Source organism: Sphingobacterium sp. MYb388, from assembly GCF_037479535.1.
In the GTDB taxonomy this organism is placed as follows: Bacteria; Bacteroidota; Bacteroidia; order Sphingobacteriales; family Sphingobacteriaceae; genus Sphingobacterium; species Sphingobacterium anhuiense.
The window spans coordinates 1-56,362 of sequence record NZ_JBBGYV010000015.1; the positions used below are offsets into that span (position 1 = coordinate 1).

Annotated in this window: 54 protein-coding genes; 11 read left to right on the forward strand and 43 right to left on the reverse strand. The window is 33.5% G+C overall.

Annotated elements, in window-relative coordinates; translation table 11 throughout:
- Nucleotides 1-87: 87 nt before the first annotated feature.
- From WH188_RS25535 to WH188_RS25585, 11 genes are all read right to left on the reverse strand, one after another.
- Entirely contained in the window at nt 88-354 is a 267-nt protein-coding gene (locus WH188_RS25535; protein WP_339424801.1) for a hypothetical protein, read from the reverse strand.
- Nucleotides 355-376: 22 nt separating this feature from the next.
- Complete coding sequence (locus WH188_RS25540; protein ID WP_132768769.1) at nt 377-775, reverse strand: hypothetical protein; 399 nt, start codon at nt 773-775, stop codon at nt 377-379.
- A 101-nt stretch (nt 776-876) separates the two neighbouring features.
- Nucleotides 877-1,239 carry a hypothetical protein gene (locus tag WH188_RS25545; protein ID WP_132768771.1) on the reverse strand — a complete coding sequence of 121 codons (363 nt, stop codon included), beginning with the start codon at nt 1,237-1,239 and terminating at the stop codon, nt 877-879.
- 576 nt (nt 1,240-1,815) lie between these two features.
- Complete coding sequence (locus WH188_RS25550) at nt 1,816-2,211, reverse strand: hypothetical protein (RefSeq protein ID WP_339424802.1); 396 nt, start codon at nt 2,209-2,211, stop codon at nt 1,816-1,818.
- Between the two features lie 247 nt (nt 2,212-2,458).
- Nucleotides 2,459-2,743, reverse strand: coding sequence for a DUF7710 domain-containing protein (locus tag WH188_RS25555; protein WP_339424803.1), 285 nt, complete (start codon nt 2,741-2,743; stop codon nt 2,459-2,461).
- A gap of 424 nt (nt 2,744-3,167) precedes the next feature.
- Nucleotides 3,168-3,860 carry a HEAT repeat domain-containing protein gene (locus WH188_RS25560; RefSeq protein ID WP_339424804.1) on the reverse strand — a complete coding sequence of 231 codons (693 nt, stop codon included), beginning with the start codon at nt 3,858-3,860 and terminating at the stop codon, nt 3,168-3,170.
- 158 nt (nt 3,861-4,018) lie between these two features.
- Nucleotides 4,019-4,453 carry a hypothetical protein gene (locus WH188_RS25565; RefSeq protein ID WP_339424805.1) on the reverse strand — a complete coding sequence of 145 codons (435 nt, stop codon included), beginning with the start codon at nt 4,451-4,453 and terminating at the stop codon, nt 4,019-4,021.
- Nucleotides 4,454-4,731: 278 nt separating this feature from the next.
- Nucleotides 4,732-5,622, reverse strand: coding sequence for a flavin reductase family protein (locus tag WH188_RS25570; protein WP_339424806.1), 891 nt, complete (start codon nt 5,620-5,622; stop codon nt 4,732-4,734).
- 265 nt (nt 5,623-5,887) lie between these two features.
- On the reverse strand, nt 5,888-6,832 hold the full coding sequence (locus WH188_RS25575) for an Rpn family recombination-promoting nuclease/putative transposase (protein WP_339424807.1): 945 nt from the start codon (nt 6,830-6,832) through the stop codon (nt 5,888-5,890).
- Between the two features lie 208 nt (nt 6,833-7,040).
- Nucleotides 7,041-7,490, reverse strand: coding sequence for a nuclear transport factor 2 family protein (locus WH188_RS25580; RefSeq protein ID WP_132768841.1), 450 nt, complete (start codon nt 7,488-7,490; stop codon nt 7,041-7,043).
- 246 nt (nt 7,491-7,736) lie between these two features.
- A complete protein-coding gene (locus WH188_RS25585; protein ID WP_132768843.1) occupies nt 7,737-7,928 on the reverse strand; it encodes a hypothetical protein in 192 nt (63 codons plus the stop codon).
- Nucleotides 7,929-8,382: 454 nt separating this feature from the next.
- Between WH188_RS25585 and WH188_RS25590 the strand changes: the two genes are divergently transcribed.
- Both WH188_RS25590 and WH188_RS25595 read left to right on the forward strand, forming a co-directional pair.
- Entirely contained in the window at nt 8,383-8,826 is a 444-nt protein-coding gene (locus WH188_RS25590; RefSeq protein ID WP_165905847.1) for a MarR family winged helix-turn-helix transcriptional regulator, read from the forward strand.
- On the forward strand, nt 8,823-10,247 hold the full coding sequence (locus WH188_RS25595) for a serine hydrolase (protein ID WP_132768847.1): 1,425 nt from the start codon (nt 8,823-8,825) through the stop codon (nt 10,245-10,247). Before WH188_RS25590 ends, WH188_RS25595 begins: the two co-directional genes overlap by 4 nt.
- A gap of 343 nt (nt 10,248-10,590) precedes the next feature.
- On the opposite strand, the gene WH188_RS25600 is transcribed toward WH188_RS25595, so the two are convergent.
- The 5 genes from WH188_RS25600 to WH188_RS25620 all read right to left on the reverse strand — a co-directional run bounded on the left by WH188_RS25600 (nt 10,591) and on the right by WH188_RS25620 (nt 13,910).
- Complete coding sequence (locus WH188_RS25600) at nt 10,591-10,995, reverse strand: hypothetical protein (protein ID WP_132768849.1); 405 nt, start codon at nt 10,993-10,995, stop codon at nt 10,591-10,593.
- Nucleotides 10,996-11,156: 161 nt separating this feature from the next.
- The gene (locus WH188_RS25605) at nt 11,157-11,411 is read right to left on the reverse strand and encodes a hypothetical protein (protein WP_132768851.1); all 255 of its coding nucleotides are present in this window, start codon (nt 11,409-11,411) and stop codon (nt 11,157-11,159) included.
- Nucleotides 11,412-11,519: 108 nt separating this feature from the next.
- The gene (locus tag WH188_RS25610; RefSeq protein WP_132768853.1) at nt 11,520-12,002 is read right to left on the reverse strand and encodes an HAD domain-containing protein; all 483 of its coding nucleotides are present in this window, start codon (nt 12,000-12,002) and stop codon (nt 11,520-11,522) included.
- A gap of 363 nt (nt 12,003-12,365) precedes the next feature.
- Nucleotides 12,366-13,238 (reverse strand): Rpn family recombination-promoting nuclease/putative transposase, encoded by an 873-nt coding sequence (locus tag WH188_RS25615; RefSeq protein WP_132768855.1) that lies wholly within the window; start codon nt 13,236-13,238, stop codon nt 12,366-12,368.
- A gap of 222 nt (nt 13,239-13,460) precedes the next feature.
- Nucleotides 13,461-13,910 (reverse strand): nuclear transport factor 2 family protein, encoded by a 450-nt coding sequence (locus WH188_RS25620; RefSeq protein WP_132768857.1) that lies wholly within the window; start codon nt 13,908-13,910, stop codon nt 13,461-13,463.
- A gap of 564 nt (nt 13,911-14,474) precedes the next feature.
- Here WH188_RS25620 and WH188_RS25625 point away from each other — a divergent pair.
- Both WH188_RS25625 and WH188_RS25630 read left to right on the forward strand, forming a co-directional pair.
- Nucleotides 14,475-15,788 carry a hypothetical protein gene (locus tag WH188_RS25625; protein WP_339424808.1) on the forward strand — a complete coding sequence of 438 codons (1,314 nt, stop codon included), beginning with the start codon at nt 14,475-14,477 and terminating at the stop codon, nt 15,786-15,788.
- A gap of 73 nt (nt 15,789-15,861) precedes the next feature.
- Nucleotides 15,862-16,545, forward strand: a complete 684-nt coding sequence (locus WH188_RS25630; protein ID WP_168126823.1) for a carboxylesterase family protein — start codon at nt 15,862-15,864, stop codon at nt 16,543-16,545.
- A gap of 88 nt (nt 16,546-16,633) precedes the next feature.
- Here WH188_RS25630 and WH188_RS25635 read toward each other — a convergent pair whose 3' ends face one another.
- The 10 genes from WH188_RS25635 to WH188_RS25680 form a co-directional block, all read right to left on the reverse strand.
- Nucleotides 16,634-17,707 carry a serine hydrolase domain-containing protein gene (locus WH188_RS25635; protein WP_339424809.1) on the reverse strand — a complete coding sequence of 358 codons (1,074 nt, stop codon included), beginning with the start codon at nt 17,705-17,707 and terminating at the stop codon, nt 16,634-16,636.
- Nucleotides 17,708-18,169: 462 nt separating this feature from the next.
- Nucleotides 18,170-19,303 (reverse strand): glycosyltransferase family 2 protein, encoded by a 1,134-nt coding sequence (locus WH188_RS25640; protein WP_339424810.1) that lies wholly within the window; start codon nt 19,301-19,303, stop codon nt 18,170-18,172.
- Nucleotides 19,304-19,331: 28 nt separating this feature from the next.
- Complete coding sequence (locus WH188_RS25645; protein WP_339424811.1) at nt 19,332-20,057, reverse strand: hypothetical protein; 726 nt, start codon at nt 20,055-20,057, stop codon at nt 19,332-19,334.
- 639 nt (nt 20,058-20,696) lie between these two features.
- The gene (locus tag WH188_RS25650) at nt 20,697-21,665 is read right to left on the reverse strand and encodes a hypothetical protein (protein WP_339424812.1); all 969 of its coding nucleotides are present in this window, start codon (nt 21,663-21,665) and stop codon (nt 20,697-20,699) included.
- A gap of 236 nt (nt 21,666-21,901) precedes the next feature.
- Nucleotides 21,902-24,670 (reverse strand): hypothetical protein, encoded by a 2,769-nt coding sequence (locus WH188_RS25655; RefSeq protein ID WP_339424813.1) that lies wholly within the window; start codon nt 24,668-24,670, stop codon nt 21,902-21,904.
- Between the two features lie 7 nt (nt 24,671-24,677).
- On the reverse strand, nt 24,678-25,937 hold the full coding sequence (locus WH188_RS25660; RefSeq protein ID WP_339424814.1) for a 6-bladed beta-propeller: 1,260 nt from the start codon (nt 25,935-25,937) through the stop codon (nt 24,678-24,680).
- Complete coding sequence (locus tag WH188_RS25665; RefSeq protein WP_339424815.1) at nt 25,934-26,449, reverse strand: hypothetical protein; 516 nt, start codon at nt 26,447-26,449, stop codon at nt 25,934-25,936. The genes WH188_RS25660 and WH188_RS25665 overlap by 4 nt, the downstream gene beginning before the upstream one ends.
- Complete coding sequence (locus WH188_RS25670; RefSeq protein ID WP_339424816.1) at nt 26,430-27,650, reverse strand: 6-bladed beta-propeller; 1,221 nt, start codon at nt 27,648-27,650, stop codon at nt 26,430-26,432. The genes WH188_RS25665 and WH188_RS25670 overlap by 20 nt, the downstream gene beginning before the upstream one ends.
- A gap of 35 nt (nt 27,651-27,685) precedes the next feature.
- Complete coding sequence (locus tag WH188_RS25675; protein WP_339424817.1) at nt 27,686-28,219, reverse strand: hypothetical protein; 534 nt, start codon at nt 28,217-28,219, stop codon at nt 27,686-27,688.
- Between the two features lie 1,892 nt (nt 28,220-30,111).
- Complete coding sequence (locus WH188_RS25680; RefSeq protein ID WP_339424818.1) at nt 30,112-30,561, reverse strand: nuclear transport factor 2 family protein; 450 nt, start codon at nt 30,559-30,561, stop codon at nt 30,112-30,114.
- 509 nt (nt 30,562-31,070) lie between these two features.
- Here WH188_RS25680 and WH188_RS25685 point away from each other — a divergent pair.
- From WH188_RS25685 to WH188_RS25695, 3 genes are all read left to right on the forward strand, one after another.
- Nucleotides 31,071-32,165, forward strand: a complete 1,095-nt coding sequence (locus tag WH188_RS25685; protein WP_339424819.1) for a hypothetical protein — start codon at nt 31,071-31,073, stop codon at nt 32,163-32,165.
- A gap of 28 nt (nt 32,166-32,193) precedes the next feature.
- The gene (locus WH188_RS25690) at nt 32,194-32,736 is read left to right on the forward strand and encodes a hypothetical protein (protein WP_339424820.1); all 543 of its coding nucleotides are present in this window, start codon (nt 32,194-32,196) and stop codon (nt 32,734-32,736) included.
- Nucleotides 32,737-33,140: 404 nt separating this feature from the next.
- Nucleotides 33,141-34,097 carry an alpha/beta fold hydrolase gene (locus tag WH188_RS25695; protein ID WP_339424821.1) on the forward strand — a complete coding sequence of 319 codons (957 nt, stop codon included), beginning with the start codon at nt 33,141-33,143 and terminating at the stop codon, nt 34,095-34,097.
- A 122-nt stretch (nt 34,098-34,219) separates the two neighbouring features.
- Here WH188_RS25695 and WH188_RS26375 read toward each other — a convergent pair whose 3' ends face one another.
- The 4 genes from WH188_RS26375 to WH188_RS25710 form a co-directional block, all read right to left on the reverse strand.
- Complete coding sequence (locus tag WH188_RS26375; RefSeq protein ID WP_445265594.1) at nt 34,220-34,423, reverse strand: glycoside hydrolase family 97 C-terminal domain-containing protein; 204 nt, start codon at nt 34,421-34,423, stop codon at nt 34,220-34,222.
- A gap of 182 nt (nt 34,424-34,605) precedes the next feature.
- A complete protein-coding gene (locus WH188_RS25700; protein ID WP_339424822.1) occupies nt 34,606-35,220 on the reverse strand; it encodes a Vat family streptogramin A O-acetyltransferase in 615 nt (204 codons plus the stop codon).
- 598 nt (nt 35,221-35,818) lie between these two features.
- Complete coding sequence (locus WH188_RS25705; protein WP_339424823.1) at nt 35,819-36,904, reverse strand: glycoside hydrolase family 43 protein; 1,086 nt, start codon at nt 36,902-36,904, stop codon at nt 35,819-35,821.
- Between the two features lie 14 nt (nt 36,905-36,918).
- The gene (locus WH188_RS25710; RefSeq protein WP_339424824.1) at nt 36,919-37,215 is read right to left on the reverse strand and encodes a hypothetical protein; all 297 of its coding nucleotides are present in this window, start codon (nt 37,213-37,215) and stop codon (nt 36,919-36,921) included.
- Between the two features lie 280 nt (nt 37,216-37,495).
- Between WH188_RS25710 and WH188_RS25715 the strand changes: the two genes are divergently transcribed.
- On the forward strand, nt 37,496-38,470 hold the full coding sequence (locus tag WH188_RS25715) for a glycoside hydrolase family 43 protein (RefSeq protein WP_339424825.1): 975 nt from the start codon (nt 37,496-37,498) through the stop codon (nt 38,468-38,470).
- Between the two features lie 99 nt (nt 38,471-38,569).
- Here the strand turns inward: WH188_RS25715 and WH188_RS25720 are convergent, their stop codons facing one another.
- The 7 genes from WH188_RS25720 to WH188_RS25750 all read right to left on the reverse strand — a co-directional run bounded on the left by WH188_RS25720 (nt 38,570) and on the right by WH188_RS25750 (nt 44,104).
- On the reverse strand, nt 38,570-39,019 hold the full coding sequence (locus WH188_RS25720; RefSeq protein WP_339424826.1) for a nuclear transport factor 2 family protein: 450 nt from the start codon (nt 39,017-39,019) through the stop codon (nt 38,570-38,572).
- 368 nt (nt 39,020-39,387) lie between these two features.
- Nucleotides 39,388-39,777 carry a hypothetical protein gene (locus tag WH188_RS25725; RefSeq protein ID WP_339424827.1) on the reverse strand — a complete coding sequence of 130 codons (390 nt, stop codon included), beginning with the start codon at nt 39,775-39,777 and terminating at the stop codon, nt 39,388-39,390.
- A 70-nt stretch (nt 39,778-39,847) separates the two neighbouring features.
- Nucleotides 39,848-40,915, reverse strand: a complete 1,068-nt coding sequence (locus WH188_RS25730; protein WP_339424828.1) for a serine hydrolase domain-containing protein — start codon at nt 40,913-40,915, stop codon at nt 39,848-39,850.
- A gap of 667 nt (nt 40,916-41,582) precedes the next feature.
- Nucleotides 41,583-41,927: a hypothetical protein gene (locus WH188_RS25735; protein ID WP_339424829.1), complete on the reverse strand. Its 345-nt coding sequence runs from the start codon at nt 41,925-41,927 to the stop codon at nt 41,583-41,585.
- Between the two features lie 32 nt (nt 41,928-41,959).
- Entirely contained in the window at nt 41,960-42,292 is a 333-nt protein-coding gene (locus WH188_RS25740) for a hypothetical protein (RefSeq protein ID WP_339424830.1), read from the reverse strand.
- A gap of 334 nt (nt 42,293-42,626) precedes the next feature.
- Nucleotides 42,627-43,187 (reverse strand): hypothetical protein, encoded by a 561-nt coding sequence (locus WH188_RS25745; RefSeq protein ID WP_168126847.1) that lies wholly within the window; start codon nt 43,185-43,187, stop codon nt 42,627-42,629.
- Nucleotides 43,188-43,393: 206 nt separating this feature from the next.
- On the reverse strand, nt 43,394-44,104 hold the full coding sequence (locus WH188_RS25750; protein ID WP_339424831.1) for a hypothetical protein: 711 nt from the start codon (nt 44,102-44,104) through the stop codon (nt 43,394-43,396).
- Between the two features lie 474 nt (nt 44,105-44,578).
- Between WH188_RS25750 and WH188_RS25755 the strand changes: the two genes are divergently transcribed.
- Nucleotides 44,579-45,892, forward strand: a complete 1,314-nt coding sequence (locus WH188_RS25755; RefSeq protein WP_339424832.1) for a hypothetical protein — start codon at nt 44,579-44,581, stop codon at nt 45,890-45,892.
- Nucleotides 45,893-46,154: 262 nt separating this feature from the next.
- On the opposite strand, the gene WH188_RS25760 is transcribed toward WH188_RS25755, so the two are convergent.
- The 4 genes from WH188_RS25760 to WH188_RS25775 form a co-directional block, all read right to left on the reverse strand.
- A complete protein-coding gene (locus tag WH188_RS25760; protein ID WP_132773627.1) occupies nt 46,155-46,628 on the reverse strand; it encodes an LIC11966 family surface protein in 474 nt (157 codons plus the stop codon).
- Between the two features lie 111 nt (nt 46,629-46,739).
- Nucleotides 46,740-47,369, reverse strand: a complete 630-nt coding sequence (locus tag WH188_RS25765; RefSeq protein ID WP_132773625.1) for a response regulator — start codon at nt 47,367-47,369, stop codon at nt 46,740-46,742.
- Complete coding sequence (locus tag WH188_RS25770; protein ID WP_132773624.1) at nt 47,362-49,575, reverse strand: ATP-binding protein; 2,214 nt, start codon at nt 49,573-49,575, stop codon at nt 47,362-47,364. The genes WH188_RS25765 and WH188_RS25770 overlap by 8 nt, the downstream gene beginning before the upstream one ends.
- A 242-nt stretch (nt 49,576-49,817) precedes the next feature.
- Complete coding sequence (locus WH188_RS25775) at nt 49,818-50,321, reverse strand: YfbM family protein (RefSeq protein WP_132773622.1); 504 nt, start codon at nt 50,319-50,321, stop codon at nt 49,818-49,820.
- A 194-nt stretch (nt 50,322-50,515) separates the two neighbouring features.
- Between WH188_RS25775 and WH188_RS25780 the strand changes: the two genes are divergently transcribed.
- A complete protein-coding gene (locus WH188_RS25780; RefSeq protein ID WP_339424833.1) occupies nt 50,516-51,652 on the forward strand; it encodes a hypothetical protein in 1,137 nt (378 codons plus the stop codon).
- A gap of 105 nt (nt 51,653-51,757) precedes the next feature.
- A complete protein-coding gene (locus WH188_RS25785; RefSeq protein ID WP_339424834.1) occupies nt 51,758-53,959 on the forward strand; it encodes a TlpA family protein disulfide reductase in 2,202 nt (733 codons plus the stop codon).
- 201 nt (nt 53,960-54,160) lie between these two features.
- On the opposite strand, the gene WH188_RS25790 is transcribed toward WH188_RS25785, so the two are convergent.
- Both WH188_RS25790 and WH188_RS25795 read right to left on the reverse strand, forming a co-directional pair.
- Nucleotides 54,161-55,246: a serine hydrolase domain-containing protein gene (locus WH188_RS25790; RefSeq protein ID WP_168126854.1), complete on the reverse strand. Its 1,086-nt coding sequence runs from the start codon at nt 55,244-55,246 to the stop codon at nt 54,161-54,163.
- Between the two features lie 392 nt (nt 55,247-55,638).
- A complete protein-coding gene (locus tag WH188_RS25795; RefSeq protein WP_132773615.1) occupies nt 55,639-55,995 on the reverse strand; it encodes a hypothetical protein in 357 nt (118 codons plus the stop codon).
- Nucleotides 55,996-56,362: the final 367 nt, after the last annotated feature.

Consider the following 56,362-nt stretch of genomic DNA (forward strand, 5'->3'; position numbering starts at 1 on the left):
AGTTCTTGTTCTCCGAAAGGAGGCCATATTATAAGATATAATTTTTCAACTTTCTGTCCAATTAGCTCTTTAAATTCTGTCATCTACTTATTTAATTGGTATTGCTTTCACATAATGTGAGTTTGAAGTCTTGTTAATTACTGCAATGAATTCCCCATTTAATTTTGTAACTAGCATTTTCCCGTTATTGGTAATATGCATTAATACATTATCTGCCTGACCAGGCCATGCACCAGTTCTTGTTAATGTTGAATTAAGATTATTATATAGTTGATTAGCGGCACTCCTCAATTGTGGCACTATTTTTTGAAGTTGTTGAATGCTATATTCTCCAAATCCGATTGCATTAGACATACCTAAATAAAATGTACCTCTGTTAGCAACTTCCTGCTATTTCCTTTTCTCTTCCTTTAATTTCGTTCAATCCTAAACTAGTTTCGTTAAATTCCAATTCATTCTCATATACTTTAAAGTAAGAAGCGCCGACATAGTATTTTTCATTTTTAGTTTCTATCTCAAATAAATAATTTTCGTTAGTACTCAAAAAAGAATTTACCGTGGAGTAGTTAATGATTTCTTTATTGTTCTCTACCAAACTAATTGATAAACCAGATAAAGATGTGAATAATTGAATATATCTCGTGCCAAAAAATATGATATCGATATTCTTAAAATTATCCTCATCCTTACTGGCTCTTAACAATAATTGACCATGACTAATTACAAAGTCAAAAACTGTAAAATATTTATTTGATTTAAAAATTTCTTTGCTCATAATTTATCGTTTTAAAATGGACTAGGTATTACTTTTCCATTGAAATAGAAAGTAGTTCGCTCTAAAGCTGCTGGATTCGAATATAATTGAAATAATTCCGCTTAAGCTGAGTAAGCTTTAAAATGTTCAAATAATATTAAATCATTATCCATTGCCGATCTTTTCTCAAGGTCATCTTCATATGGATCAAAACTTATATAATAAAATCCATCACATTTTAAAAGTTTAAACATTTCTATGTTGTAAAAATAAGACATAGAACTATAATTAAATCCATATTCTTTGACAACCTGAAATATGATTTTCAATTCATTTGCTTTCGAATTATGAATTTTAAAATATACTTCTACACATAGGATCTCGTCTATCAAACATATATTAATGCTGGATATTACAGCATTTGGCAAATATGCTTGATTTACTAAAATATCCATTAATTTATCATCTTTTGCTAAATATTCCATATTACTTCTTCAATTATCTTGACGTTCTTTTTGTCTTTTTTGATCCTTCTCTAATTCGTCCTTTTTTGGAGTTCTTCCCTGTTGTCTTTCAGATGGTTTAAGGTCATATGGATGAGGATTGGGTTTTGGTTTATGATCATGCACGTGATCATCCCTCTCACTTTCAATAGACCAACTTTTCCCATGCCCTTTACTATATTCTTTTTGCACACTTCCATCAGGTCCATGTACATTGGTAGTTGTTACTGAGCATTAGTATCAGGCTATCCTTTATCATCCAGCCTATTTTTTCTGCGAGTCCTGAATTATTAGCAATTCAATCCTTACTGTCTTGATTATTACTTGAATTAAGCATCCTCGGATTCAACTGAACATTGCTCCGTGTACAATCATATCTCACAGAATATCCCAATTGTGAAGAAACTAATTTGCATTAGATACCATTCCGACAAATACTACCATAAAAATTGCAGTAGTGACAGGGTAAACTTCCCTGTTTTTGAAGACTTACCATTTTTCAAACATTTAATAAATATAAAAACCTTAAAAAACTTCACTCATAAACGATACTTCTACTTATAAGATTTTTATCATCCACTTCTTTAAATCTGATTCAAACTTTAGGATGTCAAAATCTTCCAATTTATATTTCCTAATTATAACAGGAACCTCATTAATCAGCTTTTCAACTACGATTTTCTTTCGTTCCTTCTGTTCAATTTTCAAAAATTGGTTTAGATTAAGCATAATATCCATGTAAATAGTCTTCTCCTTTTTTGACAGTCTAATTCTTTGCTTTAGATTCAGACTCGGATCTTGACAAATCAATAAAACTGTTATACCATTTAGAGTAGAACCATAATACTGTTCCGAAAAAAATCGTCTGTACCCTGTTTCTGACAAAGTATCTAAAACCTTATCTATTTTACTCTCCCAATAAAAATCTGCTAATATATTGAATCTAAAACTCATCACTTAATCAATTTTTGATATCTCTGTTAGTTGGTATATGAGGTTCATAGTGATCACTTAACTGTCCACTAATGACAACTTAAGACGGCAGTAAATAAAGAAATTACTAGTACTTCCCCGATCGCCAGAGACGAACTATAGTGTAAAACGTATCCCTTAAAATTCATAGTTGGAATGTTCCTTTTTTGCTTACTATTTACAGTTTACAAGGGAATTTACTAATTACGCTAACGAAACTGAATGAAGACTAATTATCTCTTATTCCATTTTCATAATGATAATGATCTTGACTTGTACATGTAAATTGTTGGATAAAATTTGCCGTCATTTGAGATTCTTTTTTCACATCGAAAAAACTATTAAATAATGCCCAGTCGTACACTCCTTCATCAATTGGATATTCTGTTAATACTCCTGATAATTTATGTCTATTTATCCATATTTCTGCCTTTTCAATTGAGGTAAAAACGCCACTTGAAAACCTTCCTCCCTCACCATGAAAAACCCAAATTGTATTTAACGTATTATTCATTTTTTATTGATTATTATAATTAAACCAACAGCTTCATATGCTAAAGTCTTTAATCAACGACAGCCGATGACAAACATTGCTCCAACTTGCATACCTAAATTATGCTGATCCATAAGGATGTATTCATCATCATGCCGCTCTCGCAAAATTCCAACGTATGTGTACACAGATTTAAGTCACGCTGCATTTATCAGATCAATAATTGTTTTTTATCTGCACTTATGAACCCTATGGGGTTTCCTTGCTATTTTAAAGATACTTATAATTTATATTATTTATCTGTCATTTACCTTCACAACTGAGCTCATCGCTACGCTCTTTCAGTTATTTTCCACTCAAGTTGAGTAAGCTTCAAAATGTTCAAATAAAATTATATCATTATCCATTGTCGATCTCTCAAGGTCATCTTCATATGGATCAAAACTTATTTTATTATTTTTTTTAATGCTTTTTGAGCTTCCTTTCTTACGAAAGGTTTAGGGTGATCTGTCAATATTGCTATTTTATCTTTTGCTTTTTGTGATTTAATTTTTCCAAGTGCTATTAAAGCGTGAGCAACTACTTCATCATCATTAAGCAAATTTATTAGTACATCTTCTACTTCTGCAGATTTAATTTTCCCTAAAGCGAAAACAAACATCTGTCTTGAGGTTCTGTTTGTTTTATCCTGAACGATTGGTAAAATGCTCTTGACGTCATCTTGAGTAATTGTCATATCTATAGTATTGCCAATAGCCCAACGTAATGAATCATTATCTTTAGGGATTTGGTGATACATAGTGATTAAATAAGGAGTTGCCTTTCCTTTTGCTTCCTTTACAGCTAATGCCCTTATTATTCCTTCTATATTTCTTTCATGATAGTCTTTTTGTAGGTGATCTAATAGAATTGGGATAGCATCAGGATATCTTTCATTTGTTTTAACCAAGTCCCATACAGAATTTATTTTAATTCCTATTGAATTAAGGTCGTTCACTAATTCTGCGAGCTCCTCTCTTAAAGATTTTTCTAAAGCAATTCTTATTTCTTCTTGTAATTTTAAATCTTCACTAGATTTAAGTGGTTTAGTGATTAATTCTTTAAATTTCTCATTCAATTCATGTATGTTCAAATTCATGACTATCTATTTAACTGGAATATGTTTATGAATTATTTTTCTTGCCTCCATTAAAGTTTGCAATGGAGTAGAAATAGTAGTATTTGGTCGTGTGGTATAAATTTATACTTTCATTTAAAAAAAAAATGAAAGTAGTACTTGCCACTTATTACATATATCTAAACAGAATCATATAAACAAGCTTTCATGTCCATTTTGAACTTTTCTTTATCAAAATCTTTTACAGCCTTGGGCAGCTTATCTAAATTTGATAAGGACTCCAATATTCTAGTTTTTAAAAGTTCTATACTATCATAATCGTTGCCAGAAACAAAACTTTCATACTCATCAGAAGTTAAAACAATGTCATCAAGGAATAATTTTACCATTCTCTGCATCTCTCCTGTAAATCTGTTTTTTGTTGTTTTATCACGAACGTACAAAGGTTTCTTGGCTGTAAAAAGATGCTCAAAACCTGGAGGGGTTAAAACACTTGTAAAACCGATAACATAACTTTCTAGGTCTGAACCATAAAATCTTCCTTCAAAAAAAATTTTTAATTTTTTTTGAAGATCGCTAACAAGATCTAATTTATGATTAGATCCTGCATCCATTATTAAGCTTATATTAAAATGCATAAATAATTATCTAAAAATTTTATTTCCTGGAGGCAATTGCCCATGGGTAATAAAATAGTTGTATATCTAAAACTTGTCTGCAATTTTTATCTGCATCTGATTTCCATAAAATTGAGGATCCATTTTGGCACCCATAGGACCTATTGATCTTAAATAATTAAGATTGGAGTTGATAACTTATTCGACAGTGTAAGTTAAGAACATTAATAATTGTAATGGTAGCATTTTAAAATGGAAATGAAAAGCTATTTTGGCTACATCAGCAGCACTTTCCATGCATCCATTACACGTCCATTTTCTAACAATTGCTGAGCTTTTAATTGCAGGAGCATCGTGCGATTCTTGATATTGGTATTAAGCAGCTCTTTTACTTCATCCGTTTTACTAAAGGCTTCTACCTCCTCATCTGATGGTAGCGATTTAACAAGTGCCAATAAACCCAAATTATTCCCGGTTAATACGCTGGAGTTTTTAACCTGTTGAGGAAAAGCATCTATGCCGATACCTACTCCTCCATTATCTATGGGTTTGGCTATTTTAAATAAACTGTCGCTGGTTACCCTACAATACCAATCACCACCTAAACGAGCCACCAGATCCATTTTATGAGGGTCTAATTTACCGTTATCATCCAAAATATCTTCATTGATATGAATGCGTTTTACCTCAGCAATAATCAAATTACCTGCTCCTCCGTTTTTCCCTAACGATATTACATCATTCACAGCACATTCCAATTGAATGTTAGATTCTGCTACTCTGGGTGGTTTTACCGTTTCTGAAGGCAATTCAGTAAACCCTGCTTTCGAAAACTCATTTACCTCTTTTGGATAGTCGGTGCTTGTTAGATAGGTCTGTTGAACCATATTATAGCTCACAATATTAATCACACATTCAGGTATTTCCAAAATGTTTTCAAGCGTATGTTTAGAACTATTATCCCGCGCCCTGCTTGTAACCGAAAAAACGCATATCGGAGGATTCATACTGACAACATTAAAAAAACTAAACGGACTTAAATTAATCTTACCGTTTTTATCAATAGTGGATGCGAAGCATATCGGGCGGGGTGCAATGGCAGCGTGCAAATAACTTTGTATTTCCGTTTGCGTTAATGATGAAATATCAAAAGTTTTTAAGCCCATTTAAATTTTTATTAACGTGAGTTTGGAATAAGAAAAGTATACAAAAGATATGGTTTCTGCCCGCTAAACGATTGCCAACAATATATACACTAATACCAAAATCCTGAGCTTAGAAATGAAGTTACAAAAATCTTTGTAAACACTCCTACTACACCATACAGAAAACATTGGTCAATGCGATAAAACTACCCACACGTCTATAACAAAGGCACAAAAAAAACCGCTTGGTCATCCCAAGCGGTTCTATATATTTTAGAACTATGTTCTACTTCAGTTTTTCGATCTCTTCTATTGAAAGTCCGGTACCCTTAGCGATTTGCTCTACAAGTAAACCCATCTCTTTAAACCTCAAAGCTGTCTCAATAGCTTTATTGTGTTCGCCTTCAGCTTTTCCTTCAGCAAGTCCTTCAGCTTTAGCTACTAATGATGCTTTTTTAGCTTCTTTTTTAGCCTCTTTCAATTGTTTTTCTAGTCCTTCAACTTGTTCCTGTTGATACATCCGCACTGCTTCGGCATCCCACTTGCGTTTTAAACTAATATCATACATAGTCTTTTCCTCCTTTGTCAATTTTGCGTAGCTGGCCAACTGGAAGAATCGTTGAAATACCGCCGATTTCATGATCCGTGGCAAGGTCTTTAACGTAGACATATTTTTGAGCATAAAGAATACTTTATCCAGTTCGTCTTCAACTTCAGCTTCGCTTTTAACAAAGTTAATAATTTCTAAATAGATAAACCCAAATCCTTCATAGAAAATTTGTCCTGAATCTCTATTACACAGGCAGGTATCGTGAAAATATGTGTTCCGATCAACTCCCGGCATATGAAAACCGTCCATCAGGACAATGGTGTAAACCTCGGGAATGGCATACGCCCAGGCTTTACGGTTTCCTTTGGGTGCTGTGTCTGAAATGACCTTGCTGGCATAGTACAGCATGCGTTGCTTCAGATTGGTCTGTGTACTCGTCTGCATCTCGATGATGATCTCTTCTCCTGTACTGATCTGGACTACAAGATCAAAGATAACTTTACCGATCTCTTCGGTCGCTCCGATACGCTCGGTATCCCGATAAGTAAGATCTGTGATCATCTTTCGACCACGAAAGATGATGTTGAGAAAGTTGATCAGGTTGACTTTGTCTCCGAATAACCGCTTGAATCCTTCATCGGTGGTCGGATCAATAAATACGGGTTCTGCATGTGCTACCATAATTTTAGGATTTATTTAAATAATTAATTACATAAACCAAATATGATAAAAACTAAAAATATTAGTCGGTTATTAAACGTTTGTAGTCGTTTGTAATCGTTTGTTGTCGGCTAGCACAACTTGGATCAATCTTTAGACATGCTATAGAAAAAAGAAAAGCCACATCTCACGATGTGGCTCTGACTAAACATATGCATTCAAACTTAACTTACTTATACGTGTTGATGGATTGCGATACTTTCCAATTACCACCGTCATTGACCAAAGTCACTAGATCGGTCTTGGTAAAATCTTCAAATTGTTGGGTTACTTTTGCCACCATGTAGTCACCTGACTGCTCAACTATGGTAGTGCTTGTTTTACAGTTCAACTGCTCCCCTTTTTGCTTTTTCAAGAAGGAAATTACTTCTGAACGGCTATTGATCTTAGCTTCTGCTGCCTGTACTTTCTGTTTAAAATCTGAAGTGAACAACTGCTCTACTCCTGCCGACTGTCCTTCTGTCATAACAGCTATATAATGATCAATGGCTAAGTCTGCTGTGGATAGATTAACGACTGCTTTTTTAGGGTTTGATACCTCTGGTTTAGCTGCTGCCATACTGAATGTAGATAATGCGATCAAGGCTGCTGCTGCGAATGTTTTTGCTATAGTGTTCATAATGTCTTTATGTTATATTGTTAGTTTATTGTTCTTAGTTGTTGATTCAAAAGTAGGGTGTAATTCGTCCCTGCTCTATGGCAATTAGACTAAACCAACTAAAAACTCGGTGAATGGTGAAAATGGGTAGGTGAAATGGTTGAACCTGGAATGGGATTATTCTGCTGTCACCCACTTGTCAATAATAAAGGCAAAAAAAAACCGCTTGGTCATCCCAAACGGTTCTGTATATTTTAGAACAATGTGCTATTTCAGTTTTTCGATCTTTTCTATGGAAAGTCCGGTACCCTTAGCAATATCTGCTACAGGTAAACCCATTTTCTTAAATTCTAATGCAATAGTACGCTTTTCTACCTTAAGCTTAGCACGCTCTTCTAAACGCCCCTTTTCTATACCTTGCTTCTCTGCTTTATCTAATAAATATTCTTGAGTGCCCATTATACTACTCCTTCCTAATTTTATTTCAATTTCTGACTCAGAAATAGTTAAAACGTGAAAATTAAACAATTTTTAACGCTCTCTCAGCGACCTATCAAAAACAAATATTACGATGAAGTTTAGGTAAACTCCCTGATATTCAAAGTCTACGTAATACGTTAAAAAATGAACTCGCTGTATTCTTTTACGCCTTTGAATCATCAGGATTTATAGGGGGTATAGAAGTGGTATAGAAACTGGCGCTTAATGGCGGATGTAGCACCAATCATTTATCAGCCGACTCTCATGATATATGGTTAATAGAACACGATCCCAAAATTTGAAAACCTAAAAAATATTACTCCTAATTTGGATGACCACATGCAACATTGCAAAATTTAATACTTACGCGATCTTATACATTTACTTGATATATCAAATAAATAATTATATTTGTTTGATATATCAAGTAAATATGAAATTCAAAACTCCAACTAGCACCGTACTATACTCCATTGAAGAAACTATAAAAGCTTATCGTAGATTATGTCAACAAAATATATCTAGTATAGTACCAACGATTACTGTGGACCAAGCTTTGATTCTAATTATCATTGACAAAGAGGATAAAAGTCAATCTGAAATTGCCGATTTAGTTTTTAAGGATTATGCATCAATGACGCGAATAATCAAGTTGATGATAAATAAAAACTATTTAACAAAAACTATTGACGATGCTGACAAACGAAAATCGGAGTTAAAAATCACAACAAGTGGTAAAGAAATCATTGAAAAACTAAACCCTGTCATAACGAAAAATAGAGAGATTGCATTAAACTCATTATCAGAACAAGAACTAAAACAATTATTTGAAATATTAAGTAAAATTACCCAAAACTGTAAAACAAATACTAAATGAAAAAATGTATCCAACTATTAGCTACCATTATTATATTTTCTTGCACAAATAATAAAACCGTTTTTTCTCAAGACACTAAAGCAAGCGAGATTATTAACTATCTAGATTCTTTAGAAGGTTTTAGCGGTGCCGTTTTAATAGCTAAAGATGATAGTATTTTATTGCAAAAATCTTATGGGTTTGCTCATTTGGGTCACAAAGTCAAAAATAATACGGACACAAGATTTTCTTATGCTTCCATAGGAAAATCATTCACTGCAGTTGCTATATTTCAGTTAATCCAAGCTGGAAAATTATCCTTGGATGATCCTATTGGGAAATTTATCCCAGATTACCCAAATAAGGTAGCAAGAGATTCTATCACAATTAGATTATTACTCATGCACAGAAGTGGGCTGGCTGATTATTTTTATTCCGATAAGTTTTTGAATACTTCTAAAATAAAATTTAGAACAATAGAAAGTCTTTCCAAATTATATGAAGATGAACCGTTGGAATTTAAACCGAATGAGCAATTCTCTTACAGGAATACAAACTATATTTTGCTCGGTAGAATTATAGAAACTGTGAGTAAAATGCCCTATGATGACTATATTAAAAAGCATATTTTCTCAAAAGCAAAGATGCTAAATACGGGCAATGTTGACGTTGACCACATTATAGAAAATGAAGCAGAAAACTACACATTATCAGATGTTTATCCAAACCAGTTACAAAAAACATTTTTCATGAGTGCTGTCAAGGGCAGTTCTGCAGGTGGTGGCTATACCACCATAAATGATTTGTACAAATTTGCATTGGCATTTAAAAATAATAAGCTCTTAAATGCTGATTATACAAATTTTATGAAAAAGGAACCTGAAAACGACCGATATGGATACGGAATGCAGTTTGCAGGAGCACGAGGATCTGGAATTTATGGACACAGTGGCGGGCATTTTGGTGTTGGTGCTGAATGGCGTATATTTGATAAACAAAATTATACTATAATTTTACTTACTAATAAAGACCTAGATCAAGGATTTTTAGATGCTCGTTTTTTTATGGAAAAAACAATTGCTGGTTCAACACCAAAGCTAGATACTTATTTTTATACAAAAAAAATAATCAACACTTGTTTGGATAAGGGTTTTGATGAAGCTAAATTTCTTATAAAAGAATCAAAATTAGAAATATCTGAAGCCGACCTGAATGCCAAAGGCTACGAGATGATTAAAAGAGGTTTACATAAAAAAGCAATAGACTTATTCACACTCGAAATTTTATCTTTTCCAAAATCGTATGAAGCTTACGACTCTTTAGGAGAAGCGTATATGATGGACGGTCATCTTAAAAAAGCTATTGAAAATTATAAAAAAAGTTTAGAATTAAACGCGGAAAACACGAATGCAATGGAAAAGTTAAAAGAATTGTTAAAATAAATTACGATAAAAGGCAACGCTCCAACTTCTCCAAAGCGTTGCCAACTTAATCGACAAATGAAGCTAGAATAATATTCATATCATTTTTGAATCTTTCTTTATCAAAATTTTTTACAGACTTGGGCAACTTATCTAAATTTTATAAAGACTCCATAATCTAGTTTTTAACTAGTTCTAAACTATCGGAATCACTGCCAGAAACAAAATCTTCATATTCATCTATCGCGATATTATCTATAAACAACCTAAACATTCTAATTTTTTCTCCAGTAAATCTATTCGTACTTATCTTATCAAAAACATAAACAGGTTTTTTCTTTACGAATAAATGTTTAAAGCCTTCCTACTCATAATAAAAAGGATTAAATCCATTCGCTATATCAAATCGTTGTGGATAGATAATTTTTTTATTCATATCTGTTGCAGGAAGGAATTCCATAAGAATAAACTGATTCGGAAATATTAATAAAGTCTCTGTGCTGTAAACATCAGCTTTTACAGATAAAATTTCAACTTTCCGAAAACCAATACCCAATTTCTTTTTTATCGTCTTATATTTATATGGATTATTATTGATACTATCTTTTGTAATCAGCTCTCCATCTATTTTCACTTGTGCATCAATACTGTAACCGTCTGATGTTGAAGATGACATACCCAGATATATGATCGTTTCATATTTTACACCAAAGAGAAAAAAAGCTATCAAAGCCAAAACAATCACCAAAATTATAGTTTTTCTTTTCATTAAAAACAAATTATTTATATCGTAGTCCTAATGACTTTATTTGAAAAAAGTTTCGAAGCGTAAAGCTTAACCTTAGTAAATAATAAGCTAACGGATTTCTCTTCTCAATGTTAATCTAATACAAAATTAAACTATCATCAATACCTTCATTTTTATCATTTTCAATATATAGGGTATTTGCCAACTTCAATATTACCTGCAGACAAAAGTAAACATACCTCAATATTATACTCCTCGAAAACTCTTTTCGAAAATACAATTTTTATATCTTTTTCAATTAACACAATATCATTAAAAGACATGCTTAATTCATCTTTCAAGAATTCATTTTCATCACTTTGAATACACCATTCGAAGCTTTCTTTGGCTTTACGATATAGTAGCGATAAATGTGAGTCCGAATTTAAAAACTCCATGATCAATTAATTTTAAGCTTTGTAATAAATTGTATTATTCTTGATTTCTCAATTGAATTTACGGGAGTAATCCCAACCTCGTGTTTAATAGTGTAGAACTATAAGTTCTCAATCGATCTTACTTGACAACCTTCTCTGTAAAATTCGTTTTAAGTCATTTACATCATTTAAACCAGTATAAGAATTTGTCAAGACTAAACGAGCCTTTAGATGTGCAGGTAAATCATTCAGGGACTTATCATCATCTATAATGACAATTTCTTTATAGTCTAAATTATTGGATTGAATCCATCCTAAAATCTCCTCTTTTCGAGTATGTCGATGATTTGAAAAATATGCTTTATCATCTAAAATGGAAAGATTTTTCAGCTCCAGTCCCCTAGTTTTAAAAATGACTTTCCATTCTTGAATACTATATTTAAAACGATGTGATGTGGAAAGAATGACTTTGTCCTTCGTTTTATAAATAACAGACTTTAAAATCTGAATAGCTTGCGGATTAAACTTATAAAAACCATCCTCATCCAATTCCACTTTCTGATGTGGATTAGCATGAACCAATACTCCGTCTATATCTAAGAAAAAAATCATTGCTCCGTCTTTTTATATTATTTGTTCAAAGGTTTGGGTTTGGAAAATATAAGCTATCCTTTATTAAAAATAGCGATTTATTTCTGTATATATCTTAAAAGAAACACGCTATTTAGTGAGCTGAAATTAAAGAGATAAATTTCCATTACCTTTTGATTACCACATTTCTTATAAATTGTCTGAAAATTTTTTAGACACTCTTTCTTCTCTTCATGACTAAAAGTAAAGTTTATCCTATGAAGCAGAAAACTACCTTTCATTCATAGAAGAAGGAATGATTTGGAATTGCACAAAAAAAACCGCTTGGTCATCCCAAACGGTTCTGTATATTTTAGAACACTGTTCTACTTCAGTTTTTCGATTTTAAAGTTTGTTAATAACCTCCAAAGATATGCCTAAACTTTTTGAAATAATTTCATTGCTTACTCCAGATTTCTTTAACTCTCTTGCTGAAGCGATTTTCTCAGCATAGGCTTTAGCCTCTGCTTCTTTCTGTCCTTCTTTTTTTGCGTATGCCAACGTGTTGGTATAATCGCGTTTACGATCTAAGCTGGATATGTATGACATCTGTTCCTCAGGCGTTAGTTTTGCCAGTTCTCCTAGTTCAAAGATACGGGAGAATATTCTTTTATCCAAATAGTTAGGTAGCTTATCGATTTTATCCAAGTGCTTCATAAGATACATCCATTGATCCAGAATCGTCGGTAAATCGGCTTTAGCTTTATTAAAATTAGGTAATACAAGCATCTTGTAACTCAACTTAGGATATAGCACCTCCTGATCGAATTCGTCAATAATCTTACCACTATAAAAGTACTTATCACTATTGGCAACATCCAAACGAAAGCCTAAAACAGCGATAAAATAAATTGGCGGTAACTCATAATTATCTCCTTTCTTTCCTTTTTTAGCTAGACGACTAATGGTCCTAGAGGTGTAACCCACCGCACGATCAAAAAAGAAATCCTGATTCTGCAATTGCATCTCTACTAGAAAAACTTCTCCACCTACACCAACACATCGCAAATCAAAAATAACTTTGCGCTCATTAGGTTCATCGCCATCTTCCTCCACATTGCTATAGGTAAGATCCTCTACAACATGTTCGCCTTCTAAAATACTATTCAGAAAATTAATTAGGTTACCCTTATTCTCCTCTCGACCGAAATAAAATTTCCAACCGAAGTCACTTAAGATATCGATGTACTTCGAAAGGTTACTTATCTTTACACTCATAATGGTATATTACTGGTTATCAAGTAAAAATAAAAAACAAAACCTTTTAAACCAAATAATTTAGCAAAAATACTAAATTATTTATCAAATCAAATAGTTCTCTACTTACTGTTAAAAGAATAGGAAAAAACGTTTGTTGTTGGGTAAAATAGTTGTGAATACTAAAAAGAAAAGCCACATCTCTCGACGTGGCTTTGAATAAACATATGAAATTTACTTAACTTACTTATACGAGTTGATAGATTGAGATACTTTCCAGTTACCACCGTCATTGACCAATGTGATTAAATCGGTCTTGGTAAACCCTTCAAATTGTTGGGTTACTTTTGCCACCATGTAGTCACTGGATTGCTCAACAATGGTAGTGCTTGTTTTACAGTTCAGCTGCTCCCCTTTTTGTTTTTTCAAGAATGAAATAACTTCTGAACGGCTGTTGATCCTATCTGTTGAGGCATGTACTTTCTGTTTAAAATCTGAGGTAAACAACTGCTCTACTCCTGCCGACTGTCCTTCGGTCATAACCGCAACGTAATGATCAATGGCTAGATCTGCTGTGGATAGATTGACGACCGCTTTTTTAGAGTTGTCTCCTAGTGGTTTGCCTGCTGCCATAGTGAATGTTGATACTGCGATCAAGGCTGCTGCTGCGAATGTTTTTGCTATAGTTTTCATAATGTCTTTATGTTATATTGTTAGTTGCTATTTGTTTGTTGATTCAAAAGTAGGGTGTAAATCGTCCCTACCCTATCGCAATTAGACTAAACCAACTAAAAACTCGGTGAATGGTGGAAATGGGTAGGTGAAGTGGTTGAACCTGAAATGGGGTTATTATGCTGTCGTCCACTTGTCAATAACAAAGGCACAAAAAAAACCGCTTGGTCATCCCAAACGGTTCAGTATAATTTAGAACGATGTTCTATTTCAATTTTTCGATATCCTCGATGGAAAGTCCGGTACCTTTAGCAATTTGCTCTACAGGTAAACCCATCTCTTAAATTCTAATGCAATTAAAATAGCTTTTTGACGCTCACCTTTCTCGATACAATGCTTCTCTGCTTTATCCAATAAATAGCATAGAAATGAAAGAACTCTTGTTAAGAAGAGTCATTCTGGGAGCAGATCTTGAAAAGAAATACATAAACAAAAAATGATTGTAAGAATTCAGACCAATCTAATAAATGGTTTAAATATTTGTTTAATTTTGTTTTAGTTATCTTATAAAATTATAACCAGATTATGAAAAAGGTGTTTACGGTCATTGTATATTTAATCCATATTTCAATAGCATTTGCACAACAGTCTAAAGTTGAAAATATAGACAGTATCTCCAATTATTTCAAAGAAATTAAATATGTAACAAAACAAGGAGTAAAATTATGGAATAGGGATTTATATGGAAGTATTTTATTAGTTAATCCTGAAAATCGCCTACTATACAGTAATGAGCCTGATATTAAGAATACTTTAAAGCTACAAAAAGATATTTATGTTGGTACATTACCCGCCAGCATTAATATTGCAAATACCTCAATGCAATGGAATGGCAAAACTTGGGCAATGATAATGCTTCCTCTGTCTAAAGATAGATATGACAGAATCAACTTATTAGCTCACGAGCTTTTTCATACAGTGCAGATTTCTTTGGGATTTACCCAATATAACAAAGAAAGTAACCATTTGGAGCTGAAAGATGGAAGAATATATTTACGGTTGGAATTGGAGGCTCTCAAGAAAGCGATCCTTTCTAATACACAGAAAGAGCAAACCAAGCATTTAACCAATGCCTTTATTTTTAGAAAGTATAGAAATGCTATTTTCCCCGAATCTTATGACACTGAAAATCAACTCGAACTTAACGAGGGTCTTGCAGAATATACAGGTTTTATGATTAGCAATAGAAATAAAGAGGCTACAAAACAGCATTTTGTCAATAGTGTAAATACTTTTATCAAAAATCCTACCTATGTGCGGTCTTTTGCTTATAATACTACTCCTATATATGGTAATTTTCTACGTAAAAAGGATAAATATTGGAATCAAAAAATATCTGCTGATAATAACCTAACAGATTTTTTTATTGAAAATTTAAATATTAAGATACCTACTGATTTAAAAGCTACTGTTGTGAAAATTTTTAAAGAATATAACGGCGAAGAAATTATTCAGGAAGAAGAAATAAGAGAGGCAAAAATAAAAATAAGAATAGCAGAATATAACTCTAAATTTATAGAGCAACCACATTTTGAAATAGGTTTTGAAAATATGAATATTTCTTTTGACCCACGCAATATACTTCCAATCGGTGATAAAGGAACAGTTTATCCGAATATGAGAGTAACAGATAACTGGGGGATTCTTGAAGTGAATAATGGTGCTTTAATGTTCCCTAATTGGAATAAAATATCTATCAGTATTCCTACCAAAATAAATGATCAATTAATAGAGGGGGACGGTTGGTCATTACAATTAAATAAAAATTATACTGTTATAAAAGATGAAACAAGCAGTAATTATATCCTTGTTAAAAATAAGAATACCTCCCGCTTGTAGGAGCTGTTACACCTCTGCATCGATTAAGCAAGCTATATACAAATGAAATTGGTTTATGTCTATATTATTTAAAATGACACCATACATTTTAACACACCTATTTCTTATTTTTTCTATGCACTCAAATGGACAAGTAAAGGATAAAGCTAAGTATAACTATGACTTGTATTTACCGAAGGATTATAGTTCTAGTGGAAAAAAATATCCGCTCTTAATTTATCTACATGGAGGATCGCAAAGAGGAAATGACATAAATAAGCTTAAAGTGTACGGAATGCCCTACCTAATACAAAAGGGACATGATTTTGATTTTATAATTGCTTCTCCACAATGTCCCGCTGACAAATATTGGTCATCAGAGAATTGGTTTGAACCTCTTTACTCTGATCTAATGTCTCAATATAGAATCGACACCAGTAGGATTTACTGTACTGGCATCAGCATGGGTGGCTATGGGACATATATAGTTGCCCTGGATTTTCCCGATACCTTTGCGGCTATTGTACCATTGTGTGGTGGAATTAACGATAGTGATACGATGAGAGTATGCAACCTTAGTAAGACACCGATCTGGACATTTCATGGTACTGCTGACGATCAAATCTCTATCAATGAGACAGAACGAATTGTCAATGGCTTGAGGAAATGTAATGAAAAAATAAGATTTACCAAATTAAAAGACAGAGGACACGGGATTGAAGATTTATATGAAACTAAACCGGAAATATATGAATGGTTGCTTAAGAACAAAAAGTAGCTATTGGAGTTGCTAACTCTGTACACCGACGAAGTTGGATATCTGTATATTTGTTACTTTTTGTAATCAGCTTTCTGGATATGATGGGTTACTTAGGGACATTCATCTCGATATTTAATGCCAGTTCACCAAGGTTAGCAACATTCGTATTGCTCAGAATAATAATCGTAGTTTTTTTATTCAAAAATTTCATCCATACTGCGTTAATACCCATTATTTGTCCATATCTCTCCATTCGTCTTTCATCCCCCAGACCTTTAACCCATACCCCATAACCATAATTATCAAGCCCGGGAGTAAGCATTGAATCAAGACTTCTTTTACTTATTAATTTTAGTCCATACAGAGCGTTAGAGAATTTCAGTAGATCTGAAGGTGAACAATACATGGCACCAGCGGCATACCAGTTTTCTATAAACATAGGTAAACTATTAATGAAAATAGCTGAATTTTTGTCCTTAAAATAAGTACTTGCTAGATTTTTTATTATATCTTTCTCATGCATTACGCCCGAATTGTGCATGTCCAAAGGTCTTAATATCTTTTCATACAGCACCTCTTCATAAGTTTTGCGATAGATCTTTTCAATGATTTTACCTAAAATAATGTAATCTGCATTATTGTAAGTGAACTTCGTGCCCGGTTTATTTGCAAGAGGTTTATCCCAAAAACTTTTTAAAATCTGATCTGAAGTATACGGAGTCTGAAATATACCCAGACCATATTTCATCGCTTTATCTACACTTGAAACTGTATCAATGAGTACAACTCCCGAATTATGGTTAAGCAGCTGATGTAAGGTAACTTTTAAACTTACTTTATCTGGATATTCAGGTAAATAAGTCTTAAAAGGTTTATTTAACTCCAGCTTTCCCTGCTCTACCAGTTGAAGGATCAGGACTGCTGTAAAAGCCTTTGTTATCGATGCAATATTGTAGATAGTTTCATTGTTTATTGGAACATCAAATCTTCGATCCGCTATACCAAAGCTCTCTTTGTAGATTATAGCAGAATCCTGTTGAACTAGTATAGTTCCGTCAAAGCCATTCTTCGTTACATAAGATTGAATAAAGGATTTCAGAGAGTCTTGTTGTGCTACTGAGTTGTAATGGAATATTATCGTTAAAATAAAAATGATCAAATATTTCATTTTGGTTTTCATGTATATTGGATATAAAGCATTCATTCTTGTTTCGAATTAATATTTCGCATGATAAATAACAATAGATTTGCCAAATACTCAATCAACTTTTAATGAATGTCTTACAAGGATTCGTGATGTCCGATATCGGACGATTAATGTTGGATAATGGACATTAGTGATATATATCTATCAATTAATTTGAAAGCTACTTTACTATATAAAAAGACATTTCTATTTACACATCTTACTACCTGACTTTTACTAAATATTTATGATGGTTCACAATCTCTTTTTCATATAATTTGTTGATTTCTCATTTAATTTGCAGCGGCCCCCATCTACTAACAAACCTCCAATCCAACTAATATTTATATTTGAAAAAAGAATCTTTAACATAAACTGGTCTACTACAAAAAGTCTATCATGCGGTTTATAAGACTAACTAAATACATTTTAATTTTATTCCTTCAAAAGGATTTATTAAGAAGATACATATCTATTATTTTTACATAAATAAAATAAAAAACAATTAAATATAACTTCCACTCCAAATAAAATAATTAATGCAGCAAATGGGAAGTCATGTATGCTATCATTTTTATATGGTAATATTTGATCAAATCTTTGAAATGCAAAAAGGCCCGCAACTAATATCATACCCCCTCCAATCAGAAGCCCCTTTTCCAAACGGAAGACCTTATTAAAGTTGGATATCCATTTATTGCTGATATTGTTAGATCTGGATGCTCCAAATTCATTTGCAAAAAAATAGAAAGCGATCAGTTGGAATCCGATTAATAAAGAACCATAGCTTGTAAAGCTTATATGTGATGGTGAAAACAGAGCATATACATCCGATCCATATATCGTAGCTATTATAGCTGACATAAATCCGAAACTCATCAATAGTCCTCCCGGATAAAGAAATAACCAACTTGGGCTTGATAGCAGAAGAAAGCGTAAGTGCCTCCATCCATCCGACCACGTTTTTAGATGTGGAGCTCTTGAGCGTCCGTCTGGATATAGTCTGACTGGTATTTCTGTTATCTTGAGGTTTTGTAAGGCACTTTTAACAACCATTTCAGAAGCAAAATCCATCCCTTTTCGGTTTAATTTAAGATCAATTATCGAACTTCTATTAACTCCGCGATATCCACAATGGAAATCTCTAACGTTAACATGATAGATTATTCGACCAAGTGAGCTTAGTACAGGATTTCCAAGATATCTGTGCAAAACTGGCATGGCACCAGGTGAAATACCTCCTTTAAATCGATTCCCAATTACCAGATCGTATCCTTTTCTTAGCTCTTTAACGAATGGCATAAATTCGGAAAAGTTATAACTATCGTCTGAATCAGCCATAATAACATATCTGCCTTTTGCCTCTTTAATTCCTAAAAGGAGTGCTGCTCCATAGCCTTTTTCAAGCACATGCACTACACGTACCCCAAGGGAGCGACAGATTTCAAGTGATTGATCAGTGCTTCCATTATCTGCGACGAGAACTTCAGCATCTAGATGTTCATTTTCAATAACCTTGAGTGCCTTAATTATACACTGCTCAATAGTCTCCTCCTCATTGAGGCAAGGCATTAAAATCGTAATTTCCATATTCAGATAAATTTTGGTTGGTTAAAAGTTAATTTATTAGTATTCTCTTGGCAATAAATTGATTTGAACAATGTAATAATAGTGGTAAAAAATAAATCCAAATTAATCTCGCTTGGTATCTAGGATATACACCAGATAATACGGAACAAATAATTGCATTAATAATCAAAGCTGCGAGAAATGTCAAAAGAATAATCCTCAATCTTGGATCTATACTTCGATACCACACGATGTAATAAAAGGTTGCAATTGCAAAAAAAACTTCTTGCATAAAATTTAAAAATCCTAGAGATAATAAATTTCTACTCTGTTTCGAATCTTTCAACCCTTTATACTCATGTGGGAAATAATGCTTTACAGCTTTACTGATACGATCTGCGGGAGGGGAAATGTCAATTGCATCAAAATTGCTATACTGTTTTCCTGTATAAATGACTCCCCTATACACAAACATCAATAGGTATTTCGGTTTGCTCAACATATCCTTAATAATCATTGTATATTCTGGCATGTTTTTTTCCCACCCTAATTTTTTTATAGGACTTTTTTCATCCCATAAAAAGTTATTTGGAAGTGAATCTTTACAGGAACAAATACTATAGTTTTTTGAACCACAATACTCATCTAAATACTCGTTGGTTATACCCATTTCAATTAGGTTACTAAAAAGAAATATCGGCCCTCCCCTAGAACTTTGGAAATTTCCGCTAACGAAGTAATGTCCTACACCAACTCCTACGTAACTGAAAAGCATTAAAAAAAATATCCTAGAAAACCGCTTGTAACTAACGAACTTTATGTAATAAAAGAAGCCCTTGGCATGCAGTATTTTAAAAGTTATTAGGCAAAACCAAATTGTCACACCGATAAAAATGTGGGAGTTATGAACCGCGATAGCATAAAAAACAAATATCAGAAGTAGGTAATGATCGAATTTTGATAAATTATCACAAAAAAGTAAAAGTGACAAAGAAATAACCAGAATAGCAGTAAAAATATCGGGCATCATCCAGCTTACTTCAAAAGAAACGGTCGTGAAAAAAGCTAGAAATACAACAACTATTAAATACGCCGAAATGTGAAAGTATGGGACAAAATATTTAAAAAATAAATAAATCAGATAGGCTACAATTAAAGATTGAGTGAAGACTACAAACCAAAGCGTAAAATTTAAACTTGTCACATATATAAAAAGACCGTAATACATGGGACGATCAGAGGCTACATAACGCTGAAATGCATTTTCAATATACATACCCGTGTCATTATTAAATGTTAATGGAAAGCCATTATAGATTGCCATCCAACTCAATATTATTGACGCAAAAAGAACTACAAATAATAATATCGGAAAGTGTTTATTTATAAGTCTACTATTTTTCATTATCAGGTATTAATTGGTGTAAAGAGAACATTTTCGAAACAGTATAAAAAACAGAGGAATAGGAATTAACCAAGAAATGCCTATGACAACGAATGAATTTGTATAATTCGCAGGCGTCAAAATGAGGTTCAAGAAAATAGCTAATAGGACAAAAGAAATTGTAACCTTTTCATATGAAAGTATTTTAAACCTTGGAAAGAGCAATATTGAATAAATCAGAAGGCATAAAATATTTACAATAGATTGACTACGCCCAAGATAATAAAGATTAAACCAACTTTGATATTGTCTAGAAAGCATAAATTCCCGCACTTCCCAATTATACCAAGCGCCTAACATATTAAAGGTTTTTGTATGATGACCTACATGATCAAATTGTGTTTCTTCAATACAAAACAATAAATAAGTTTTTCGGATGAGCTGGCTAAATGTTAAAGGGGAAAGTTGCAATAACCTTAAGGAAATTAAATAATTAAATAAGCAATAAAGTAAAATAAAAAGGGTTGCTACAATTGGAACACGGAAATATGATAAACTCGTACGCTTTAACAATCGTGCTATTAAAAAACAGTTCGCTAAGGCAAAAAATGAAAAATTATGAAGATCTATAAATATGCAAATTACAGATAGTAATAAATACATAATATAGCTTTTCTTTGTAAGATGTTCTTTAATTATTACATTAATACTTAAAATTACAAGGATAGCGGTAAATACTTCCTTACTTATGGAGCTTACAGAATAAGAACCTACAGTAAAAAACGTTGAGAACAAACAAAATGCGATAAAAACTGGAAGTCGATTGCCAGAATTGGTCTGAGAAGGTATACTAATGAAAGTAGAGTATAACGAAGCGCTTAAAAACAAGGCTTGAGCAAATACGACCAACCAAAGAGACCATAACCAGGAAGTGTGGATAATAAACGTCCCGTAAAAAGATTTATTAAAGCTTTGTAAAGCATTTATACCGCTCTCCATGTAATCACCTGTATGGATAGTCAAAATGGGATACTTATTATGGAAGCTATAGTAGCAGAAGAAAACTGCACAAATCAAAATTGTAAACTTATGTTTATTTCTGGTCATAAAATAGTGATTGATCATTCTTAATTAAATACTCAATATGTGTTTCACAGATGATAAATATTCGATTATTCAACATTATATATAAACCACTACGAAACGAATCTGGGATTTTGTTTTTCATAAATTTCTTATTTAGCAAAAATTCTGGGATAGTAAGAAAAACCTACCATAATATACTGTTGTAAAGCATTGGTGTATCCCGTAGTCACACCATAAGCGTCGCTGAAACTTACAACGCTCCTATTTTGTTTTAAAACATCGAATAATGATAATTTGAATTCACCTTGATTACTCTTGAACAGACGAAGGATAAAGGTGGAGTTCCATCTAACAAAATTATTGTCCCCCATTTGGAAATCGTTCGTATTGTATGAGAGATCATTCTGAAATGTCAGTCGTTTTAAAAAGTTAACGCTAAAATTTAAAGCGCTCCTTTGGGTACCTGATGTAAAGGTGTTAGAAGAAAATTTCGAACCATAATTTGTTAGACTATGCTCCAACTGGATCATCAGCCAATCTTTGTGGGTATAGAGTAGCGAAAGATCTCCTCCATAGATGGTGGAGGAAGAAAGCGCTTTTGTTTCATTGATAATCTTTGGCATTGTACTTAGCATGTAATTAGCTTTCAATTGGAGTTGAAATTGATGATCGAGATGTTTAAATGCTTTTCTACTATTTAAAGAAATAGATAGATTTTCACCCCCTTCATGGATATTTACTGTCTGATAAATACCCCTACCATTTGAATCAAAATTAATGCTGTCGTTAAATGCATTGGATATATAACTTTTCTTTGCTGAAATATAAAAGTTATCCACCAAATGTCGGTTATGTCTGCTCGAAAAGTCATATGAAATATTAAACTCTTTGGTATTACTGGGTGTCAGATGCGGGTTACCTAGACGCAAAGCATACAAATGAGCACTATCCAAAAGTGATGCCCGTTGATCAAAACTTGATAAATTAGTCCAACTATCGTACTTTAACGATACAATGGTTTCACTATTACCAAATTGGCGATCAATGTAGGTGATCTCAGCTTTTGGAATGAAATTGGCCTTTTTTAAGTTATAACGCTGCCTTTCTTTATCACTGCCGGTATCCTGTATTAATAATTGTCCCCTGATCTCCACTTGAGTAAGCAAAGTTTTATCGTAGCGATTTGGATATTCCTTGCGAAAATATCGTGATATAACAAGATTAGGACGATTATCATAACTACGGTCAATAAATTGATTCGTTAGATATATATTTGACTTGTATGCAGCTGTTTCTGTATCGTAATCTTTTACGACTACATTCCCCTCATCGATTTTTATAATGGAGTTAGTTCTCAGATTTATATTCCAATCCCGATACTTATCACTGTTCCCTAAAAATATATGCTTAACATCATAACTTAAATCCAACTTATGCTCCCGATTATCAAAATTGCTATCGTAATTTCGATTAAAATTCCATAATCCTTTGGATGAAGAATTGTCAAGTTTGTTATCACTTGTATATAATTTATCTTTTAAACTTTTATTGATAAACCCTTGATAACGGACACTGAAATTTGATTGATCAATATAAAATTTCACTTCCATTTTCTTTGAATCTTCGGACTCTTTAGCTACTTCTTTTTGTGAAGTCAGTTGAACATCCATATTCTCAGAGGTAGTGCGTTCTCCAAGATGACTTAAATGACTCTGATTGGTTGTCAATGACAAATCACCTTCTATAGTTCTAATTTCATTTCTAGATCGATATGTCAAGAGGCCATTCTTAATGGTTTCAGTCAGGTTGTCTTGATAGTTACTTGACTCAAGGAGACTTCTACTTTCCAGATTATATTCTCGGTTTGTCATATTAGAAACAACACCACTTCTATTCTTGCTGTAGAATTCTCCTCCGATGCGTTTATAATCACGATCCGACTTAAATAGGACATCGTTAGAAAACTTACCCCCAAACATCTTAGAGGTGTAAAGGCCACTGATATCAAAATTCGGCTGATATTCATTAACGGCACTTACGCCTTTAAATGAGGTGTTTTTAATCAGGCTGGCCATATCATGAGCCGATTGATTGGTGTTATTAATAGCTCCACCTAAGCTTATCTGTGTTTTTTGATTAAAACCACTCACCACACCATCAGCTATAAATCTTTTATTACTTCCTGCACCACCACCCAGTTTCCCAAAAACACCATAGTTCTTACCTTTCTTAAGCTTGATATTCATATGGAGCAACGAATCCTGTACACTAGATTTCGAACTTTTATCGTTGTACACCTGGATTTTATCTACTATATTTTTTGGTAAATTTTGAACTGCTGTCTTTGTATCGCCTCCAAAAAATACTTTACCATCAACCAATAGCCTTGTAATCTCTCGACCATTAACTGTAATTTTACCATCTCCCCAAATTGTAACTCCCGGTAATTTCCGTAATAGATCGTCAACAACTGCATTGGGATCCAGCCGAAAAGCATCTGCATTAAATTCTAGAGTATCACCATTGAGCCTGACCGGAGGAATAAATACTTCCACTTCATCCATCTGAATGGTTTTGGGCGACATTTTGATCGTAGGAATTTCGTTTTCGCTCAAAAGTCCACTTCGATCTATGTTTAAGGTTTTAGTTATAAAACCCACATGACTCAACATCAGATAGGAATTGGAGGCGTCTTTAACGTGATTAAATAGGTACCTACCACCATTGTTGGTTAGTTGATAACTTATTAAAGATGAATCCACTCTTAAATACATCGCAACAGAAACGGAGGAAATTGGTGCCCCTGTTTCGGCATTGACCACCTTACCTTGATAATTTATCACATTAAGCTCTTGGCCTAAAGAATCAAAAGTTAGCAACATAAAGAATATAAGAATTGTTATAACGATACTTCTCATAAAAACTCTAAAAATTTTCTTTAGGTTTAATACGAACAATGACATGGTTATCTGTCCGCTTGTTTCTATCACGCAAATTCAGTAATGACTTTGGATACGAAATATTCTTATTTTTTAAATCTCGCATTTCGTTTATGATATAGATCGCAGGTATGGCTGTATATACACTATGTCCGTCGGAAGTATAAAAATTTCTATTTAAAAAAAGAACTGATTCTTTTCCATTATCCGTGAGCGGTAGATGATAAGTCAATGAATCGCCCATCATGCTTCCGAAACCTATTAAAGTTCCAGTCTTAAGATTGTACATAAATGCATCTGCTGATAACCACTGAGCACCAGTCGATAACAAACGAAAGAAAAGAACATTATTCAAACGAAACGGTGATGATATCTGTTGAACAGCTGCCGGGTAGTCTAAAAAATATTGGCGTTTATTCCGAACCTCATATGTCGAATGATCAGACAATAGCGATTCCGGAAATGTTCGATCAAATGGCAAGATTACTTCAAATTCTTTATAAAAGATTGTATCTTTCAGTACATATATTCCGTAGTCAAAAGGGCGAACAAATCGATATACATATTTAGAGCCACTTTCAAAAACCTTGCGACTGTCTTTAAACGAAATCCAATCATAGGCATGAATGGGACTAAACTTCTGGTTATATGGCAAATATTCTTTTAAAATATGGGTACCCTGAAATAATTTCACTTCATGATTTACAGTATCTGGGAATGCTACATGGCTAACATTATATTGTACTGATGCATAATTGTTTCCTCCTAAATAAACATTAAAATTTCTATTCCCGCTATCTATTACTGATATAGCCTTTCCTTCGATAGTATAATAATTTCGAATACCATCCTTAAAAAGACACAATGCACCCTGCTCATCGTCCCAAAAAACTTGAGGATCGCGCATTGATCCTTCGATCTTTACTTTACCAACGAAAGATCCATCTAGCAAGAAAATGAATACACATTTTTTAATCCAATAATCAGTTATAATAATATACCGGTCAGTGACTTCCATTTTATCTATTCCACCAATCGTTGATTCCTGCGTGGTTTCTAAAGGAATATATTCAACTTCGTCTAAATATTGCGCTGCCTTTATCCCTTCAGACAATGCACTGCTTGGATCTATTCTTAGCGTTTTAAGCTCCTGCGCTGAAAGTTCCAATGCAAAAATTGCGATCCATGAATAGACTACTGTGAAACGTAGTTGAAAAAATAGTTTGTTCAAAGCTTTAATTTTCATTTAACAATTTCATTTAAAAGGGCTAGATATTCTTCGGTTTTTTTGAGTCGATCATGATCGATAGAGAAAGGATACAAATAGTTATCACCTATCACCAAAAAAACTAATGAGTTACTTGTTTTAAATATTGGACTATTATTTATGGATCGCACACGACTTCCTTTCATATCATTATATAGATAATCAGGTGTAGCTTCATCAACGAAATACAAAACATGCTCAGATGAAACAATTGATTTAAAATACTCAAAATCAGAAATACTGCAATTTTTACAGTTAGAATTCCCTAAGTAAAGTCCAATATATACAGAATCTTTTTTGGAGATGTGTGGTTTCATTACTTGTTGAAAAATGATATTGTCGTACAGCATAGACATAGAGTCTGCAAGAAGCATCTTTTCCTCTGAATTTGAACGATGAAGACCGTAACTGTAGCCGAATATAGATGCAATGATTACAGAAACTAAAAGAATAACTAGCTTACTTCGGCTACTACATAAGATCTTTTTCATTTACAGATAAAATAAGTGGATGTGATTCCTGAGATATGTTCAAATTAAATTCAGCATTAAGAGAATCAATATTGACTTTAGAAAGTAGACGAGGGATGATTTCAAAATATACTTTATCATCATATATAGTTAAGACCCTGTTGATATGTAATGGAATTTGCTCTAATTGCGAAGGAATATGTTTTAAATTTCCATTTTTACGGAAGTAAAGCACGCTGTTGGATCCTAGATTTCTGCTTGGCTTAAGTGGGCCATACTCCATATATACAATTTCATTGCCAATACTTAACTTAGCTGTAATTCCATAATAGGGATCTTCATCTTTAAAATACAGAAGATCGTAAGCCTTCCTATTATTAAATACCGAGGCCTTTTCGTAAGGAAACTGATACTTTCCAAAATCGATATTATATACAGGGTAAATACGACTTTTATCAATGCAATATATTGTATCATTATAGCCGTAATGAAAATAGCTGAGATCTGTTTTTACTTGGAGAAAATTATCGTTATTATTCATTCTATCATAAAAATTTCCAGAGTTGATGTATCCTGCAAGAATTCTACTCAGGTCGTCGGAAATAAAAATCAAATTTGAATTGTTCTTTTTATTTCTATTTAAGTATGGATTTTCAATGTTGCTTTCAAATGCACCATAGACTAGATATCCATTGGACCTTTTTGTAAATGTCAGAAAATCAAATGCTGAAAATTTCTCATCAACGAACTTTCCTTCAGTCGTGTAAGTCAACATTTTTCTTTCGGGTAAGGAAAATACATAAATTAGATCGGTATTCATATCGTACTCTACATCAGTAACTGTAGTGTATTGACCTAATGCGCTCCCTCTTTCACCAATTTTTGTGTATAATTTTCCACTATCATCAGAGACATAGATCTTATTATTAGTTTTATCGACGATTAAAAACCTCGATTTATCAATCGGTTGAAATTTTGAAATCGAAGAGAACATCAATGATGTATCGCAATTCAATTTCATAAAATCTATCTCAGAACCGTTATTAATTTTTGAAGTGGCGTAAACTTTAATAGGATCAATAGCAATACTTTTTGCAGCGTCCGAGCGGTCAAAGCTTATTTTTTCGGAATGACCATTATCACATGACAGGCAAAAAAATGATAAAAATACTATGCTTAATGAACAAAAATGTCTGATGAATAAATACGAAAAGATATACATAAATAGTTAATAAATTGTAATATTTAAATTAAGATTTAAGATCCTGATCCTACGATGTAACTCCCAATTGGTTTATAATCACAGCGACCTGTTCCACCTGCTTCGCAAGCTTTCAATCCGGTAACTGCTGAAGTGATAGTAATAGTCCTTGTTAATTTTGTACCGTTTCGCACCGGTGCAGACACACTAGCTCCTTGACCAAATAATTTTAGATCAAACTTCCAAGATGCTCCACCGTCCGTTGATTCATCATAATAGACAGTTCCTGCGGTTATAGTAAGAGCCACGTCGTAATAGTTTTGTCCAGTACCCCATGGATTGGATGAGCCCCAAGACGCTGGCACACTAGTTCCAGTGCTTGGATTTGTACTTGACGAGGTTTCTGAAGAAGTTGATGAGTTTGAAGAGCTGGACGAACTTGACGAGCTAGACGAAGTTTGAGCATATGCCCCCAACGTTTGAAATTTTAGCGATGGTTTTTTGTTTCCATCTACTACAACAGTCAAATTCGTGAGTACAAGTACACCAGCGAAGACTGCAAGACAATTGTTAATTAATTTTTTATTCATATTTGACTAGTTTATAATATAAGATTAACAATTAATGCAATCCTTTCGTAACTTGGTTAGTTTGCTCTAATAAAAAAATACAATGAAGAATTGAAAGTCATCATATGTTTTTTCAGAAGGCTCAGAACAATTTTACATAGGCCAAGATAGTGTATATACACACATAAAGAGAGGGGGAGAATGGTCAAATATAGGGGGTGAAATCGCTTAAAAACTTAAAAAATCAACATTTAACAATATTACCAGTAATAATCAGAAAGTGAATTACTTTATAAATGAAAAATTCTTTTAGAAAACAAAAGAGAAAGATTGAACAAAAAAAACTTGTAAAAAAATGACGTCATCGCATTAAAACCAAAATATTTAACCATTATACTTAGAAAACAAAAAGATAAAAGAATATTAATTGAGACGGATACACAATAACGAAATAATTGTACGCGATATGTCAAATTTGAATTCTTAAAAACGTAACGTTTTGTTAGCAAAAAACCTAGAGGTACAGTTATAATACAAGTAAGAATATAGGAACAAATGTAAGGCTCAAAATTATTAAAGGTGATATAATGATGGTCAAAAAAAACATATAAAAGATTAAAAACAATCTGACCTACTAAAAAACATAATACACAGATAACTAAGAAACAGTAAACATCATAAGGCATGATGCGCTTTATAATTGGGTAAAATTTATCAATCAATACTATTTTTGACTCTTTTTCCACGGTACTAAAATAAGTATGTAATAATATGAATATAACAAAAAAAGTTATTTGATACCACAACTATATACTTTCAAATTCCCAGGTGATTTAACCTAAATTAAGGGTAGGAATTTTACAGAATATACTTCCCGAGTGATTATGTCAACATAAAATAACTAAAGGCTTAAAATAAGTATAATCTTCCGACCTCAAACAAACTATTGTTACAACGTTTTTCGGCATGATTATCACACCTTTTATATTAATGCAAAATCGATTATATTTATCGTTGACAAAAGCCCTTTAAAAATTAATTTCAGTTTTTTTTAGCTGAAGTTTGTTAAGATTTTAATGAACAACTATGAGATTGTATTTTTTCTTTATTTTTATAATAGTTACAATGTCTTGCTCGGAGAATTTTGAGCAGTCTTTTAAAAATTTTGCTGAATATAATAGGGCAACTCTAAGACAAAAGACTTGGTTTCCGGATATTATAAGTGCAGATTGCTATGATATGAAAGAAATACACAATCTAAACAACAACAATTGTTACGGGAAATTTTCGTACCATCAGGATTCGATAGAAATGAAAATTTTGGTTACAAAGAAATTTTCGAAAAGTACATTTGAGCTATATACCGCTTTTGTTGCAAAACTATCCTACCCTGAAAAACCAAGTTGGTTTCTGAATAATAATTCCGTTAATATGGACGTATATGAATCAAAAAATATTTTCATTGTTAATAACAGAGAAACGAAAACAGTATACTTTACTTATTCCACTGAATTTTAATAATTTGACAAGACATACATCAAAGATTTGTGCAAGAAAATTGAAATAGAGACCTCTCTCATTGGAAGTAAAGAGGCATTTTGGCTACTTCAGTAACACTTTTCATGCATCCATTACCCTACCGTTATCTAACAAATCCTTTGCTTTTAAATGCAACAGCATCGTGCGGTTTTGGCTAGCAGTATTAAACAAGTCTTTTACTTCATCAGCTTTACTAAAGGATTCAACAAGAAAAGCCTGAGGAAACTACCCAATCCATTTTAAAATGGTTAGAAAAACAAAATTCTTAACAAATAGGTAGAAACATATTGTACTCAATGCCGAGCTGAGTATTATAAAAAGAAAAGCCACATCTCACGATGTGGCCTTTGCTAAACATATGAATTTAACTTAACTTACTTATACGTGTTGATGGATTGGGATACTTTCCAGTTGCCTCCATCACTGACCAAGGTGATTAAATCGGTCTTGGTAAACCCTTCAAATTGTTGGGTTACTTTTGCTACCATGAAGTCACTGGACTGCTCAACAATTGTTGTGCTTGTTTTACAATTTAACTGCTCGCCTTTTTGCTTTTTCAAGAAGGAAATTACTTCTGAACGGCTATTGATCTTAGCTTCTGCTGCATGTACTTTCTGATTAAAATCTGCTGTAAACAATTGCTCTACTCCTGCCGACTGTCCCTCTGTCATAACTGCTAAGTAATGATCAATTGCTAAGTCTGCTGTGGATAGATTGACCACTGCTTTTTTGGAGTTGTCTCCTACTGGTTTGCCTGCTACCATCGTGAATGTTGATACTGCGATCAAGGCTGCTGCTGCGAATGTTTTTGCTATAGTTTTCATAATGTCTTTATGTTATATTGTTCTTAAGTTGCATCAGCCCCACATCCACCAACTCAAACCCTGATGCCTGCTTTGCAGTTGTTTCTAGTTGTTCTTAATTGTTGATTCAAAAGTAGGGTGTAAATCGTTCCTACCCTATGGCAATTAGACTAAACCAACTAAAAACTCGGTGAATGGTGGAAATGGCTAGGTGAAGTGGCTGAACCTAAACTGGGGTTTTTCGCTATTGTCTATTTTTCAATAACAAAGACACAGCCGGCTCCTGCTAACAGTAAAAATATCTCCCAAATATTATTATTATTATTATTCCTTTGCTATTTAAAATAAGTTGTATGACGATTCATATCTAAATCGACAACATAATCGGGACATAATTCATTAAAAAATAAGTGGTTGTTTTCTTAAAAATATTTATCTTTAATCGCCATACGAAGTTCAAAAAAGAAAACAGCAAAAAACTTCCTTATATTATTAAACAACTTAAGTATTCCTAAAAAGGAAACAAAATAATGACGCCAGAACTTAAAGAATTAGAAAGACAGATAATCAAAAAACATAAGTTTGGATTTACACCCAAATATGAATCAGGTTTTCAAACATGTCTTTCGGAAAAAGCATTTTTTGCTATTACGAATCAAGTCTTCGAAAAACTTGAATGGGATATCATTTACATTGATGAACATGCTGTCGAAGCCAAACGAAAAGTAAAAAGTTTAGGAATAACACAATACACAGAATCTATAATTATCTCCTATAACTATGGGAGTATAACGATCAAAAGCGAATCCCTAGGAAGCGAAATGTGGGATAATGGCCGAAATTCAAAAAGAGTGCATTTATTTATGCTCGTATTTCAAGATATTGAAAAAAATTATAATCGAGAAGATTTAAAACAATTAGAAAAAGAACAAGAATCTATAGAAAATTGGGACAACTACATTATCCCAAAAGAACTACCTAAGCCTAAGAATGTAAAAAAGCCAACTATTATATTTGTATTTGTAATCGGTATTTTAATTTCTATCATTTTGGCCTTCCTATTGGCTAAGATTTCAATAACAGGTAGATACATAATTTTTTTATTTGAATTCTTAGTTGGTCTTGCTTTAGCATTTTCAATAAAACAAGGTATTAAACTTGGAAATTACACGAATTTAACTAAGTTAAAATATATACTTATTTTGTGCACATTGATTATTTTTTTAGGTACTCAAATTTTTGAGTATTATATCATTCTAATCGAGAACAATTTTGAAAAAATAGGTTTTTTTGAATTTATGAAAATAAGACTTCAACAAGGACTAACCATAAAAGACTTAAATATTGGAAGCTTCGGACTTATCATAAGTTGGATAATTCAACTATTTTTAACGTTCATATTTGGATTCTTATTTTTGACAAGATTCTTAATCAATTATCTCATTAAGCGAGTACCACAAGAAGTAACAGAATTTGCATATTATCTCATTATCAAAGGAAAAGATGAACATGAAGTGAGAAAAGAATTAACATATTTAGGATGGTCAGATGAAATAAGTCAAAATGAAGTTTTTGAGGCAATTGATGGAATCCAAGGTAACAACGAATTGAATAGAACAAGGTAAAAGTAATAGCAATAGTTAAATAATGAGTGTGAAAAGAAAAGTTTTAGAAGCTAAAACTGACCAAGAATTAGAATATTATCTTCAAGAGGACAATAAATTTGTACCTCAAGCAAGTCAATTTGCATACGAAATTCTGAAATCACGTGGTCGGATTTTTACTCCTGAAGATACGGAAAGAATTACATTGATGATTGAAAAGAAGTCTGAAGAAGATAAAATTATCATTCATGAAAATCACAAAAAAGCGGCAAACTTAATTTACATATCAGCGACACTAGGGATTGTAAATATGATATTATTTCCTGACTTACCTTTTTCATTCTTCTCCATTTTTGTTGCAATTATTATTTTGGGGTTCATGTTTGGAATTGGTTATATGATTAGCAAAGGAAGTAATGGTGCAAAATATATTTTATTAGTATGTATGATTTTTGGAATTATATATATACCCTTCATCCTTTTAACTATAACACGAACTCCAGTTGTAGGAATTATTAATATAATACAGACAGTATTACAGGTTTGGGCAATAGTTCTATTATATCAAATACCAAAATATAAATTGGAGTAAAGTGGCGATTTTGCCTTTATTGTCATCCGTTCCAACATTAATAAACCAATATCAATATATTCTTGAATAACATGAGTACAGTAAAAATAGAAAGGTCTCCTGCACCAATGTGGGACCTTATATGAATGAGGTGGCTATATTGATTCCACCCCAGTTTTGTTGTTGACATTTGACTGATGATTTGCGGATAGAAATATCGAGAAAAAAAAATTAAAAACTTCTGTCGCTATTGCAGTCAAAATCCACAAATATATGTCTGCATGTGTCTATAAAGGCAATCTGACAATCGAATCTGATGGCTTCGATAAACATCAGATTCCTATTATCATGCTTAGCTAGACAGAATATCTACGCAATTAAATATTGAAGCTGTAATCCTGTAAAATCATAACGAAATTAAAAAAATGGATAAAAATCGTCCTTCGCTCATCAAGAGAATATCAAAAATATTCTTGAAATCAATCATCGGAATTGTAGTGACAATCGCTATCCTACTCTTTGCGACATTCGTGAATCATCAAATCAATTTAAGCAGCGAAGCGGATAAAATTGAAGACTATGGTCAAAAAATAAAAATTTTTGACGGTACAATTAATACGACAATAGATGGACACGGTGCAGACACGATTGTATTACTCACCGGATTTGGAACGGCAAGTCCAAAATTGGATTTTGAACCATTAATCAGAGAATTAGACAAAAAATATACAGTGATCACGATTGAACCTTTTGGTTATGGATTAAGCAGTGAAACAAATCGTGAACGCAATTTGAATAATATGGCGGAAGAAATCCACGAAGTGGTGAAGCATTTAAATCTAAATCGTTTTATACTAATGGGGCATTCCATTGCTGGGCTTTACAGCTTAGCATACATCAATAAATATCCAGGTAAAGCAACCGCTTTTGTAGGTATTGATACGAGCGTGCCAACACAACCTTGGCCGGGTTATAATTCGGCACCTTTGGATTTTTTAGCTAAAGCAGGTGTAATGCGTGCATTTTTTAAGTTTTTCGGTGACGAAAAACCTAAAGATAAATCAGAAGCACATCGTTTTGAACAAAAGCACATGATTACGATGAAAGTGACCGGAAACAATACTTTGAGCAGAGAAGCAACATCATTGAGTAATAGTTTTAAAGATGCTCAAAGGCTAGCTTTCCCGAAGGATTTGCCGGTTTTATTATTTGCAGACGAAAACTCGGCTGTCAAAGGCTGGACAGAACTGCATCAAGAGCAAGCCAACAGCGTGGATAAGGGAAAACTAATCTTATTGCCCGGTTCTCATTATCTACATCATACTCAATCGAAACGAATTGTAACAGAGCTTGAGTCGTTTTTAGGAAAACAAAATAATTGATCAAAATATATTATTATCCGTAATCGGAATAGTTTCTTTCTTATGAAAGTTATTAAGATGGGTTAGCCAATTCCTTTTATGCAAAAAAAGCGACCGTTATATAACGGTCGCTTTCTTTAAATTTATTGACGTATAAAACGGGCGACTAAACCGCTACCTGATATAAAATTTTGTTTAATAATACTTTTCGGTGTAACCAATGATGTTTTGATTATGATTTTCTTGGCATCATCTGGATTATCCTGAATGAGTTCCATTTTGTATTTGCCTTTGGGTAAAAAGTCTAGTGAAAAAGTTCCTGATCGGACTCCTTCGCCATTCAGCACGCTGAGGTATCAGAGATCATCTTTCCTTTTTGCAAATGCAGCTAATCCTCCAATAGTACTCTGCGGCAAAACAATTGTTTTGTCCCACTCCACCGGAACGGTTTCAATAAAACTCCGCGCTGGGGAAGATTGCAGATCTTCAATATCTGCTGCAAACATCAAAAATGGTGGCTACTTTCTTTTTACTCTTCTACCCTTTTTGTAAGGTACTCCAGATTTTCGGTTATCCTGTCCAAGTCCCAATCCCACCATTTCAATTCTAAAAGTTCCTGTATCTTCTCCTGCGAGAATCTCATTTTTATTAGTTTTATAGGATTGCCCCCAACAATCGAATAGGGCTCTACATCGCGTGTAACGGTAGCATTTGCGGCTATTATAGCACCGTCACCTATCTTTATTCCCGGTAAAACTGTTACATTGGTTCCGATCCAAACATCATTTCCGATCACGGTATCACCCTTATATGGAAGCTCTGTTAATTTTGGCTCCACTTTCTGCCACGCACCTCCAAATATATTAAAGGGGTAAGCTGTAATACCATCCATTTTATGATTTGCTCCATTCATTATAAACTGAACACCGGAAGCTATCATACAGAACTTCCCAATGATCAATCGATCTCCCAAAAAATCAAAGTGATATTTGACATTCTTCTCAAAATTGCCCACATCTTCAAAATCGTCATAATAGGTATAATCTCCCACAATGATGTTAGGGTTGTTAATCAGGTTTTTCAGAAAACAAAGTCTGTTATAATTTTTAATAGGATATCTATTATTCTTATCTGGTATTTTCATATTTATACAATGACTTCTCAAGTGTGTAAGCTGTTTGTCATCCAATTAATATTACCATTGCAATTTTAGTGCAAAGACGACTTATAAATTGAATGACAGAGCTTATAAAGATAAAAATATTCTTCGGATGCCTCTATCCATTTGTTTGCAAATGGGAATAGATTATTACAATGCTATACCTCCTATGGTACAATCCCACATAACTTTATAGTTAAGGAATGCATAATAAAGAAATAAGCTTTTAGAGACTACAGAAGTATGGTTGCGGCCAAGAAACAGCAATTTTATCATTGTAATAGTTACTTAACTTACTTATACGAGTTAATGGATTGGGATACTTTCTAGTTGCCACTGACATTAACCAAGGTTATCAAATCGGTCATGGTAAACCCTTCAAATTGTTGCGTTACTTTTGCGACCATATGGTCACTAGACTGCTCAACAATTGTGGCAGATTAAACCAACAAAAAACTCGTTGAATGTTGGAAATGGGACGGTGAACATAAGTTCTTTAAAGAGATGCGAAATTTGCGCATCAAAGTTGGTATTCCCTGCCTGATCAAAGTCGCAATACAATAAACTGCAAACATCAGCTTTATTAAGGTTCGACAGTTGGACCGTCCACTATAAGCTGACCGTTAGGTAAAATTTTCAGTTCATCTAAGAATACTAAGCGCTGACTGCCTGTTTTGGTCGTGCGGGCATGATATACACACCATACTTTACCTTCTTTATCTTTCAAAAGACTGTTGTGCCCAGTCCCTGAAACAATACCTCCATTGGATATGTTTTTTTGTAAAATAGGGTTTGTCGCAGACTTTTCGAATGGGCCAAGTGGATTTGAGGCTGTTGCATAGCCTACAGCATAATTCTCTCCTCCGAAATGATTTGCGGAGTACATCATATAATAGAGATTGTTATGCTTAAATAGATAGGATCCTTCTGTCCATCTTCTATTCACTTCACCTGAAGTCACAGACCTACTCTCCCATTCAGATTGTTTATCATCACGTGAGACAGGAGGCCGTAACAATAATGTTGGCTCTCCAATTACATGTGAAAAATCTGAAGCTAGCTCTACTCCATATATCCAGCTTTCTTCTATTTCATCAAACATCCCCTGTTGCTTTGCCCAAGCTGCAATCTCCGATTGAACTGGATTTTTATAACAGCATCTGGAATAATAAAGATACAAACGTCCATCTTCAGCAAAGTACACATTACCGTCAATAATGGGATATTCGGGGTCAAATAACGGACGACCTGTCAAATCTATAAATGGGCCTGTAGGATTGGTTGAGGTTGCGATACCAATGCGATAATTTTCTAATTCATCATTCGGATTTTCTTTCCAATGTGCACTATAAAACATATAGTATTTTCCTCCATACTTATATACTTCTGGGGCCCAAAAATCTTTCGTTCCCCAGCTTTTATCTTGTTGAGCGGTATACACTGTCCCCCTATTCTCCCATTGTTTTAGATCCTTAGAAGAATAGGCTACAAAACCATTATTTACTCCACCAGTACCATACATATAATAGGCATCTGTTTCTTGATCGTAAAGTATAAATGGGTCACCAAAAGCAACATCAAGTGGATTATTTGATTGGGCTTTTGAGGTGGAGAATAACAACAGCCAGCAACCAATCAATAAGGATAAACATAAATTTTTAGTAATCATATTTCAATTATTTTTTAAATGCAATGCCCACCTCCGCCAAATGAACCAGATCGTAAGATAGGCATCAATCGATTCCCTTTATCATCTCCCCAATTATCTTCAGTTGTATAGACGTAGAAATAGCCAGTTTGTTTATTTCTTCTAACTGTAGGATCTGCCAAAATGGGTTCAAATACCGGGTTTATGATTTTGAGTTTTTGATACACCTTCTCGTCTATATCACGTGTATACTCAAATGGTGCACATGAATATGCCTTTGACAATAATCCAATAGAATAAATTAAAAACTTAAAGCGCTGTTTTAATTTCACATCCGTTTACAATTTGGCTTTTCACATCTACTGACAGACTATTCACCTCAGGCTCTGTAATTTCCCTTTTTATTTATAAATTTTATATTTTTTTGTTTATAATTGTATTGAATCCTAATTACAAATCTATATCACGTAAAAATGTAAATTAAAGTTTACATAACATTGCCCATTTTATTCAAAATTATTCCAATTTGTATCATGCATGAGCAAAATGCTCAACAGATTCATCGGTATTTGAATTTATGGCTAATTCTTCATAAGATTTGAATTCAAAAAAATGAAAATTATGACAAGCATTCCTTATCGTTTAATAACGATTATAAGTTTATTTTTTATACTGTCTTTATATTGTAATGCAAATGATAATAAGTCTGTTAAAATTATCGAAAACGAGCTACCTATTGCAGACCCTTACGTGTTATTCCATAATGGCAAATACTATGCATATGGCACCCGCATAAATGGATTTGAAGTTTTTATTTCCGATGATCTAAAGCATTGGAAGCGTCATAAAAATTTAGCACTTTCCCCTCAAGACTCTTGGGGAACACGATGGTTCTGGGCACCAGAAGTATATTATGTAACCGCTCACAAAAAGTTTTACATGTTCTATTCTGTTGATGAACATATTTGTGTTGCTTCTTCCTCAAGCCCAGAAGGACCTTTTATTCAAGAAGAAAAAAAACCTATTATTCCAAATGAAAAAGGAATTGACACTTCTCTTTTTATCGACGAGGACGGAACTCCATATTTATTTTATGTCCGATTTACGGATGGAAATGTCATTTGGATGGCCGAGATGGATAGTGATTTACAAAGTATAAAAGCAGAAACGCTCACAAAATGCATAAGTGCAAGTGAACCATGGGAGAAGAAACAAGCTACAGTCGTAGAAGGGCCGTCAATCTTAAAACGAGGCAACACGTACTATCTAATTTACTCTGCCAATCATTTTGAAAGCAAGGATTACGCCGTAGGCTATGCAACAGCCAGTTCACCCAAAGGTCCTTGGAAGAAATATAGTGGCAACCCCATCCTAAGGAGAGACCATGCCTCAGCATCGGGATTGCTCGGTACAGGTCATGGAGCTCCATTTATAAGTGCAGATGGCGGATATAAATATATATACCATGCTCATGCCAGCTCAACAAGTGTCGCTCCAAGGACATCATACATTAATGATTTAGCAATTTCATCTGATGGCGTAATAAGCATTGTTGGAGAACCTATTAGACCGCTAATAGTTAAATAATAATGTTAAACCGTAGTAATCGGACAACACAGCTGAGGATAATAACAAACAAAGCCACATCTCGATGTGGCTTTTACTAAACATATGAATTAACTTAACTTACTTATACGAGTTGATGGATTGGGATACTTTCCAGTTGCCACCATCATTGACCAACGTGATTATATCGGTCTTGGAAGATCCTTCAAATTGTTGCGTCACTTTTGCAATCCGATAGTCACCTGACTGCTCAATGATTTTAGTGCTTGTTTTACAGTTCAAATGCTCGCCTTTTTGCTTTTTTAAGAATGAAATAATTTCTGAACGGCTGTTGGTCTTATCTTCCGATGCATGTACATTTTGAATGAAATCTGATGTAAACAATTGCTCTACTCCTGCTGATTGTCCCTCGGTCATAACCGCTACGTAATGATCAATGGCTAGATCTGCTGTGGAAAGATTGACTACTGCTTTTTGAGAGTTTGATACCTCTGGTTTGCCTGCTGCCATAGTGAATGTAGATACTGCGATCAAAGCTACTGCTGCGTATGTTTTTGCTAAAGTTTTCATAATGTCTTTATGTTATATTGTTATTAAGTTGCATCAGCCCCACATCCACCAACTCAAACCCTGATGCCTGCTTTGCAGTTCTTTTTATTTATTTGTAATTGTTGATTCAAAAGTAAGGTGTAAATAGTCCCTACCCTATGGCAATTAGACTAAACCAACTAAAAACTCGGTGAATGAAGGAAATGGACAGGTGAAATTATGAAGGACTTATGAAACCTGCATTACAGGTCAAGATATATTATATATGGGCTAAGACCATATTTATTATAAAAGGGGCTTTATACACCATATATATAAAGCCTTTTCTATGTTAACTATTAATAACTCTATAAGAATTAACTATTATCAAAGTTACCGGTGAGAATATGCTAATTAACCTTATTTTTAAGATTATAAGTTATATTTTTCATCCGTTCTTCAATTTGATCTTTATTCATATAAGTGAGTTTATAACGTTCATCATTCTTATCAAAATAACTGTAATATCTCCAAAAGGCTAAAGGATTTTTCCAAAACAATCGAAATAAAACAGTATCCTTATTAAGCAAATTTTCTTGTTCCATAGATTTTTTAAATCCGGCCTTAACTCCTGATATATTGTTCCCTACTCTATCAATAACATAAAAACTCCCGGAGGCATTGGCATATTCGTAATGTGTTTCATCTACTATCCAATCGAACAAATATCGTAATGGAGGTATATTACTAAAAAATACAAATATCATTAATGAAGCTAAAATATAGTATCCTTTTTTCATTTTAATTACAGCTAGTTGAATATAAAGCTTTAACAGCTTATACATAATATTATCAATCCTTTTGAGGCCTTTATTGTTTCGTAATTTCAAGTGTAATTATAGCAATTTCCCGAACCAACTCAGTAGGTGAATGACAATCGCAGTTGCTCAATCCAACGATATAAATATCTTTACTGGGAATGTAAACGGCCATAGATTTAAATCCAAAAATACTGCCGCCATGTTCTCTTGTAGGGATACCATTAATTTCATTTATATGCCAGCCAAATCCATATGAACTTACTTCACCGTTGTTTAATTTATATGATTTAAATGCTTGATTAAGACTTAATGAATCTAACACCTGATTATGATTCAGTGCATTTTGCCATTTTAATAAATCTTCTAATGTTGACATCAAAGAGCCTGAAGAAAATGGGACACTAAAATTGATCCATGTTTTATTAACAAAACCATCTACTTTTTGATGATACCCATATGCCCTAGATTTTATAACTTTTCGATCTGAAGCATAATAGGAATTATTCATTCCAATTTTTTGAAAAATATTCTTATGTATAAAATCCTCATAAGTAATGCCCGACACTAATTCTATTATATATCCAAGTACAATATAGCCTGAATTATTATACTCAAATTTTTCTCCGGCTTCAAAATTAACAGGCTCATCTTTAAAAAAGTTAACCATCATTTCAGGGGTCATCTGTTTTTGAGCAATATCTGATATAGATTTCATTTTAGTGAAATCTTGAATTCCCGATGTATGTGTTAACAAATGTTTTATCGTAATTTTATGACCAGATGGATAATTAGGAATGAACTTAGAGATTGGATCATTTACATTTAATTTTCCTTGTTTTTCAAGCATTAATATAGCAACAGCGGTAAACTGTTTGGTCATGGAACCTATTTGAAACACATGGTTGATAGTCATATCAACATCTAATTCCAAATTGGCTTTCCCGAAAGATTTTTTATAAAGCACTTTTCCATTTTTAGCAACTAAAAAAGCTCCACCTGGTTCGTTTTCCTGCATAAATTCTGTTTTAATAATGCTATCAATTTTTTCTTTAAAATCTTGAGCTGACAAAATGCCAAAAACAGAAATTAAAATTAGTATTAAAAATAATCTTCTCATCAGTTAGGTTTTTCATTAAGAATTACAACAGTTATCTAAAAATGTACAGCAATAAAACTAAGATAATATTACACGATATCACATCCAAAAGAGGTGAATATCATATTATTATCGGTAAATCACTCTAAGAAGTCGGTTAATCATAATTAATTTAACAGGTTTATTGTATTTGTTATAAATTTTAAATCATTACTTACTGAGAATTTCTTTTAATAGCACAAAAAAAACGCTTGTTCATCCCAAGCGGCTCTGTATACAAAAAAATGTTCTATTCCAGTTTTTCAATCTTATTGCGTAGAGATCTTCGGGGCTCTTCACGGGAAATTTATAATGTAACATTAATCTCTTCCTTCGCGATTCTTGTTGTGAGCATTTTGCACTCCAATGAAATTCTAAACTAATTTTTTCGCTTAGGCTAGCGTATTGATATAATCACGTTTACAATTTATGCAGGAATGTCTTCACACGTCAATATTGCCCGTCCTCTTATACCTCTCATAACATAATTACCTGAAAACCTATGCTAATATAAACGATACAGTAAACTTACATGTAATATTTCATTTTCAAGATAAATAATGTTGCTGAAGTAACGATATTGAACGTAAACAAAATAACATTTGCATTATATTAAAAATTTTACCTCCGAAGATCTATCTAAAGCACTTTATAATTTTATACTGGTTTTGCCATCCACACACACTACATTTTTGGAAGAGTTGGGATTAACTGACGGACAGCCCATTTCTTGAGTCAACCATAACTTAGCGGCATTTAAAGAGCTGTATTGCTGTTCCATTTCTGCAAAAGTTCTAAAGTTAGGTGTATCTGTGATCGCTATAGGTTTAAATTCACAGTCTTTTCGTAAAGTGATTACCCCCCATTTACTCGGATCAGTACAAGGTGTATCTTTGAAGAAATCCCTTACCTTGGGAAATAGCACTTCCAATCTTTGGTTAATCTCTACTAGCTCAAGATCTGTAGCCAATGATACAATCATCTTACCATCCATGCAACGGACACCAAAGTGTGGAGGTAGTTCAACTAGTGAAGTATTATAATATTACAAACAATCGCACCGCTCTTACCTGGCTTGTACGCTTTATTGGCCTGTTCAAAAAGTTTTCTGTATTCTTTAATCAATTTACTATACTCTTTTTCAAAACTTGGATGCACGGATACATAACGGTAAGAAAAGGTATCTATACGCCATTCTTCTATCGGTTTGCAAGATTGATTTTCGGCAAGCTTAATCGCTTCCTGTAATTTTATGTCCGCAAGCTGAGTTAGCTCTTCATATTTATTGTCTTTACTGCAGGCATAAAACAGAATTACAACAGTCAACAGGCCGCATATTAATAGGTAAGTTTTATTCATAATTTAAATTATTTAGTGTTTATATTAAATATAACGCTTATAAGTTATAAATCGCGACAATAACAAAACCTCTATTTAAGAAGAAAAAGATATCGTCCAAAACTTTAGAGATGGAATAAAGTAAAGCCACATCTCGACGTGACTTTAACGAAACATGTGCATTCTAACTTAACTCATTTGTACTAGTTGATGGATTGAGTTACTTTCCAATTGCCTTCATCTATTGGTTGGCTCCTGCCATTGTGAAGTTTATACTTAAATAAAGAGTCTGATGGGCAAATGAACTTTTATCATTATCCTTTGTACCATGATGTCAATATTCGAAGAAATATCGTTAATATAGATCTTTATCCGAAAATTTAACATCCTGTATTTTGGGTAAAGGTCGTACTAAAACTCTTTTTTTTCGGACTGCAAGTGGTCTAGTTGAACCTAATTTTTCATCGGATTCAGTTCTAGTACCTGTAATCAAGTCAAATTTTGTTTCTGTGAATATTGTATTTTCATCAATATAACCTTGGGGCGCGTCATATGTAAGCTTATCGACATAAATCAATTCAAAATTTCCTCTTTTATATTTGAAATGATAGGTAATATTTCCGCCTTTAATTTCGCTCCACATTTTTAAAATCCCTTCTTCAATAAAGAAATTAGGAATTTGATAACCATTAAACTCACCTTGTTTTTCAGCAGGATACTGCGGTTCAATGATTTTATCTGAGGATACTGTCAAAGTTAGCTTTCCATTAGGTTGAGAGAGGAAAATTTGCAATCTTAATGGTCTTGTTTCATCTACAGTATCCATTTTCACAGTTACTCTGTCCATTTTGCCATCATGATTTAAGTCCCCTTTTTCTTCTCTAACCTCGTAAGTATACTTGTTTTTATTTTTCATACTTTGGGAGAATAGATGCATTGGGACTGAGATTAAAATGAAAATAATATAGCGGTAAAAATATTTATTAATGTTATTCATTTTATTTGTTTAGTGAAGTGATAAGTAATAAGACTCCTATAATTAAATATTTTTTTGATTATTTTTTTATGTACTTAGCGTTGTTTCTGCATTATTAATCAAAAACTGAAATCTCCCTAATTATGCTAAAAAGGCATTGTTACAACTCGGGCTTTATAGATCCCTTTTTCAATCTTAAACAATACAGCATATCCTCCTGCACCATCACCATTGACAGAAGTAATGTATAAAGTATCATTTGGATTGTCATAGTAACATGCTGCAAACTCACTGTTTATATTAAACAGATTCTCGATCTCCTTTTCTGGGATTTGGATAGTTCTACCTTTTATCGTGGCTTTTATGGATGTATAATGACTTATAGGAATCGTACCATCAGTTCCCCATACCTGCTGTCCTTTGAATATGTCTTCAACGGTATAATCCTCATATTTTGTCGATGAAAAGTATCTTTTATTTTTTTTGTAATCAAATTTTTCGGATCTAATTTCGACAGTCACATTTTTCGATATAAATTTTGCAATGCTATCATTAAAGGATTTAATTGGGATCTTTTCATAGGATTCAATTAGTTTAATTCTAGAATGGTGTACATATCCAGTAATATTCTCATTTTGACGATCGGTATAATCAACAATGACCCAATCCCGAAGTTTTTCATCGGGAAATGCATAGACAATCTCCTCAGTGTTAATTTTTGAAACAATTTTGCTAGTAACTGTGGGTTGTTTCCTCACATTTACATAACCATCTTTATCGATAATTTCTGCAAATTGCGCGTACGTAAAATGAGTTATCGTGAGGAGAAGTAATGCAAGCAGATGTTTTTTATTCATTTAAAATAAAGTTACAAACTATAATATTTTGACAAAGCTACGAAATAGGACTTGAGCTTTTCGCTAAGATTTATCTTGCCCCATTCAGATCAATTTCTGCCATCGTCTATAAGATTTCTAAAATATCAACTTAACCATAGTAACTACTAAAATATGAATTAGGTTAGAGAACAGCAATCTTCAGACTTCGTTTTTGGTTAATATTGCTATTCAGGTTTCGGATACTTGTTAATTCGTCTAATTGTCTTGTACTCTTATCCATGTCCCTTCTTATCATTTCTTTATATTAGGTCATTGTTGATTTCCTTTAATATTACATCATTGATTTTTTATTTTTGATTGCCAATAAAATAGACACCACAGCTAAATCTAATTGATTTTAGACAGGTTATAAGTTGAGCGAGAGAGAAAGTGACCTAAACTACACTATATTCAGGGATGTTTTTGTCAACAAGATATGCGTAGGTTTGATAGATGGCATTCTCTACAGCATACAAAAAATTGTTCGGTCTTATACTTTTTTCCTTTATTGATAATCTGAGCACACAGGCACAATCGCGGTTTCCTACTTTCGAAGTGAACGAAGCTGTTACCGTTACTGTCGATGAAACTGAAAAAGGTATTGTCGCAAAGCTGAATAATAATAATAATAATAATAATAATAAAACTGTGTTACTCAAAAAATGGAAACGTACGCTGTCTTTTATTGAAACCTACGATGTCAATAATGACGGGTATATGGATCTAGTTCTCAATTCGGATGAACATCAGTCAAATGATGCCCTTATATTTTTATTTGAGCCTAAATCTTCATCTTATAGGGAACTCAACTATCCGAACCATGAATTCAGTAACCTTATCATCACTAAGCAAGAGCCTGGCATGATCATCAGCTATAGCAATGCGCAAGAATGGATAAAATTCGGTTTTAATAAGCAATGTGAACTGTATAGTGCTGGCGATTCACAGGTATTGCATGACTATGAACTTGCAATTCACCAATATCAAATCCGTATGTATAATGTGGATGGGAGTATAAAAAGTGTAAAACTAGAAAATTTTGAAGATAAAAATATACCTATAATTGAAGTAAAGGTACCCAGGCTTCGATTATACAATGAGCCGGGATATCAAGCTGTTTCTAATAGCTTTGTCGAAAAAGGAGCTTTTCTTGAGATCACCGCTTTTGAAGGAAAGGAGTGGCTAAAAATAAAATATAAATCTGCTCCTGAAACACTAGAACAATGGGTCAATGTGTCAGAGTTAAAGATGGACATCAGCAAACTTCACTATAAGGAGAATAACAATGGCCTAAACCTGGTCATGATAGATCCTCAGAGTGGAGATGATCGCTTTTATTTCTGTATTGCACTGAACAATTATTCCAACAAAATATTCGAATCATATAACGGAAAAATTTACATTCTTTTGGAAAATGAGAATGGTAACAAATTCCTCTACCCTCTTTACAATACAGGATATTTAAAACTACCACCACAAAACCCAAAGGATATACAAGCCAATAAAGCGGATGAAAAGTGGTTTAAACCCGGAGCTGTGCTTGATGACAATATGGTACAATGGGATGTTGAAAAAAAACAGTTCGTTATTTTTCATGATAAAAGTGAGAACGAAGATGTGGATGAGTACCCTTATGTACCTTTCTTTCCTGACGGTTTGTCTGCTGGAATATATAAAATATCAGCGGTTTTTATGGATCGTGAATCTCACCTAAAACCATTGGTATCCAACATGCAGCAACTGAAATTACCTTTAAAAAAGTTTTAATAAAAAGTTTCCAATGGTAAATGGATGGTCCACTCTCCTTTGATGACATTGGATTGAGAGTTTATGATTTCTACGGCTAAACCTCAACGGTACAGTTTTTCCCTATGCCAGTAAAGGAAGGGTATAAATGGAAGTTTCTTAAAGAGAAAGCAAGTATGCTGCCGATTGAAGAAGATCGTTTAAGCTAGTAAAGCGTAAGGGGTAATAAATAAAATAGCCGGTGATCTCCATCACCGACTATTTTATTTATTCTTATGTCCACCTATTTTTTGGCGTAATCTTTTTCAAATTTATCTGAAGCGACATTGACACCATTTGCCATATCTTCAAATGCCTTATTAATATTGTCCAGTAATCCTTGTTCTACCACCGGATCTTGGGTAGTACTCTTTCTAATGTTAATCAGTTTTGGGTAATCTTCTGAAACAATTTTACCATAACCTTTCAACCCTTTTAGAATGGCTTGCTGCAATTGGTCATCACCGTTGAAATCGCCAATTTTTTCAACCTTTTTAATGTCTTCTTTTACAGCTTGGTCCCATTTTAGGGCTACTTTTCCTGCTTCATCATATTTTTTTGACTGCATTGCGCTGTTCATTTCGCTAATATGTACCTCTTCACTGTTGATAATCGTCATCAGTTCATTGTTATAGGCAACTGCATCTTTCTTTTGGCCACAGCTTAAAAGTGTGCAGAACATAATTAAAGCAGCACTTCCTGAAATCACTTTTTTCATCTCTTTTTATTTTTTGTGTTGATAATTTGTTAAAACCTCTTCTGAAGGATAAACAAATTTAAAGGATGAAAAAATTTCAGCAAATCCCTGAATGTAGTGGTTTTTTGACCATTAGTCACGAAGAATACCATATTCAAGTGCAAGTTTGATGACAGATGCAATGCTTTTAACCTCAAATTTTTCGATGAGATTCTTTCTATGACTTTCAACTGTATGATGACTGATAAATAAAGTTTCGGCGATTTGAACGGTAGTTGATCCCTTGATTGCTTCCATTAATATTTCCTTCTCTCTGCGCGTGAGCTTAGGTACATTTTGAAGACCAATATTATCTTTCTTACTCATTTTTAACTTAGTCTTCGCGCACAAAAAAAGTTCTCCCTGACACACGCTCCGAATACCTGCTATAATCTCCGGTCCTAAAGCATTCTTTTGGATATATCCGTCCGCACCTTGTGTGATCATACTATTAATGACAGCGTATTCATTATGAACACTGATAGCAACAATCTTCATGTGTGGACACCGTTTCTTAAATAAGGCGACTAACTCTATACTATTCGTATCAGGAAGATTAATATCAAGCAATAATATATCAGGATTAATCCGTTTAATCCGTTCTAGTGTTGATTTACCATCTGTAAAGCAATCCAAAATTTTAAAATCGGGTTCTGCCTCTAGAATATTTTTTAAACCTTCCAGCATCATCGGATGATCATCAGTAATTACTATATTAACCATAATAAGGATTATTATTTATCGGAAACTCTATTTCTATACTTGTACCTTTTCCGGTACGGGAATAAATATGCATCTTCCCGCTTAAAAATTCGAGGCGAGACTGTACATTGTGAATTCCGGCTGATTTTTTTCCATCTGCACGATGCGGATCAAAGCCCTTTCCATTATCTTCCACAGTGATCAGGATATGATCATTGTGTTGCGACAGTTGCACTATAATCTGTGAAGCCTGAGCATGTTTCACCGCATTATTTACCAGCTCCTGGATTATTCTGTAGACGACTATTTGTTTATCTTTTGAAAGGTCGGCTTCCAACTTTACAAATTGACTGGAAATCTCAAGCTCATCGTTACTCATGCGTTCAGCATATTCTTTAAGAGCTTCCTCCAAGCCATATTTATCCAATAGTTCAGGCATAAGGTTATGTGCAATGCGGCGCAACTCGACTACAGCAACATCGAGCTGATCTAAAGATTTATTCAGTGTATTTCTACTGGAATCATTCTCATTCAATAGCGTAAGACCGGATAAAGTGATTTTTGTCCCGGACAAAATACCGCCTAATCCATCATGAAGATCTCTGGCAATACGTGAACGTTCGGTTTCCTGCCCCTCTAACATGGAGACCAAAACCTGTAGGCTTTCTTTCTGTTTTAATGTTTTGAGATGCTGGCGATAAGCATAATAGATCAACATGGCAGCTATGATAAATGTCAGGATAAGGAAAAAATAGACTGAATTTATTTTTGATTTGTATGCAAGTTCTTTTTGAGAAGTTTTAAGTTGTGCTGCCCGCTGCTGTATCTCAACACGTGAAAGTTTAAGTTCTTTACCTCTGTTATCTGCCTCTAGCTGGATAACTTCTATATGCTGACGCTGAATTTCTTCATTTAATTTTAAGTTTTCCAAATCCTGCAGCTGCGCCTTATTATGCGCATGCATCAACGAGATTTGTTGTTTTCTCTTTTCGGCTTCAAATCGCAGTCTTATCAACTGTTGTTGCTGTCTCTCTTTTTCAAACTGCGCTTCTAATCTGCGCCCCTGTTCCATTTTATTTGCATTGAAAACCTCTTCGTAGAGCTTAACATATTGTTTATAGTAATGATAGGCTTCATGATACTGACCTTCTGTCTCATATACCTCTGCGAGCTTTTGATATAAGCTAAGGGCAATCGTATTTTCTATTACAGTATCTTTCATGAGCGTGGCTAATGAAGCAAGGAGGTATTTTTTTGCGGTTTCTGTATCACCTTCTTTCATGCTATATTCTGCCATTATTCCATAAGCCGAAGCTACCTGAGCATATTGTTCTGTTTTTTGTCCAACTTCTAGTCCCTGTTGCGCATACTGGAGCGATTTTGTTTTATAGGACGCCGGATAATACTGTAAATACAGATTGGCTAGGTTAATTGCTGCAAAAGATAAGTCAGAGGGCACAGCCATTGTTGAGCTGTTCTTTTCATAGAATTTAATAGCTTGGAGGTAATAACTTTCAGACTGATTACGAAGATGCTCATTTTCGGGCTGATTGATGTACTGCTCCTGATAATTATATCCCATAGACATGTAAGCGTCAAAAATATCCATGGGTCTATTTCTTAATTTAGCGACTTCCAGAGTAAGTTTAGCGTATTTTTCCTGTAAGTCATATGTTTTCCAGTTTGAATAGATCGATGATAGCTCCTTATAAATTGCAGTTTTTCTAGATATAACGATATCTGTCTGAGGGGCTTGATCGTAAAACACTAAAGCGTTCTGGAAGCATCGGATCGCCTGTTGCTCCTGATTATTCCTCGCATGCATCCAACCCTCACAATACGACACATATCCTTTAATGCTCAGCTCTTTGGTTTTTTTTGCAAATATTTTAGCCTGCGCGAGATATCTGTTAGCGGATGTATTATCTTCTAGTATCTTGCTGTTCATTGCGGCAATACCACACAGCTGTGCAGCGTATTGTCCGTCAAGCTTTTTAGATGCTCTAGCTATATTTTTTTGCAGCAACTCCATCGCTTCCTTTTGCTGACCATTAAAAAAAAGTGCATGCGCATATTTGCCCGCCAACAGTAGCTGTTGCTCACTGCCTTCAGCGACCTGATGATATTCACTTGCAGCGGTTTCAACAGCACTCTGAGCACTAATCTTCCCGAAGAAAAACATCACTAAAATTAATACTAAATACTTCTTCACTGTACAGATTTTCATGTTTGCTTTTGAAAGCAAGATTTAGGACAGGAACAACATCTTTTTATAATCATATTTTCTTTAACAATTTATAATTAAACCAAAATATGAAAAGACTGTTGAAATGCACGTAAAAAGACAAAATAGTTAAACAATAATAAGATATTCCATTCGATTTGCTATAATTTTACAGCATCTTGTACTTATTGATGTTCGGAGCGGCGAGAAAAATGCTGATATAGCTTCTGGCCCTTAAAATAAAATTAACAAAGGAAGGTAATCACAGCTTGATTTTCTGCTACCGCTAATTGCAAAAATTCTTTCAATTTTCGGAATTCCTGAATCAGATAATTTAGCGCTTCAGGATCTTCCCAAAATTCAGGATAAACACCTTCCTCATTCATTTTTTCGGCATCAAATCGATCTGATAAAGAGGATTCAGAGATGTCATTCACAGCTTCTAATAATTCTTCAGTCTGGGGTGACGTAAGGTATTTCGCAGGGCCATATCCCATATCCTGTTCCACGTCAAGTATATTGGGGCCAAATATTAGCCATTGCAAAGGTGGGGGCACTATTTTGTAATTATTTAAGGGTTCACCTGTAACAACGTAAAACAAGCCATCCCAGCTTTTACCGATGTCTAATAGGTTTGTTTTTTCAGAATTAGAAGTAGAAAAAAGGTCATCTTCCAATAACTGACTGTTATCAAGATAACGCAGTAAAGTACTTTGGTCTATCCGTAGATATTGTTGTATTATTCCCATCCAATAAAATTAACTAATTTTAATTTTATTCTAAAGCAAAGAGTTTTGATATTTCAACTTTACTTTGACTTTGACTAAAACTTAGTTAATAAAAAGATTGACAACCTGATCTTATCAACCTGTTTAAAAAAAAAATGCATCGATGAAAAGTAGTGATATATTTTATCAATATGTTGTATCTTTCTAAAAAAAATATGAAGAAAACCAAACTACTTATTCTTAGCCTTTTTATTGCCAATTTCAGTTATGCGCAAACCTCACTAATGGATAGCTTAATTCAAAAAAACTATTCCACTTTTAAAAAAAATAATAGCAACGCATTCGAAGGAAAAGGATGGACTACCCTTCAGGGTGAAATCAGCAAAAACAATTCTGTGTTATTGGGCGAATACCATTTCACCAGTGAAATCCCTTACTTCACAAATGCGATTGTAAATAGTATTAAGTTCGACAACTATTTTATGGAAATTGATCCCTATACAATCAATACCATATCAACAAAAATTAAATCCTTATCCCCTGCTGAACTGGATAAATTCCGCAATGAAAACGGTTCTGCTTTATCTTTTTTACAAGGTGAGGCTGAGTTTGATTTGTATAAAAACATACTTCAACAGAACATCAAGATATATGGAGCTGAACAAATTAGTTTATTTTCAGACCAGTTACTCTTTTCTGAACTGAGTAAAAAATCCAAAAATAATAAAGCAATAGAAATTTATAAGCAGATGATCGCTAATTCGGCTGCCTATGACACAAAAAACAACACCACATTCTATTTGTTCTCTGATGATTGTCGGGCTAAATTGGACGCACTGAGCGCTCTAAATTTATCAGCAAACGAAAAAGAGCAACTTGAAGCACTCAAATTAAGCAAAGAACTTTATTTAAATCGAATTCATCCTTTAAGAATTCAATACTTGAAACACTTGATTCTTGAAAAACTCCCTGAATGGAGAGACAAAAAGAATTTATTCAAATATGGTGCTAATCACATGCCTAAAGGAGAGAGTTTAATGGAAGTATTTGATATTGGAAACCTAGTGTATAATATTGAAGAGGCAAATTACCGCAAGTCATTGCATATTATGATTATCGGAAAGGGTGAAGGTGAAACATTGGCTGATTTAGACGAATATAAACCTTTCTTAACCGTTGTGAAAGATGACAATTGGTATACCTATGATTTAAGACCTCTGAAACAAGCTATTTCTAAAAAGAAGCTTAAAGTGGAGGATTTGACGCTGGAAAGAATTATAAAAGGTTATGACTATCTGGTTTTCATTCCAGAACTAACTAAGACCCCAAAAACAGGTAAACAAAATCATTAAATAAGCTCAAAAGAAAACATACGCCACTAGAGTAATTAAAAATTACTTGGTAAATAACTACTTCAATTAATTTTCTTACATTAGAGTAATTTAACCAATTAACCGATGAAGTACTTACTCTTAGTGGTCAGTTTGTGTGTACAAGTGGCTGTGGCACAAAAGAAGCCAACCGTTCATTATATCGTAAAAAAAAACAGCAATTACAACCGAAATGCTGATGAAAAAACCTATTATATAGCATTAATAAAACTAAAGAAGGTAGCCAGCCAAGGTGATCTTATGGAATTGCGCGTAACTGGTTTTGAAAGTAAAAATGGAGACCGTATATTTTCTACTGAAGACCTGAACAAAGGGGAAAATTTCTTGGCTTCGACAGCCGCGATCTCCGACATCTATGGTTTGACAAAACCTTTGCAATTTACAGTCAATAAGGGAGTAATAAGCATAGATACGCTGAAATGGAAGGATGAGATAAGACAGCAACTTACTGCATGGGAAATTAAAGATGATATTGCTGAAAATGCCTTAACCAATACATTTTCAGAATACGGTAACCTGCTGCAATCTCTCTATTTTGCGGCATTATCATCTTCGGATGAAAATGCATTGAAGAAATCTGATATCACAAAAAATGGTCTACTATACCATATGGTAAAACAGAATAAGTCTGAAATTGCCGTCAACTATTCGCAAAGCGACAGCTCTTCAACAACGGAAGGAAGTACCAGCTTTGATCCTAAAACCCACCTTGTACGAGATGAAAATCGAATAGCTAACTATTCATTTTTAGATGCGAATGGCAAAAAGATAAACGGCCACTCTTCCAGTTCAATAGAACGTGCGAGCAAATATACTGCAGCTGCGATTGAAAATGATTATTATGATATGCTCGTAAAAGGTAGCTATTGGAGCAATGCAATAAATACAAATGATAAAACAGATAGTATTAAATTACAACGGTATATAGAGCTATACGAAGCGAAATATGCAGGAAATCGTGATTACGTTAAAAATAAACTGGGACATTTGCAAAGCTTTCGAGATAAGCAGTATTATGATGCTTTATCATCCATATCTCCAAAGTTGCTGGCCGGGACTTACCATCTGAGCAACAAAGTTTCATTCGATAATATCTCAGACAATGACTTTAAGGAAATCATACCACTCCTGAATGATAAGCAACTCTTCGAATATCTACAACAAACGCTAAGTCAATACATCATGTCTCTAAACAGTTCAGCTCTGCAAAAGCTCGATCTTATTGCCAATCAATTTAGCGAGAGAGAGCGAGTGGCGGCTAGACCAATGTACTTATGGGCGAAGGCAATGCAGACTCAGAATATAGATAGCCTTAAGCAAATCCAAAATGAAGTGCTCGATATGGATAATGAGTACTGGAATCAAGGAAATGCCAGTCGGTATGCACTTTTGATTCAGAAGATCCTTTCTGAACATGGTAGATATGATGCACAGACGATGCAAATAATAATCGATAAAATTACAGCACTATATGAAGATGAGGTAAATAAGAAACGTTTCCTACAAAAAGCTCATTTAGCTTATGCATATTATCTGGCGTATGAAAAGACACCAGTAGACCAAGAAGATCACGCGCTCCTGTTTTTGGAAAAAGCGGCCTATTATTCTCCAAAAAATTCGGCTGAAAAGGAATATGGAACTTTTTATGACCGCGTCTTTTTAAAATCAAAAGAAAACTACAGTGACAATTATATGGTGTTATTAAGTAAGAGGGGTAAAAAGGATGTGGCTCTTCAAAACTATATACAAGAGTTTTTGAATAATCCGGCGAGTAGTTTTAAAAGCTTATCATCTTTTTATCGAGAAAATTATGCTGAGAGCAGTTTCAATGATTTTTTCAAGAAAGAGATTATTTCAAAACTTGCAGATGCACCATCCTTTTTGCTAAAAGATATGCAGGATAAAGAATTCTCATCCGCACAATTGGCTGGAAAATGGACCGTCGTCGATTTTTGGGGTACCTGGTGTGGCCCTTGTGTTGCTGAAATGCCAAAACTAAACAAGTATTACCTGGAACTAAAGCAGGATAAAATGAGTAAAATTAATTTTATGAGCATTGCCTGCAACGATACAAAAGAAAAAGTGCAACGCTTTTTAACGAACAATAATTATGAAATACCGGTACTGGTGTCCGATTCTAAAGTAGAACAAAATTATAAAGTCCGTGGATATCCAAGCAAATACATCCTAACACCAGAAGGGAAACTGATTCCTACAGAATTTGGATTTGACTGGGAAAGTTTAGTCTTGGAATTAAGTATGCTATAAACAGATGAAATAGGCTTATAGTTGTAATATTTAAAATGGCTATATACTTTAATACTCCTATTTCTTATTGTTGATTTCAATTCTAACGGACAAGTTAAAGCTAAGTGTAACTAAGTGGTGTTTTACCAAAGGAATATATTGGTTTAAACCACTTTATTGTGAGTAGTCTCCCTGTCTAAAAGACAACTTCAACTTGGATTTTCATTTTTTGTTATTTTTTAGATGATTAATCATTTCGAAGACACCAAGTTGAGCTGATTCAGCGCCACTATTCACTAGTACAATATAACCTATTAGCTTTTTTCGGTCAATTTGTGAATAGGAAAAAAATGTTCCGTCCGACCCGGCGTGTTCTGAAATTTCTTCATCATTTTTAGTGTAATTACCCCAGCCTAATGCGTATTCATCGCTTGCAGTATGAAGAAATTCATAAGTCCTAGATTTTAAAAAATTGTCTTGTCCAGCTAAACCTAGCAAATTTAGTTGGATGAATTTTGCATAGTTTTCAATATTCATACTCAAATCTCCAGCAGGTTCAGCCATTTTTAAATTGTAATCATTATCAGAATAAATTGAGACAATCTTTCCATTTTCAGACCAATGTCCATAGGGCTGATTTTCGAAGTTTCTATTGGGCCAACCGAAAGCGACGTCAATATTTAATTCTTCACTAAGAAATATATTGATTAATTCTTCCCAAGATTTTCCACTAACTTTTTCAGCCATTAAAGTTGCAACACTATATCCTGCATTTGAATAGTTGTATTTATTACTATTATCGAATGGAGGAAGCGTTAATACATATTGGGAAAACTTTTCACGCATTTCCTGTTTATTTCCGGTAAATTTTGGAAGTTTTTGATATGCAGCTCCGCTTGTGAAAGGCTGTATATTCGCTTTATGAGCAAGCAGATCTGCTAATGTTATATGTTTATAATTTGTGTGTGATCCAACGATTAGGTCTGGAAAAAGGTCAAAGAATTTGGTGTTCCAATCAATTTTTTCGCTTTCGACTAATTTTGCGATCACAAAACTTGTTATAGCTTTTGTATTTGAACCTAAATGAAAATAATCTGATAAGTTAGCATCCGATTTATCATCTATTTCAGATATTTTATGATGTCCTAAAACCTTTTTAATGATAATGCTGTCTTTTGTAACGACAGCAAATGCCATTTCAGGAATGCTATCTCTTTCCATAATTTTTCCCGCAATTTGGGTGAAATCTTGCCCATTCACTGAGATAGATAAAAATATTAATAATGAAAAAATGATTGTCTTAGGCATTGATTTTATAATTGGATGTAACACTCAAATATACTACATTTCTCCATACTTGATCTTGCACAGCTTTTGTTAAATTAGGGTTACATACCGAATAGATTTCGATCATTTGAATTTGATATTTTAAATAACCTGAATAAGTCGCTAATTATACTTTTTACTTCTACTGCAGAAGTAAAGGAGTAGCTCTGCATTGCAAGCAACTCCTTCCTGAAAGGTTTGCGTGCAGCTCGGCTAAAAATAAGAACAAACAAAGCCAAATCTCTCGATGTGGCTTCTACTAAACATATGTATTCAAACTTTACTTACTTATACGAGTTGATGGACTGGAATACTTTCCAGTTCCCTCCATCATTGACAAACGTGATTAAATCGATCTTGGTAAACCCTTCAAATTATTGGGTTACTTTTGCGACCCTATAGTCACTGGATTGCTCAACGATTGTGGTGCTTGTTTTACAGTTCAGCTGCTCGCCTTTTTGCTTTTTCAAAAATGAAATTACTTCTGAACGGCTATTGGTCTTATCTTCTGATGCATGAACTTTCTGTTTAAAATCTGAAGTGAAAAACTGCTCCACTCCTGCCGACTGCCCCTCTGTCATAACCGCTACGTAATGATCAATCGCGAGATCTGCAGTTGATAGATTGACTACTGCTTTTTTAGAGTTATCTCCTACTGGTTTGGCTGCTGCAATAGTGAATGTTGATACTGCGATCAAGGCTGCTGCGAATGTTTTTGCTACAGTGTTCATAATGTCTTTATATTATATTGTTATTAAGTTGCATCAGCCCCAAATACACCAACTCAAACCCTGATGCCTGCTTTGCAGTTCTATTTGTTTGTTGATTCAAAAGTAGGGTGTAAATGGTACCTGCCCTATGGCAATTAGACTAAACAAACTAAAAAATCTGTGAATGGTGGAAATGGCTAGGTAAATCTTTTTTTTGATTGGAAAGGATTGATCGTCATCACTATAAGATTAATAGGTTTCAATAATAACTTTTCCTAGCATCCTTTAAAACCAATACGACCATAGACTACAAATAGTAATCGAAACACATAAACATCTTATTTATATATAGTTGCCGCCTATCCAGATCGTCTCTCGATATTTTAGA

Bases quoted from the DNA above. Each gene is read 5' to 3' on its own strand.
- WH188_RS25535 (WP_339424801.1), bottom strand. From the start codon at position 354: ATGTCTAATGCAATCGGATTTGGAGAATATAGCATTCAACAACTTCAA.
- WH188_RS25540 (WP_132768769.1), bottom strand. From the start codon at position 775: ATGAGCAAAGAAATTTTTAAATCAAATAAATATTTTACAGTTTTTGAC.
- WH188_RS25545 (WP_132768771.1), bottom strand. From the start codon at position 1,239: ATGGAATATTTAGCAAAAGATGATAAATTAATGGATATTTTAGTAAAT.
- WH188_RS25550 (WP_339424802.1), bottom strand. From the start codon at position 2,211: ATGAGTTTTAGATTCAATATATTAGCAGATTTTTATTGGGAGAGTAAA.
- WH188_RS25555 (WP_339424803.1), bottom strand. From the start codon at position 2,743: ATGAATAATACGTTAAATACAATTTGGGTTTTTCATGGTGAGGGAGGA.
- WH188_RS25560 (WP_339424804.1), bottom strand. From the start codon at position 3,860: ATGAATTTGAACATACATGAATTGAATGAGAAATTTAAAGAATTAATC.
- WH188_RS25565 (WP_339424805.1), bottom strand. From the start codon at position 4,453: ATGGATGCAGGATCTAATCATAAATTAGATCTTGTTAGCGATCTTCAA.
- WH188_RS25570 (WP_339424806.1), bottom strand. From the start codon at position 5,622: ATGGGCTTAAAAACTTTTGATATTTCATCATTAACGCAAACGGAAATA.
- WH188_RS25575 (WP_339424807.1), bottom strand. From the start codon at position 6,832: ATGGTAGCACATGCAGAACCCGTATTTATTGATCCGACCACCGATGAA.
- WH188_RS25580 (WP_132768841.1), bottom strand. From the start codon at position 7,490: ATGAACACTATAGCAAAAACATTCGCAGCAGCAGCCTTGATCGCATTA.
- WH188_RS25585 (WP_132768843.1), bottom strand. From the start codon at position 7,928: ATGGGCACTCAAGAATATTTATTAGATAAAGCAGAGAAGCAAGGTATA.
- WH188_RS25590 (WP_165905847.1), top strand. From the start codon at position 8,383: ATGAAATTCAAAACTCCAACTAGCACCGTACTATACTCCATTGAAGAA.
- WH188_RS25595 (WP_132768847.1), top strand. From the start codon at position 8,823: ATGAAAAAATGTATCCAACTATTAGCTACCATTATTATATTTTCTTGC.
- WH188_RS25600 (WP_132768849.1), bottom strand. From the start codon at position 10,995: ATGAAAAGAAAAACTATAATTTTGGTGATTGTTTTGGCTTTGATAGCT.
- WH188_RS25605 (WP_132768851.1), bottom strand. From the start codon at position 11,411: ATGGAGTTTTTAAATTCGGACTCACATTTATCGCTACTATATCGTAAA.
- WH188_RS25610 (WP_132768853.1), bottom strand. From the start codon at position 12,002: ATGATTTTTTTCTTAGATATAGACGGAGTATTGGTTCATGCTAATCCA.
- WH188_RS25615 (WP_132768855.1), bottom strand. From the start codon at position 13,238: ATGAGTGTAAAGATAAGTAACCTTTCGAAGTACATCGATATCTTAAGT.
- WH188_RS25620 (WP_132768857.1), bottom strand. From the start codon at position 13,910: ATGAAAACTATAGCAAAAACATTCGCAGCAGCAGCCTTGATCGCAGTA.
- WH188_RS25625 (WP_339424808.1), top strand. From the start codon at position 14,475: ATGAAAAAGGTGTTTACGGTCATTGTATATTTAATCCATATTTCAATA.
- WH188_RS25630 (WP_168126823.1), top strand. From the start codon at position 15,862: ATGACACCATACATTTTAACACACCTATTTCTTATTTTTTCTATGCAC.
- WH188_RS25635 (WP_339424809.1), bottom strand. From the start codon at position 17,707: ATGAAAACCAAAATGAAATATTTGATCATTTTTATTTTAACGATAATA.
- WH188_RS25640 (WP_339424810.1), bottom strand. From the start codon at position 19,303: ATGGAAATTACGATTTTAATGCCTTGCCTCAATGAGGAGGAGACTATT.
- WH188_RS25645 (WP_339424811.1), bottom strand. From the start codon at position 20,057: ATGCTTTTCAGTTACGTAGGAGTTGGTGTAGGACATTACTTCGTTAGC.
- WH188_RS25650 (WP_339424812.1), bottom strand. From the start codon at position 21,665: ATGGAGAGCGGTATAAATGCTTTACAAAGCTTTAATAAATCTTTTTAC.
- WH188_RS25655 (WP_339424813.1), bottom strand. From the start codon at position 24,670: ATGAGAAGTATCGTTATAACAATTCTTATATTCTTTATGTTGCTAACT.
- WH188_RS25660 (WP_339424814.1), bottom strand. From the start codon at position 25,937: ATGAAAATTAAAGCTTTGAACAAACTATTTTTTCAACTACGTTTCACA.
- WH188_RS25665 (WP_339424815.1), bottom strand. From the start codon at position 26,449: ATGAAAAAGATCTTATGTAGTAGCCGAAGTAAGCTAGTTATTCTTTTA.
- WH188_RS25670 (WP_339424816.1), bottom strand. From the start codon at position 27,650: ATGTATATCTTTTCGTATTTATTCATCAGACATTTTTGTTCATTAAGC.
- WH188_RS25675 (WP_339424817.1), bottom strand. From the start codon at position 28,219: ATGAATAAAAAATTAATTAACAATTGTCTTGCAGTCTTCGCTGGTGTA.
- WH188_RS25680 (WP_339424818.1), bottom strand. From the start codon at position 30,561: ATGAAAACTATAGCAAAAACATTCGCAGCAGCAGCCTTGATCGCAGTA.
- WH188_RS25685 (WP_339424819.1), top strand. From the start codon at position 31,071: ATGACGCCAGAACTTAAAGAATTAGAAAGACAGATAATCAAAAAACAT.
- WH188_RS25695 (WP_339424821.1), top strand. From the start codon at position 33,141: ATGGATAAAAATCGTCCTTCGCTCATCAAGAGAATATCAAAAATATTC.
- WH188_RS25700 (WP_339424822.1), bottom strand. From the start codon at position 35,220: ATGAAAATACCAGATAAGAATAATAGATATCCTATTAAAAATTATAAC.
- WH188_RS25705 (WP_339424823.1), bottom strand. From the start codon at position 36,904: ATGATTACTAAAAATTTATGTTTATCCTTATTGATTGGTTGCTGGCTG.
- WH188_RS25715 (WP_339424825.1), top strand. From the start codon at position 37,496: ATGAAAATTATGACAAGCATTCCTTATCGTTTAATAACGATTATAAGT.
- WH188_RS25720 (WP_339424826.1), bottom strand. From the start codon at position 39,019: ATGAAAACTTTAGCAAAAACATACGCAGCAGTAGCTTTGATCGCAGTA.
- WH188_RS25725 (WP_339424827.1), bottom strand. From the start codon at position 39,777: ATGAAAAAAGGATACTATATTTTAGCTTCATTAATGATATTTGTATTT.
- WH188_RS25730 (WP_339424828.1), bottom strand. From the start codon at position 40,915: ATGAGAAGATTATTTTTAATACTAATTTTAATTTCTGTTTTTGGCATT.
- WH188_RS25735 (WP_339424829.1), bottom strand. From the start codon at position 41,927: ATGGATGGTAAGATGATTGTATCATTGGCTACAGATCTTGAGCTAGTA.
- WH188_RS25740 (WP_339424830.1), bottom strand. From the start codon at position 42,292: ATGAATAAAACTTACCTATTAATATGCGGCCTGTTGACTGTTGTAATT.
- WH188_RS25745 (WP_168126847.1), bottom strand. From the start codon at position 43,187: ATGAAAAATAAAAACAAGTATACTTACGAGGTTAGAGAAGAAAAAGGG.
- WH188_RS25750 (WP_339424831.1), bottom strand. From the start codon at position 44,104: ATGAATAAAAAACATCTGCTTGCATTACTTCTCCTCACGATAACTCAT.
- WH188_RS25755 (WP_339424832.1), top strand. From the start codon at position 44,579: ATGGCATTCTCTACAGCATACAAAAAATTGTTCGGTCTTATACTTTTT.
- WH188_RS25760 (WP_132773627.1), bottom strand. From the start codon at position 46,628: ATGAAAAAAGTGATTTCAGGAAGTGCTGCTTTAATTATGTTCTGCACA.
- WH188_RS25765 (WP_132773625.1), bottom strand. From the start codon at position 47,369: ATGGTTAATATAGTAATTACTGATGATCATCCGATGATGCTGGAAGGT.
- WH188_RS25770 (WP_132773624.1), bottom strand. From the start codon at position 49,575: ATGAAAATCTGTACAGTGAAGAAGTATTTAGTATTAATTTTAGTGATG.
- WH188_RS25775 (WP_132773622.1), bottom strand. From the start codon at position 50,321: ATGGGAATAATACAACAATATCTACGGATAGACCAAAGTACTTTACTG.
- WH188_RS25780 (WP_339424833.1), top strand. From the start codon at position 50,516: ATGAAGAAAACCAAACTACTTATTCTTAGCCTTTTTATTGCCAATTTC.
- WH188_RS25785 (WP_339424834.1), top strand. From the start codon at position 51,758: ATGAAGTACTTACTCTTAGTGGTCAGTTTGTGTGTACAAGTGGCTGTG.
- WH188_RS25790 (WP_168126854.1), bottom strand. From the start codon at position 55,246: ATGCCTAAGACAATCATTTTTTCATTATTAATATTTTTATCTATCTCA.
- WH188_RS25795 (WP_132773615.1), bottom strand. From the start codon at position 55,995: ATGAACACTGTAGCAAAAACATTCGCAGCAGCCTTGATCGCAGTATCA.